Below are 57,671 nucleotides of genomic sequence, written 5' to 3'. Positions count from 1 at the left end.
GAGAATTTTACGTAACATTTAATTTTTCCACCACAATATTTATTTTATTTGCTTTAGAGGGTGTTTTTAATAACGCTGTTTTTGCAGCTATACCAGTGGTAAATAAAATCCTGATACAGAGGTTGGTCCCATGAGGCTGAGAATTTTGTTCCTGTAAGATGTGAGGTGAGAGGGGGGCGTGTACTGTATATTTCTAAGTGTATATGCTTAAATGTTCCTGTTGTTTTGGCAGTGAGAAATTTTGACCTCTGTATTTTTTGAGTGCCTATTCTTTGCTAAAGCGTACAGATGGCTTTTCCCTTTTTGGAGATGCACATTCTAAAAATCCTTGGGAGATATTTTAAAAGGGAGATATTTTAAAAGCTTAGCAAAGTGCTTTACCAATTTGTCCTCTTGGCTCGCCTTGGATTTCTTTTAACAACTGCAAACCATACGTTTTGGATCCAATTCCATATGGCTCTTTAAGAAGGACAGGGTAGGAGAGGTCATGTTCTGCTTGGAAAGCGTCACGTTTAATAACAGTTGCTTGTCCTTTTATTGAGATCTTTTTCCAAAAAGATTTTTCTTAGCTGTGTTTTGTCTCTACAGATATTATTTGCATAAGCATTTGGGGTTTTACATTTAAAAGAGCAGAGACTTTGTTGACATTGGCTGCCCACGTATCTGTAAGGTTGATAATTTCCGCATGATTAAATGTATCGCATTCAATAGCAGTAAGATATTTGCTTTTTATATACCTCAGTTCATGAAAATACATCTCTTTATTGAGGGTAAGGAGATGTCATTGAATATCGAAATCTTCTTCTTCGATAAACCTAGCCAAATGTTAATGCTTTAACAAAGAAAAAATCCATTCTTTATTTTATCTTAATGAGAATTATTTTGTAAAAAAAGTTTCAAATACTGTTTATTTTTTATTCCATTCGAAATGCAACCATGGAAATGCACGTTGTACGCGTGCTAAGAAGAAAAAACTATGAAGGAAAGAACAATGAACTATAAGGATTTATCTGTGAAGCTATAATCTTAACTTATTTAATTTCCACTAAATCATCATTAGGGACTATAGGGTATTCAGATGTTTGGACAAAGAGATTTTATTTAGGGGATTTTATTTTTGCAGAGCTTGAAGATTGAATAAATTGAGCTTTACTCATAAAGCAAACATGGAAAAATTGAGATTTATTGATTATATCTTTTATCAGATAAGAGGATGAGAGTGATGATAAAAGGGCGTTTCTTTCAAAATTATAACGTGAATCAATAAACAATAAAACGCCAACACCATTTTCGCATTGATTGACTATAATGAGCTGAATATCCATAGCCGAAATATCGCTGCCTAGAAGATTCAAGGTCTTTGTGAAATCGTGTACAGAAATTGAAGTTCCCATGATATTATAAAAAGATGGTGTTCTTCCTTTGAGGTGTAAGTTATGTCCACGGTAACCACAGTTACATGATTGATGATAGACAATATGAACAACGTCACCTGTGGCGTGTTCAAGTAATGGTACATCATTAGGATAAAAAACGGATACGATTAATTCATCATTTTCAGGATTTGATTTTATTTGAATGTGATCATAAAGATGATAGATGTCACCTCCAAGTCCAGAACACTGGAATCCTATTGGACCAGTTTCTTGAGTGGTAAAGCTAAGAGGTTTTACCCTTAAGTCAGGGATTATATCTTTTATTTTCAAAAAAAATTCACCTTGAAAGGCTTCTTTCAAAATAGAATAGGTTTTTTAGAGATTTAAATTTTTGTTTCCGAGATATCGTAATAAGTTTATCCGCAAAACTTGGCAGGAAAATGATGGTGTCGATAGAAAATTCTTCGATAGCTGAGCTCAAAGTTTCAAGATCAATCATAGAGGCAAATGGATAATATGGTACTTTGAGAAGGCGACAAATTTCATGGGTAAATAAAAATCCCCCCCATAATCCTCCAGCTGTGAGACAATTTGCAACGGCGTTTACAGAGCAATCTTTAAAGACAGTTTCGAGCTTCTTTGCCGCAGAGTGTGTTACAAACTCATAATTGAGCCATTTATGGCGAAGTGTTTTGGGCACCCTTGTTGTGCCCCCAGTAGCAAAAATTATATGTGACATTGAAGTTCCTTATTTTTTTTAGTTTGCATGAGGCAAAGGCAAGAAGCAAAGGCGGAGACACCAACAATCATGCAAAAGGTGAAAGCGATATGCTGGTTGAAATGGCTGATGATCCATCCACTTGTCCATGAGCCGGCGGCTTGGCCAATATTTGAAACAACAAGAATATAACTAAAAAGAACACTGGAAGAGACGGATGCAGTTTTTTTCCCTGCTTGATAGTATATCTCTGGAATTATGACAGATTCATAGACACTGTAGGAAATTAACGCAGTCACAGCGGTAAAGACACTACCCATGAGGAAAAATGCAGCGAAAGTTCCCATAAGCCATAATAGGTAGAAAGTTGATTTATCAGAAAGGCTAAGATGTTTATTGATTATTCCCTGGCAGATACAAATGCTGATGCCAACAATTGAAAAGAAAATCCCACTATAAGGAGCGAGATTACTGTCAAATTTATTGAGGAGTGTTGTGGTGGTGATGAAAATTCCCATGAGGAATGTACAAAGAAAAGCCGTGACCAGCAAATAAGCAATAGAACGATTATGGATTATTGTTTTTAAAGAAGAAAGAAAAGGCTTCTTTGTTTTTTTATCCTTTTCAAGAGATAATGTTTTATGGGGGTAGTGATAAACAATTTGAATGGATAAAACACAAAGATACAAACCAATGAGTGCAAAAAAAGCCATGAGAAAAGCTGATGCGTTGTATTTTATGGCACTCATTGCAACGAGAGGGGCTATAACGACGGCAGCGTTTTGAAAAAAAGAATAGAGAGTTAATGCGCGTTTAAGAGTACTTCCATTGAGATGTTCTGATAAAATTTCTCTCAAAAATGGCTTTGAAATTGCTTTCGAAAAAGCCATTAAGGTAAAAAAGATCAACCATGCAGAAGGTGTAAGCGATAAGATAACGTACAGAAAAGCTATACTCCTTAAAATAAAGGCGGTAGCCATTAAAAGTTTACGCGAAAATCTTTCTAATAAACCCGTTGTGGTTACCATGAGAATGCTTTCAAGGATTACTGATCCAGCGAGATACAATGCAATATTGGCAGCAGTTATGAGAGAAGAGTTTCCAATCAGAGGCAGTACAAAGAAAAAGGAAGATTCAGAAAGAAAAACGGCGCTATAAATGAAACAAGTTATTTTATTTTTGCCCATGGAATTTCCATAGAAGTGTCGTTAAATGATCAAATACATTTTGTTGTATCTTTTTAGGGAGTTTTATGAGCTCTGTTTTTGCTGTACACATTTCGTTGAAATCGTATCCTTCCTGATTTACAAGCCAGTCCACTGCAAGAATATTGTTTTTTCTACGATATTTTTAGAAAGAGTAATCATTTTAGGATAGAATTTTTCCTTACCATAGGTGCTTATAAAAGTTTCTTTTGTCAGAATCGTACTTTTGCTGCCATGTGCAGCATTTCTAATAGTGTCGTTTCCTTGAGGTATGCGGAATTTCATAAAAACTAATTTTCTTGATAGGAATGAAATATGACAGAAGGGGGATCGAGAAAAATAGTGTTTAACTTTAACGCAAGCTGATCAAATAATATACATTTCGCACACGTTTGTGCGGTTGCATATTATACACCAAATCTCTCTACGGAAGACTTTATGGCATCATTTCATACTGGGGGACGTTGTAGCCTCAGATAGGAACATGACATAAAATCAAAAATTTTCCCTGATTGAGCAACAACATTGCGCCCTGATGTTCGCGCAACAATTGGGAAGAGCATTGAGATCTTGATCCCATATCTGCTTCTGATGATTTTGACTGTTCCTAATTTTCTTTGATCATCACTTAATACTCCACGTTTTTGTTTTTTCCCATTGCATTTCTTATGAGGAGTGTGCTCTCATCTTCATAGATTGTCAACATATGAATGAGATGAATGATTTTGTAAGTTTTTCATGAAATTATATTTTTTTAGTGGAAGGTTATGCATTTGCTTGAAGTATAGAAGAAAGACGATTGCATTAATTAATCTTCATTCAATTCTCTTTTGAGAGCATGCGCTGATATTTTCCCCCATGGCGTTGTAAAAATCCTCTCTCAACGAGGGTGCGTCGTAATCTGGCAAAATCTACAGTAAAGAGATTGCATATCTTGGAAACTTCTGTTTCACTATAGATTTTTTCCTTCTGAAAGGCTTCACCAATTTTTGATAGCATCTCTTCTGTTTCTAAATGGCGGTTGCTTAAATTTTCCCTGTTCCGCTCATTTTTACTTTCGAGCATTTTCCACGGTGTCTCTTCCGTTTGAAATCCTGCAGTTGTATTTTGAATAAGACCAAGATTCAAAAGACGATTGATCGATTTGTGAATAGTTTTGGCATCACAATCGACAGTTTTTAGGATATCAGAAAGATTTTTTGCACCAAGGATAATAGCAGCGTAAACAGTGCGCAGTGCTGGTGAAGTCATGGCAGAAATCAGTGAATTGGTCGTGTTGCGTTTGTGAAGTGTTTCTTGTCCCATGGGCAAAAGATCATTGCGAAGGGGCAGTTCATTGATCTCGATGAGTTCTGCTTGGAGCGATTGTGAGCGTACAATTTGCTCAGTAGGGGTGCGTTTGCGAATAATCCCCAGACCATTTTGGCGATATTTGTGATTTTCGGGAAGGGTTAAAGCTTCATAGGAGCCATCAAGGCGGTAGAGAATTTCTTCCCACAAAGGGGTTCTAACGCATCTAACCCGTTGAGCGCCATTAAGAGCAACGGTTGTTGTCATGGTTGGTTCATGCAAACAGAGATAACCACCAGCGGTGATGTGTTCCCAAAGGGTTATAACAAATCGTACATCATCTGCGGGCGTTCCAGCATCAAGCCAAGCAAAATCTATTGGTCCCCAAGATTTGAGAGTGCTTTCATCGAGAGAGAAGAAATTCTCATTCATAAATGTTACCATGTTTTTTTCAATACGCTCGTCTTGGAGTAGTTTTTGCCATGCTTCTTCGGCTGATTGGCCTTCTGCTGAAAAATCATCAATGGTGATAAGTCGAGGTTCGTAATTTTCAGGAATCCCTGAAGGATCAAGTAAAGCTGTACGTTCTTCCCAAGTGGAGGATTCTAAAAGTTTTTTATCTTGTTGCCATGCTTGTTTTGCTTTTTGCAGTGCTTTAGCAATCAAGCGCGTACTATCCCCCGCACCGATTTCAATGACTGTGCGTGGTCTTGCCATTTGAATGAGCGTGTAAAGAAGCTCAATACTGTTTTCTGTTCCCATACCGGGTCTTATCAGAGGCATCTTTTGATCCTTATCATTTTACCAAGCGTAGCATTCCTGCTTTGATGAAAAATGTTGTTGTTTGTTCTATGGGGTGTTGAAGATGTATTTCTGTTGTGGCTTTTTGTAAGAGAGGTTTGGTTTTTTCATTCAGCCGGATTGTGCGTCCATTAAGTTGATTAATGGCAAGGGACCCAAGAGAAGAATTGACAATACGACATGTTGACTCTCGTAAAAGCGCTGTTGCATGATCTTTTGAAAAGGCTTGTTGATCTGTTTGAATGAGACCGTGTCGTAGCAGTGATATCAAAAGATTGTCTGCGTCAAAAAGGCAACCATTGAGTTTGATTTCTTTCAAGGATTGGACAGAACAGCCCTCATGAAGCGCTGTAAAGGTTTCTACATCAAATCCACCAAAAGCTCTGCTTTTGATGGAAACAACGGTGATAGGTTGAAGTTGGCGTTTGCCAATGAGTGCCGGTTTATTTTTTATTATCTGTACATCTTTTTCCCATTGAACGTGTGCTAGGGAGTCTAATTTGCGTGGGTAAACGGTAAAAGAATTGATTGCTATGGGTGGTGTGGGTTTTTGTAAGGCAAGGGTGTGGATGTTTTCATTCAAATCATGTTGCAGGGTTTCTGCTAATTGCCATACATAACCGCCTGTTCCATGGTAAAAATTTAAGCCTATAGGATCTTGTTGCATGATGTTATCGGTTTTTTTTTGCTTTAAAATATCAAGTTTTGGCAATGATTGTTCGCTCCTCCACACGGGAGTGGTTTATTAAAATTATATTGGTTGTTATAAAGACGCATCGGAGATACAACGATTTGATCGGATGATAATTGTCATGTCATTTCTAGGGCATGTTTTTTAAGAGACAAGGTGGTAAAGTTTGTTAAGCATTCTCCCATTCCTTTTTTTGCAGAGCGCTGTTGACGATAAAGCCTAAAATGCCTGTGATCATGGTAATGATGCTGATGATAAGGAGTGTGTATTGGGTGTGATGCACTTTTACAAAACCTGCACTGATAAAACCAATGCACACGGCTGTTTGTATGATGAAGATATAGGCGGGCATTTGACTGTTTCGTTGTTCTTTTGGGATGGCTTTCATCATAAAACTTGCCATGAGTGCATTTTGCACACCGTTGGCACTCCCAAGGATAAAAAATGACAGCATCATGAGCCATATAAGTGGTGTTAAGGAAAAACAGAAAATGGCCAAACCAATGATTGCGGCAGCCAGTGATGCTCCAGCGGCATTGCCAAGGCGGTGGAAAAGGCTAGAGAAGCAGAGTGGACCAACCACAAGGCCAAGACTGATCATGCTGCTGATCATTCCATAAGTTTGTGCACTGAAGGATAGCTCGGTGCGGATGCGGACAATCGACAATACATTGAGGGTGGAGGTGAGGATGATGGTAATGATGAGGGGGGCAAGAGCAGAGACAACCTTTTTTTTACGCAAGAGCCCTTTTAAATCTAGTCCCTTTTTGGTTGGCTGTGTTGTGCTTGTTGTTGGCACATGCATTTTTAAACTTTTAAAACAGCAAGTGGTGATTAAGGCTGCACAGAGAACCATGATGGATAGTGCAAAGAGCCCTTTTTGCCCGTTTGATAAACCATACAACATGCCTCCTAACAGTGGTCCAGCAATATAGCCAAGATTACGAACCGTTTGGACAATGCGGTTGATACGGTCTAATTGCTGATCATTTTTTGCGAAGTCAGGTACCGCAACAAGAATAGCAGACCAAAAGATTGAACCAGCACAACCTAGTGCGAAAGAAAGGGCAATATAAAGCCAAAACTGGTTGGCGATTGCAGCTGTGGCTATGAAAAGCGCTTCAAACAATAAAACAACAGTGACTGTGTGTACTGGTTGGAAGTGATGCAAAAGACGTGGTGCAATGGGACCTGCGCAAATTCCTCCTATAAGCCCTGCAAAAAGCAGCATTGAAATGGAGGCTGTACTTTCTGCTAAGTGTAAAGCAAAAGTGACTTGAGCCGTTTCATCGGCAAAGCTGCTAAGAGACAAAACGAACAAAAGTCCCATATGGGCGAAAATTATAGATTTTTTCTTTGTCACAATGCCCCCCAAGATGCTAAAGCTTTTACGGCTTTTAAAATTTCCTCCTGCGCATATCTGTAGGATTTATCATTTAATTTTGCTAGATCTAATTTTTTTCCGGATGAAAGTTGGGAAAGGAAGCTCTCTAAATGAGAGCTATACTCGAAACTGGCACAATGCCCATTTGCCGCGATGAGGAGTTCTTTTGTTTCTAGTAATGGTACCCATTGGAGGGTCGCGAGTGGGTGAAGAGTGATTTCACTTTCAATTTCGGAGACGTCAATAAGGGGACGACCGACACATAAACGCGAACTTGTATCGTTAATTAATTGAAAAACCAGCATATGGCGTTTTAAGGTACCATGTGCGATGGCAGAGTTTAGTGCGGAGTGCTGAAAAGCATTATCAGGGTTTAAATTTGCTCTTCCTGATGTGCGGATATCATGTCGCGTTCGATCATCAAGATGGAGTAAATGCGTGACATAATCTCTATGGTGTTGTGCATCGTGTGCTGTTTCCCAAAAAGCGACATTGATATTTACAGCAATCTTTTCTTCCGTTTCGGCAACATGGAAGGCATCATGGGGAAAATAGGCAACGCGGTCTGTCAGATTTTGCAGCGCAATTGCTGTTGTTTTATGTTGCTCATATTCAGGATATTTTAGCCCTTGGAGGTCTCTTCGTGTGCTAGGCCAAGCAAACATTGTTTTGCCATCCTGTAGCGTAAAACCAAAATTATGGGCGTGATCCACATGGACCCCAACATAGGTAGAAGCATATCGGCCTATGAAGCAGTCAATATCCACGCGTCCACCGGGTCTAAAACCTAAAGAATGTGCTAATTGATCTGCAAACTGTTTTGTTGCATCCCACAGTGCAGGGGTCGCAGCGTATAACCCATAATACATGACCGCCCATTCTTGCCCTTCGGCATATTGGTCAATGCGGGCAGTATATTCTTCTATAGTTCTATCCGTATCTAAAACAAGAAAGTTTGGAAGAGGATGTGGACTCCGTACTCCATTAACCACTGTTACTACTTCGGATTTAGGATTAAGAGCTAAGAGTTTATGAGGATGTAGAGCGTATTGTCTTAAAGCACTCAAAACATCCCTTTCATCGAAAGGGATGTGTGAAATTGATAATTCAGCTGCTTGCTTAGCCCAAATTTTTTGAGAAAAGCTCTCTGAAAATAACTGAAACATGCTATTAAATAAGCTTAATTTTTAAAGTTGGATGTATAAGAAGATTTGCATCAACAATACATCATTAAACTTCCAACAAACCATTCATATCAAGCTCATCTTGATAAACTTGAACATTGCTGCGCTGAGCATATTTACTATTCATCACAATTGGCACAACTTCCTCAGCAGCCAATTCAATAACATCTTCTACTTCATTAAGTGAAATATTCATATATTTCCCCCCTTATAGTTGATAAAAAAATCACTGATAACCAAAATAAAAAGATTACCATTCATTTCACCTTAGCATGGATTTTATTTTTATCAAATACAATGTTGATTGCAAAGAGCATTTTAAATAAGAGGGTTGAATTTTAGAGTGATCAAAAAAGTTTCACAAAAAAGCTGCACTATGCGTGCAGCTTTTTCTCGGTTTGCTTTAGAGGTAAAAGTCTTAAAACTTGAAAGTGTCCTTACGGCTTCTGTAACCATAATAACCACAAATACTGGAAACAAAAGCGCCTATCAGACTGCCTAAAAAGCCCCACCATCCCATCTTTGAGGCTGTGTTCGTCACTTTCGTGGCTGTGTTTTTTGCACCCTTGATCGTATCTTCAAGATTGTCAGAGAGACTTTCAGCTCGTTCTTCCAGCGCTTTTATCGCATTTTGCGTTTTTTCCTCTGCACTTTGATAAATATGAAGGGCACGGTTGGTTGCTGTTTGTGCATCTGCACGGGGCATGCCATCTTTTATGAGAGCATTGATGATATCGCCTCGATCAAACTTTGTCGTGAGATCTTCTACACGATCAGAAAGACGTTCACCAAGATTTTTTAAAGTCTGGCGGTAGTGAGAAGGGTCCTTTTTAAAAGCTGTTATCGCAGAACCAATATCATTGAGTGCTGCTTGATAAGATGTTTTTAAGCGCTCAGGGTTGAGAGCAGGTATATCGCTTTTATGGAGAAGGGTGCGCAATTCATTGCCAAGTTGGTCAAAATTGATGCCACCATCGCTGTTTTTTGTCAAAAACTTTGCAAAATCTTCACTGTTTAATTTTGTAAGCAGGGGGGAAATATTTGTTTTGAAACTGTCTATGGTCTTTTCGATCATGGAGCTGTTTTCTAGGGCTGTTTGAGCTCCTATTTTTGCTGTGCTTGAAACCACATGAATGGCTTGGAGGGTCATAAGAAGTGTTATGAGAGCCCAGGTTAAGAAACCATGAAGAACCCCAGCGGTTTCGGCAAAACGCCCAGCCACAAAGCCTCCCAAAGCAAGACTTATCAGCATAACGATAAGAGAGCCAATGCTAAAGGAGAGGAAAGAGCCTTCAAAAGGGGTTGAAGAGGTAAAATCCATTTGGCTCAATCCTAATGCTCCTACCAAAAAAGAGAGGCAGATTGAGGTTGCAAGAGCCGTTACCAGTCCGGCAAAAATGGCGGACCATGAAATGGGTGTTTGAAAAAAAGGATATTCTGTCTCTAGGGATGTCTGCCCTAGAAAATTCGTATCGAAAGGTGTGTTTTCAGGAATGCGGGTTTCCATGTTTTATCTCCTTGAATATGCTGGAGATACAATGCCTTATTGTCAATTATGTTCCAAAATAGATGGATAGGTGCTGAAAATGAATAGAAAAGGCGCTTTAACGTTTGTGTTATGTGAGGAAAAACGTTGGTATATAGACAATTCAAAAGTTCTAACTTATGCCTAAAGAAAGGCGTGTTTCTCCCTATGGTGTATATTATCATTGCATCTTTTACGGGAGAGAATAAATTTGAAAAATTGAATGCTGTCGTTTATTGGCCTCTAGCTTATAAAGTAAGTAGAATATATGCTTAGAATATTACTGTTTTTATGGGAGGAATGTTTTATAAAACAGAGCTAGAAAGTCAGGCGTTAGGGCAAAAATAGATATCAACTCAGAATATTATAAGAGCTTATGAATTAAGTTAAAGAAGAAAGCGTGTTAACTTTTTGTTCTATAATATTTGTCAATAAATGAGACGGTAATTTTTGTTATGTTTGTCTTAAATAAAAAGTTTTTATGAAATAAGTACAATATATTGGATATTGGGTTTTTTAGTGTTTTGCAGAAGTGTCATTATACTCTATGAGTTGATAGACTTAAACGCTTTACAATAATGATGTATGTTGATAGGGTTCTTTAAGCTATTGTTGTGTTACACGCTGTATTTATACCATAGTTTTTTTGGGGGTAGAGACGTCAGAGATTGTTTTTCTGCTTTGCATTTTATCGATCAACTTTGATGAATCGTGTATAGAAAGTGGCATTATTGCTGTGGAGAGAGTGTGTGCTTTTGCTTATGATATTGATGAAAAAAGAAGCGGAAGATTACAGCAAAGTGTATGTTAAAGAAAAGCTTATTCATGGGGTAAATTTTTGCCTGTGAAGCATGTAGAATAAAATTTTATTGATTAAAAAATAATAGAAATTTAATTTGATAAAGTAAAATAATAACACTTTTAATTATGATTATTTATATATATAAGAAAAAGTGTAATTATATCTGTTATTTTTAATTGATTATATTCAATCTATAACTTTAAAAGTGTGACTTTATTTATGAATAGTAAATATACTTTGCAATTTATTATACTTATTGTGTGTTTATCGACAGGGGGATTGATCTCTACCGATATTTTTTTACCAGCACTGGCAGATATGCGTCAGTATTATCAAGTGACACAATCTCAAATTCAAAGTGCGGTGGCCGTTTTTTTGTTTGCATTGGCACTTGGACAGCTTATTTATGGACCGCTGAGTGATAATTTTGGGCGTAAAAAAACACTTCTGTTAGGCTTATTCTTGTGGTTATTTACGACAATTAGCGTAATTTATACAATTCATATTCAGGCTTTTCTTGTCTTACGTTTTTTGCAAGGGCTTGGAGCTTGTGCGGGGATTGTCTTAAGTCGCGCGATTATCAATGATTTATTGGATAAAAAAGCAGCAGGAAAACTTTATTTGATTGTTTTCCCTTTTATTGGAATGTCACCAGCACTTGCACCTTTTATTGGTGGTCTTTTGATACAAGTTTTTCATTGGCAGGCGACTTTTATCTTTTTAAGCTTTTTTATATCCTTGACTATTTTGCTGTGTTGTTTTGTGCTAACCGAAACTCTTCCTCCCCAAAAGAGACAGCCTTTTTCTCCAGTAGGATTTATGAAGGGATATTGGGGCGTTCTTAAAAATAAACAATTTATTTTTTATGCACTTATTCCGTGTTTTTCTTACGCTGCCTATTTTGCTTATATCGTGGAGTCGCCTTTTTTACTCACGACTTTGGGTTTATCGCCAATACATATTAGTTATAGCTATATTGGTGTCTCGTTGCCCTATATTTTAGGGAATTTTTTAGCGCGATGGTTTTTTGAACGCGAGTCTATGGAAAAGACTGTGGGGAGAGGGTATATTATTTTTGTTATAGGCGGTGTGCTTTTTGCTTTGCAAATGTATCTAAGTCCATGGCCTCTTGTGACAAGTTTTATGGCTATTGCTGTTCTTACTTTTGGCAATGGTTTTTTATTGCCGTTAGGGACAGCGCTGGCTATTTCATCGCATCCAAAAGCTGCGGGAGCGGCTTCTGGTGTTATGGGCTCTTTGCAATTAGGAAGTGCGGCACTCAGTGCAGCGGTTATCGGAAAAATCTCTGGTCATAGCCCACGGGCTATGGCAACTTTGTTAGCAGTGTGTTGCATGATTGGTTTTATCATTTATATTCAAAAAGCGCGTCATTTTATGACTTCAGAAGTAAGCTGAGTGAAATGATAGAGAGTATTATGCATAAATATTTCTGATGTTTTACACAAATGGGGACTTTCTCATTGAATGATTTTTTTTATTTAGTTGTTTGATTGAGAGGGGTTAAAATTGGTCATAAGCTTCGTTTGGATTTGACAAATTGGCTGTTATGGGAGGATTTTATGGGTGTAGAGTTTTTAACATACCCGTATTTTCATGACATTTGGGGGACAGCGTGTTGGCTTTAATGTATTTTTTGAAGCAAGAGAAGGAATTGATTAATTGAGTCTTCCTGTTGTTATTCTTTCTCCTGTAATGCCAATTTGGAATGGGGGTGCTTTTTGTTCTCCATTGACAAAGCTATGCGAGACAAAAGGGTTTCAAGTGACGCTGCTGGATACACTCTCGCTTTTTCCTAAGAGTGCTCATTTTCTCAATCATTCTGCTATTGAAACGGTATCTTTTATAATAGAAAAATTGGACAAGTATTTTAAAGAGCCTGCGGTGCTTGTGGGATTTTCGATGGCTGGCATGTTGGTACAAATATTGGCAGCACGGCTTTCCAATGTTCAAGCGGTACTTGCTGTCAATGCACCCGGTTATCCAGATAAGCTTTTGCAACAACGCCTTGGAGATATTTTGATTCACTTAGAAAATAATGATTTGTTGGGCGCTTTGGAAATGCTCAATAGTTTTATGCATCCTTCTGGCGTTGTGAAAAAAAGAGTTGCCTTGGAAATTCCACAAGATCAAAAAGGCCTGGCCATTGAACGAATGACAAGAGGATTTCAACTCTTATTGGCATTGGATGCTAGAGATGAGATTGTTAAGTATAAGGGAAAGTTTTTAGCGTTGGTGGGTGAAAAATCGCAACTGGCAACGGTTGATAATCAAACAAAAAGCCAATGTGTTAATCATGAATATCGAATAATTTCTGGGGCTGGTACGCGTTTGTGGGATGATAATCCTGTTATGACGAATGCAATCGTTCGTGAATGGATGGAGGGAGTATGAAAAAGAAAGTTCTTGTGTTCTCGAGTGATGGGCTGGGACCAGAAATCCGTGAGGGAGCGCGTTGAAGGTCTTAGAGCCCATGACTGTTGCCCATTGAATTCACTTATGGTGATATAGGGCGTTAGCTTGGTAATATGGGACTGTTAGCTTATGGCGATATGGGGTGGGAATATTGGAAGCAGGAAGGGGATTATCTTCTCTTAGGCGCTTGGTAAAAAACTTCGGAATGTGATGCTCTTTTGCTTGGTGCTATAACAGATCAAAGAGAAGTAGAAAAATTCTTTTCTCCTCATTTATAGAGAGCGTCAGTCTTCATATCTTTCTCCTGTTCTTCTCTGGAGCCAAAAGTTAGGTCTGTTTGCGGATAGACGTCCCGTAAGATCCCTCATTGGTTTTCAGCGGCATTTTATTTTTTATATTATCAGCGAAAATACTGAAGGTTCATGCTCGATTGGATTTTCGTGGTATCACTTTTCTAGCGCTCAAGGTTGCAATGGATTTTGCTATTTAGAGAAGGATAAGATATATGCATCATACAATGTTGTTTTTGTCTATTATGAGAAGTATTTTTACTTCTTATCTCCAGTGGCTTTTATCTCTATGTTCATTTGTGCTTTTGATGTGCAAATGAATGGCTTTGATTTATTCAATATAAGAAGATTTAAGATAAAAGAAATTTGACTGTATTTGGCTCTTCCATCTAAGCTGCGCAAAAAAGATTAATGATCATTACAAATGAATATGTTATCTTTTATTTAAGAGCATATGAAAGTAATCTAGAGACTTTGTGTTTCTTAAGCTTTGTAAATAATTGATATTCTTTGTAAATCAGAGAGAGATGTTGTGAAAAGACAAGAAGCAGTGTCATTGATAGAAAAGCTTTGCAAATTTTATTGAAAAATATGTCCGTGAAGCGTTGATTGCAAATCTATACCGTTCAGTTATCTGGTCATAATTTGCTGTAAAGAGCTCATAAAGTGTTTCCTTTATGCTTTTGTGTAGATTACACGATAGTTACGTGTTTGCTTCAAGGCGAGATATTGCTCAATTTGATAACAGGAACAGTTCTTTTTTTTGTAAGATGTGAAGATTTAAGAAGTGATCGTTTTGCGCTTTTATTTTCTTTTCGATTGATCATTATGTGGGAATTTGTGTGGAAAATATTTGATGCGGTGTGTTTGTGGATGTTGTCAAAAACATTTTATACATGTGTTAAGGAGAAATAAAAATGGGTCTTGATTGTTGGTAAGAGTGTTGATGTTGTGAATGAACAAATTTTTGGCGTAATTTTTAGTATCTAAATTACAAGTTCATTGCACATCTTTTCAACGGTTCGCGTCCTATCTGTTGTGATACGAGGTGGTCTTTTAAAGCGAAAAAGGAAGGGCTTTTATGTATCGGATTGATTACAACAGTTATCGTTCTGTCAAGAGTTTTAATCGTCGCGTTCGTTTTCTTGTCATGCATTATACATCTCTTGATTTTAAAGCTTCGGTTATGGCTCTTACAGGGGAAAAGGTTAGTGCACACTATCTTGTTCCTGATCCTTCAGAGCAGACATATCGTGAGGCAGGATTTAAGGATATGCGTATTTTTAATCTGGTTGATGAAAATGAGCGTGCATGGCATGCGGGTGTGAGTTCATGGGCTGGGCACAGTCATCTCAATGATGCATCTATTGGGATTGAAATCGTTAATTTAGCGACCGGTCATTCTGATGCTTCAGAAGAGACCGTTGAGTTAGTGGATCATCATAGCGAGGCGTTTAGCTTTCCCCCTTATAATCCAATACAAATTGATGCCGTTAAAGAGCTTGCATTGAATATTCTTCAACGCTATCCCGATATTATGCCAACGGATGTGGTGGGGCATAGTGATATTGCCATTGGGAGAAAAAGTGATCCGGGAGCAGCTTTTCCATGGAAAGAACTTTATAGGGCAGGTATAGGGGCATGGTATGATGATGAACTAAAGAGTCATTATCAAGAACAATTCTCTAAGAGTTTTCCCTCCAAAGAGGAGGTTTTGGCGAAGCTAAAATGTTATGGCTATGATACTTCAGCTGCGTGTACTGAAATAGGATACAAAAATTTGATCCGAGCTTTTCAACTTCATTTTCGTCAAGAAAATTATGATGGGATTCTCGATGTTGAAACAGCGGCAGTTCTTTATGCGTTGGTTGATAAATATTTTCCGTAAATTCAATATTTTTTAATTGAAAATATGGTTACGATTGTGTGTGAGCGCTTTTTGTTTCTTAAGGTATTCTGCTTTTGCTGATTGGCTTCATATAAATAAAGAGCACTTATCGTTTTAAAATCGTAAGGCGTTTTATGGAAATATAATTCTATAGAAAACTTTATGATTTGCAGAGATTAAGCCTTGTTGTTTCTTTGTCCTAATATTCTACTTCTTTTAAAAACGTGTAAAGTTAAGGTGCTGAGTATAATGGGGGCGTGCTGCTCATGCAAGATAGAATGCTTCAAACAAAATAGACTTCTATTGTATGTTTACCTGTTCGTTTTAAAAAATATTTTTCAGTGTGTGTCACACGCACAGATTTTACAAGCGCCTTCGTAAAGATTATAAAATTTTTTGTAAAGTGTGTTGTCTCTTGTGCCTTATCATCCTTACGTTTCATAAAAGAGCAAGTTGGCACTGTTATACGCTTTGCTCGCTTTCAGTGTTTGCACGACAGCCTTTGACATTTGAAACGGTTCATAGGTATTTGTCTTTCTTTCTTGTTCAGTTTTTATTTATACGTCAATCCTCCTTGGGATATGCAAGGGGATAATTTTGATTGATTCAACATAAACAGGCTTGAAATGAGAGAATCTTATGATATTCGGGACTCTCATTCAACATGCAAAAAGTAAATTATCTTTATAAATCAATGCATTTAATGTATTATTCGGTTATGCTGTAAAACACCGTCTTTTAAGATGGCGATTCAGGTTCACAAAGAAATACAACACTTAATTTAAGTATTTAAAATAGAGGGTGGCAATATTCAGGATGGGACTTGTTTGTAGAGCCTTATGCAAGTAAATCATAAATAATCAGCTAAGTGGTCTCCCTAAAGCAATCGGATTGTTTACAAACTAATGCGGGTAGGGATTTTCATTCTTTGAGGGGAATGTGAGGTCTCTTGTTCAGTGCAGTTAAACTGAATATTCAGGGGAGGACTTATTTGAGAGATTATGCCTTAAATTACAAAGGTTAGATGTAAATTGCTAAAAGAGAGATCAATTGGGTAATAAAGCAAGAGGGCACGCTTTAAAGAGCAGGGAAGAGATTATTTGAATTGATGGGTAACGCCGTGCGAAGTTGTTTTATCAAGCTCATAAGGTTAACTTTTCTTGAGAATATTTTTGTGAAACTAAGTCGTTTTTGTCAGAAAGATAAGAAAATACGTATCAGAAAAGGCTGCTCATGATATTTGGTTTCAAAAATAAAAACTGGCAACGTATGTTGCCAGTTTTTCAAAGCTGTAGCCGAATAAAATTAGAATGAACGCTGTAAACGGATCATACCTTGGAAAGCACTTTTTCCATTAAAGAAATGTTTTTCATTATCATTTGCATCCTTTATAAGGCGATCATCGTTCCAAGAAACATAGGTTAACTCAGGGGTAATCACAAGTCCTGGAACCAGCGTGTATGCAATATTGACAGACGTTGCAAAGGTTTTTACAGCACTATAAGAAATTTGAGCATTTAAATCTGCCTTTGGCGTGAGTTTGTAAGTAGCACCCGCCCAAGCAGCCCATTTACCGCCCCAGTTTGCGTAGATCGTTGTGCTTTTTCGTGATAACTCATCATCTGCGTTTATTGTGTAGTAATCAGAACCATTTTTATAGCCAGCCATTACCCATAGGTTGAAACGATCGTTAACATTGAAATCTGCACGTACTTTTCCAGCCCACTTTTTGTAGTAAGCATCATAGGCAGCAACGGCTGAAAAACCACCCCATTTTTGCATAAACTTTATACCCAAAACCACATTGGGGGTGTAATTCTTAATTGCTTTACTTGGACGAGTATCTTTCGTGATAGGAATAAGTTTTCCATCTTTTTCAATATAGTCTCCTTGCAAGTCTCTTTCCTCTGCTACGCCAGGAAGAGGATCTGTATTATTGCCGACTTCAACGCCGATAATAGCGGAAAAACCGGCATCACCATTAAAGGTGTAGGAAATAAAATTGGTGCGAGTTGTGCCGGCAGGCGCTATGCTGTCATCATTGAGAACATTTCCATAACCACCAGTCCAGCTGTTGAAAATGGTATCGTCAAGACCTACACGAAAACCACCCAATTCAATGTACGCGGCTGCAAGTCTTGCACCAGCGTTATCTTTACCATTACTCCAGTTTGAATAAATTCTTGCATATGAGCGAAGGGTTCCCATTTCTGTTTCAGAAGCGGCTTGAAAAACAAGGGTAAGCCGTGATGACGAGCCATAGGTCTTTCTTTTATTTTTTAGTTCAGCTTCGGTGGTTGCATCGATATTATCACCGCCGATAAAATCAGCACGAACATTTCCTGACAAACGCATGCAGGTTTCTGTTCCAGGGATATAGAAATATCCTTTTCCGTAGGCATCACAAACGCGAATATATTCTACAGGCTCAGGTTCAGCAACAACTGTTGAAGCAGCATGTGCTCCAGAAATTGCTAAAAAAGCTGCTGTAGAGCTTAAAAAGAGGGATTTAATATTCATATGGGATCTCCGAGGTCCGTTTAATCTTCTTCTAAAAAATATCACTTGCCTAATGCGTCAAAGACAAAGACATAAGTAAAATACGCGGTACTTATCATTCTAGCTATACTAATCCTTTTAGAGTTTCAAATATGAAATGAACTTTTTGTAATGTATCCATGTACTATTCGAGAAGATGTGGTAAAAAAGACACGGTTTTTGTTTTATTAACTTTTGGTTCCTATGCAGTCAATAAAGGAAAAAAATTTCAGATATTTGGGAAAAAAATCGAAAATGTCTTGAACTTTCTCTTGATACCCTTTATGCCTCTCCTTGGAGAGGTGGCCGAGTGGTCGAAGGCGCTCCCCTGCTAAGGGAGTAGGGCTCAAAAGGCTCTCGAGAGTTCGAATCTCTTCCTCTCCGCCATTATTCAATAAAATTAGTGCATTATATAAAAGTTCGGGAATTTTAAGTCCTTTGATTCTTTTAACTTGTTTTTCTATCTATCCTCTCTCAATTTTTTGCCGTTTTTTGATTAGCTTTTATTGCTAGATGCTTTCTATCCGTTGTTTTGGTGTAAAATGATGCTATTTCATCTTCAGTTCAGCCAAACAGTGCTTTTATCCGCAAAATCTTAGCGCTTACATTAGCAGCGCGTATTGATGCTCATTTTCTTAATCCTTGTTTCTTAATCTTTGTGTTGATTTTTTTATACCTGTTGCCTTCCATATTTCATGAAACAAGTGACAGAAACTTCTTTGTAATGTTGGAAATTAAAGCAAAACCAATAGGGGATGTTTCAAATGCAATCGGTTTTATGAAAATCGCTATGCCAGTTTATATTAATGGGCGTTTGTCCGGTTGTGAAAAAAATGTTGCAAGAAAGTCAAAGGGCTTATTTCAAAATTTTGAATGCTTTTGTTGATAAAGGAAGGCGAAGCTTTGTTGTTGCATTGATGTTTCATATTTTTAAACGAAGGATTGTTTACGGATTTTTATGAATATAGGAAGCTGCACGAACACTTATAAGAATAAGTAGGCGTAAAGTTAGATGTGTTAGGGATGTTGTTTCACAAAGTGTTTTATATCCCTATATTTTCCCAATCTATTGAAGGCATATTTGTTGTTTTATGACGTTGTTTGCTAAGCTTTTGCTTTTTCTATGGCGTGTCAATCAATATCGACTTCTAACACAGCAGTATATGTAAGCTAAATATTTAAGACGGTTTACTGCTTTAACCATTGTATCGGCTTTTGTAAGTCAAATAGGGGAGAAAATATTGTAACTTGTTAGAGAATGATTTCTAAAAATGGGAGGATTATTTCATTTAAAAAAAATATCAAAGCGAAAAAGATAGAAATCAGTTCCCATTTTATCATCACTCATCACCTTATGAATTCAGCTTTACAGCTTTCACAAATCTTTAGCAGTTGAGTCTGTTAAATAATGGAGATTATGGGGCTCATACTTTTGTCTATCCCGTTTGGGATTACGTCCTTAATGTAAAAAAGAATGTTCTAAACAGAATATACGCGTGTTGCCAATTTATGCGCTGGTTTTAAAGAAATATCTTTCAACACTCCCAAGCTTATTTTGCAATGGTGTTCGTGAATGGTATAAAATGCAAAAGCTCCTGTGAATAATATAAAGCTTACAGAGCACATCATTTTTATGCTTATGAAAAAGCAAGGCGGCATATTAAAGGCGGCATATTATATACTTGTTTCTATGTTGTAATAGCCCTTGACTATGAACGTTCATAAGAGGCTTCTTTCCTTTCTAAAGCGGTTTTACTCATATGGCTCTTTCCACTTATGGCGTGCAAGCAAATGATTTTGATCGATTCAAAATGAAACAGATTTTAAAAAATCTGACGATATTCGGGTTTTGTGAGTTATTATTATAAATTATTGCTTTATGGATACGTTGTCTGTTGAAAGCGAGATGTTTCAAGAGTCTAAAGAAGCCCAGATCTCTTTTAGGACAAAATCTTTGAGAAAAAAGATTTGCATGTGATAATTTTATCGTTTTTCTCTTATCAAGATTTTTGAGAGTGTTTCATCCATCTCATGATGACCAAACCACACATGAAAAAAGTAAGGGTTGGTAAGATGAGGTAATAAGAGGGTGGAACTTTTGCAGGAAGAAAAGAAATAATACTTAATACGGTAATTGAAAATATTCTTCCGCTAAAAGATACAGCACCGACAACACCGGAAATATGTTGTGTTTGTGTTTGGTTTAGTTCTGAGAAAAATAAGCTTTTTGCCCCTATGGGTACAGTGCAAATAAATCCATGGATTAAAGAGAAGGCAATGACGGAGGCAGCCGTTTGATTGTTATGGACTAAAAAATAGAGCGCTATGCACATCAGCGCAGAAAAGAAAGAGAAGTACTTTATAGAATTCTTATATTTTTTATCAAGAACATGATATTTCGACATCAGTAAATTTGAAAAATATTGCGCTGAAAAAGCTCCAATATGACAGCACATCAAAACGAACATTTGTGAACCGTTGAGGTGATCGATTTTTCCACCTGAAAGTATGATCGGTTGCCAGAAATGATAAATAATCTGAATACCCGCGCTAAAAAGACACATGAGGAAAATAAACCATGCTCCGCCTACAGTGTTTTGAAAGATCCAGAGTGTTTCCTTAGCATTTTGCAAGATTGTCTTTGTTTTGTGTGTTTCAATCACCGATTTCTTTTCTTCCGGAACAATAAGGAAGACCAAGAAAATAAATCCCATCATGAGGCATGAAATGATATATCCCATAAAATATTGCCCAGAGTAATAAATCGTTCCAATGCCTACAATTCCACTGAGAATACTTCCGAAAGAATTAACTTGGTGATAAAGATGCGCATAATGCGAAAAGTGATCGTGTTTATCGCCAAGAGAATGGTAAATCCATCCATCAATGGCGCTGACAATGATGCAAATGCCTGCTGCATAAAGAATTTCTGCAATAATAAGTGCTGTCATATTGGGGGCTTTAAGGCAGAGAAGATAAAACACTCCCGTCATAAAGACGCCAGCTATAACGGAATATTTACGCCGATATCTGTCCGCTAAAACAGCGCAAGGAAAATCAAGCAGCAGAATAGTTGTGGAAAAGACAACCTGAAGTAGCGCTAATTGCGCGAGACTAACCCCCATAGACATTAAAAAAATCGCATTGTAGACACCAATGAGCATGCGTACTGCATTATAAGCGCCATAGGTAAAAGCAAGGGTGCGTGGTCTGTTCATTGTGTTGTTCCATAGACTGTACAATGAGAATTTGCACTGAAGAGAACATTTTTCTGTGAAAAGGTAGCGGTTTCATATCCCCATTCAGAGATCCGTGGAAAGTTGTTTTTTATAACCACTCCAAAATTTAAAAGGCACCTTGGTCCATATGGGGACTCAAAGCGTATTAATGAGAGGGAATGATGCGACTTTAAAGTGGTTATGAAGATCAACATAAGCCTCATAAATGAGATCATCATTTTTTGAGAGAAATGGCTTGTGGGTTTGTTGCTTCCATAGCAACCATTTTGTCTAGATCTGTAAAATAAATCCAGGATGGTAAGATCATTGACACAATCAGAATTTATAGAGGTCTGTTTATTTTTTACACACCATTCACTGATCCATTCTCTTTGCTGATCCGGTGAAAGAGCAGAAATGATCCATAAATCGGTTTTGGGTAATTTTTTGCTCTCTTTTTTTATAATCATCAACATTTGTAATCCCCCCATTTCTCTCTGTCGGCTTCTCTGTATCAATTTACGTCTAAAAAGTTGTTTTGAGACCTCATCTTTACTTTATTTATTAAAAATTATCTTGCAAGGTTCGTTATTTTGATCACATCATTACGATTAAGAATTAAATTTCTGATATAAGAGGAGGGGGCATGATGCATCGTCACTCAATACATAAATCTCACTCTATCCTGAAATGACGATTTCCTTTTGCAAAACATATTTTGAATGGAAGTTCGATAAGTATTCCTTCGATCATAGCGCCCTAAAAGAGTGCTTATTGAAGATATTCTTTAGATATTACAGACAGGACAAGAAAATAGTTCAAAACAAAAAAATCAGATGTGCGATTAAAGTTTTCATCTAATGGTGAATTTTAAACTTTATCTATTATCTTTTTTGTGATCCCCTGCGCTGTAGAAAGATCAAATTTCCTCAATCTATGTCTCTAATTTATCTCATTGATCATAAACATTTTTTAGCTGCTCCAAAACGGCATTTTTTTTACGAATAATAATATATACTGTCTCTTAAATTATAACCTTGCTCATTATTTGTCCCCGCTGATTAAATCAATTTTTCTCTAAAAACGCCGCTTGAGAAAAATGCATCCTATCAGTTTAATATTCTATGATATTTTTAAGGAAGATAACATAAAATAGACTCTAAAAAATCAATAAATTTAAATTTTTGTAAAAAACACAATTTTTGCGGCTGCTGATAAAAAACAAATTTCTATTAAAAGTAACTTTTATATCATTCAATATCATTGATTGTTTTTATCCGTTTTTGTGTATGCCTCATTTCATGAGGAGGAGCATACTTATTAATCAAAATATTATTTTTGATTGTCTTTCAATAGTATATTAAATTCTTTTTAATTCACGTATAAAGTCATTAATTTTCTCCCATAAAGATGTAAAGCTAAACAGAAAAGTTTACAACTAATACATTGAATAAATTAATTTTTATAGCTTTATTCTGTCTGTAGAATGTTTCATTAGTGTATAATCTATCCCTTTTTATTTTTATCGTAGATTATCCTAAATGGATTGAATAAATTTCAAGACGAATCTTTTGATGAGAATTTAGGTATTTATTTTAAGGTATTTTGTACGAGAAAATAGAAAAATGTTTACAAAAAAAATTCTGTTGAGAGAAGGCTTATTGCTTATCATATTTTTGCACGCCTATCTTGTGTCTGCCTCATATGGCTATACGGGTGTGGAGAAATTATTCTGCTCTAAAGTGGTTAAGGAACGGGATGATGCTGTTCAGATGTTGGATTCAGTCGAGTTTGAAAAAGCTAATGCCGAACGGGGATGGAACGATACAATGAAGTTATTAGGGGTAGCGGTAGAGGATTTGGAGAGAATAGCTTTTGAACAGCAGGAACTCTATTTGTCATTGATGAAAAATATGCCAAACAACAAACAACTTAATTCTAAATATGAGATAACTCAAAAGCGAAACGCTGCAGTTTTTGAGCGGATCGGGACATTTTTTACGCTATTTGAACATGTTAAGAAAAGAACAGAAGCCTTTCGAGAGTTAGACAAAGCCAATAAGCTTAAAGATCAGTCTCAGTCATTACATATTTTAGAAGTAATTTCTAAACATCAGGGACATGTTGATGGACTCAATAAAGAACTTGAAAGGCTCAATCACGAAGTTGATCGTTTAAATAACAGGCTTCAAAATCTGAAGAAAATATCGCGATAAAGAAACAGAAAGTTGTTCATTGATGCAAACGGGGAGAAATGCATGAGATAATGAATAACGATTTCATTGAAAAAGGAGCGAACGGTGGGATTTGCAATCGTACTCATTATATCCGTTACGGTTATTATAGGGACTCTTTGTTTTTTGTGTAACAGGAACTGTGAAAGAGCGGAAAGAGAGAGATGGAAAAGAGATGAAAACGCGCGAGAAATACGCTTTGAAAATGAAGAATAAAATGAGACCAGTATGACAATACAAGAAACACAACCATTGCATGAGACACTTTAAAAACAAGATAATAAGATTTCGGAAGTTTCTTCAGCATCTGACAAAGAATCTAAAGTTTTAGCGTTTAAAGAAGCTATGGTGCTTTCATCGAAGGACTATAAGATAATCTTCTGCATATTTATTATCAGTTTGGCAGTGGACTCTGTTATCCAAACGTTAGATGAGGTTATTACCCAAATATTGGATGAGTCCCTTATCCAAGTATTGGATGGGGTCAGAGAGTTTGATATTCTTACTTTTATCTGTATCTTGAGCCTATTTATGTTGATCTTTTGTTGTATAGCTATTCCGATTATTTTAATTTTACACATACGATTGACGAAGAAATTGAAAAAAGCACTTCAGCAATTAGAAGACACTTTTCAGCAGCGAGATAAAGCTTTTGCAGCACAAAAATGGAGAGCAAAATAATGACTCTTATGATATTGTTTGTTTTCATAAGTACAATTATTAGTTGTCTTTTTCATATAGCAATCATTATGCTTGGTTATTCTTATACGAAGCGTTCGAAATTGTATAAAAAGGTCGTTGCAGAATTAGAAAAAGTAATTAAAGAACGAGATGCGGCAATCGAGGGGTTATTGGAGAAAGAACAATAAAAGCGGCATAATGCTTTGAATTTTTTATGGTACTCGTTTTAAAACATGGAGATGTGTCATACTGATGATTAAATAGATTGTTTCATGTTTTAGATAAAACAAAAAAAGAAGGTTCAAAAAACAGAACTTAGATGTGTGATTAAAAATTTTTTATGACGGATGAGAGTGTACTCTATATTTTTGCGTTTTTTTTGATTCATGGTGGTGTAAAAAATAAACTCTCCTCATATCATTAGGAATAAATTATTTTGAGTTTGCTACTAAAGAACATTTTTTACGCGTAAACATGTATGTGTATATATTTTTTAAATGTATTTCCGCTCTATTCTCTTCTGCTTTCTCATTGAATATTTTTTGAAAAGTGATTTCAGGGAAGAGAAATTTTCTTGTTCGTTATTGTCTCATATAATCCATTTTCTTTTAACTTTTATGGTGCAGCATTTTGTGCTGATTTTCCAATTTGATTGGATTTGAGATTTAATGCGTTGGGGTATTTTTTTGAATGATAAATAACAGAGCGTAAAAAAATTTTTCTCTCATAAATCATGATATTGATTATAAACTCTAATACATGAGCACATTGAAGGATTGTCTCTTTGTTGGGAGGAGCGAGATAATGATCATTAGACTTTATGATCGAGAGGCTTTTGTCTTGATTTAATAGGTTTTGTAAGGAAGTTAAATTTTTCCTTATGATTTGAGGGATAGTTTTTTCAACATTCAAAGTTCATTTTATTTTGAGGCTGAATGCCTATTGGGGGGCTGAATGATTGTCATGAGAGAGATTTTTTAAAATTTTGACTTTTTAAAAGTGGAGCCCCTTTGGGCATTAAGGATGGCAAAAAACATTTTGAAAAGAAGTGCTGATTCACAATAATTGAGCGGCATGTTGGAAAATCATATCTCCTTATGTTTATTTGCATAGCCCTCATATGAAAAAACGTGTGTAAAACAAAGAAGTTACTGTTGATATAAAGCTGAATGGTGCCCGGAAGAGGACTCGAACCTCCACGCCTTGCGGCACAGGTACCTGAAACCTGCGCGTCTACCAATTCCGCCATCTGGGCTTATAAAAATCATCTAAGCGTGTGAAGCAATTCTGTCAATAAAATTATAGAATTTATTTTCTCTGTTTAAAACGATTGAATTAAATTTGGGGGGGGGAGCGTCATGGTGTTAAAAGTTTAAGGTGTGATGATTGTCTTTGATGAAATGGTTGAATCGGGATTAAAGGTGTAAATAATAGGAATACCGGTCGCTAATTCTTGAGATATAATTTCTTCGCCGTTTAGACCTTCAAGCGCCATCATAAGAGCACGAAGAGAGTTTCCATGTGCTGCGATCAAAACAGTTTGAGAGCGCAAAATATGAGGTTGGATATGGTAAAGATAATAAGGCCAAATGCGTGCACCGGTATCGCGTAGGCTTTCTCCATTAGGCGGTGCAATCGTATAGGAACGGCGCCACATTTGCACTTGTTCTTCTCCCCATTGTTGGCGCACTTCATCTTTATTTAAACCAGAAAGATCACCATAATTACGTTCATTCAAGGCGGAAGTTTTGATCACTTCTAAATTTGATTGTCCCATTTGCTCTAAAATGTGCTGAGCCGTTTTTTGGGCACGCTGTAAGGCAGATGTATAAGCGATATCAAACTTCAAACCAGTTTCTTTCAGTTTTTTCCCTGCTGCTATCGCTTCCCCATGACCTTTTTCTGTTAAATCAGGGTCTTTCCAACCCGTGAAAAGGTTTTTGAGATTCCATTCGCTTTGTCCGTGACGGATGAGTACAAGTGTGCGTCCCATTATGAATTGCCTCTATTTTATTGGTTGTTTAGAATTAATCGTTTAATCCCAAGACATCAAGCATTGAATAAAGACCATTTTTATGATTTTTGGCCCACAAAGCTGCTTTTAATGCGCCATTGGCAAAGATGGAGCGTTCTTGCGCTGTGTGTGAAAGAACAATTCGCTCATGGGAGCCGGCAAAAATAACACTGTGTTCGCCAATAACCGTTCCACCCCGTGAACAAGAAAAGCCAATGGAGCCTTTTTCGCGTTTCCCTGTATGGCCATTACGTTCGTTGATGCGAACATCTTGTAGCATAACATTGCGACCTTCAGCCGCTGCTTGCCCGAGAAGAAGAGCTGTTCCAGAAGGGGCATCAACTTTGTTTGCGTGATGCATTTCATAAATTTCGATATCAAAATCATCGGCTTCTAATGCTTTGGCCGCTTTCTTTACAAGGTTGGCTAAAAGATTTATGCCAAGGCTCATATTTCCGGATTTGACAATTGTTGTATATTTCGCAAAATCTGCAATTTTTTCTTCTTCTGTTTTGCTAAAGCCTGTGGTGCCGATAATATGGACAAGGCTTTTTTGAGCAGCATAGTGAGCATAAAAAAGACTGGCTTGGGGTTGTGAAAAATCGACAATACCTTCTGTGTTTGAAAAGGCATTTTCAGGATCGTCTGTGATGCGAATTCCAAGAGAGTCTGAGCCAATTAATACACTGGCATCTTTTCCTATAAAAGGTGAGCCTTTGCGCACAAGAACAGCACAAAGCTCTACATCTTTCCTTTGCCGGATTGCTGTAATGAGTTCACGTCCCATTCTCCCATTTGCACCAACAACTGTAAGGCGCATTTTTATCTCCTTATAATACTTTACACCCCCGTAGTATAGGCAAATTCTTGCCTTCTTTCCAACCGTTCTTTTTCCTTTATAGAAAAAAATTTCTACTTTAATTTATCCTTTTATACTGTAAAGTTCTATCATTGAGGGTAAGTGATCGTAAGATTAAAAAATTTACAGAGAGATGTTTTTTGTTAAAGTGTGTGATGAATAGGGCGAGCCTTGTTTGTAATGCCTCATGGAGATTGCACATTGCTGTGACGCTTTTATCTCTCCCGTTCTTGAATAGGTCACGTTTCTTATGTGAGCCCTTCAAACAAAATACGCTTATGTTGCCAATTCACGCACTCATCTTAAAGAAATATGTTTCAATGCTCCTAAGCTCATTTCATGATAGTTCTTGCGGATGGTATAACGAGAAAATCTCCAATGAAGCATATAAAATCTATTCTGCAGCGCTATGCTTCATAAAAGCGCAAATTGGCACCATCATACACTTTGTCAGTCTTTGCAGCCTTTGCTTTGGTATTTGAAATGATTCATAGGGATTTTATTCTTTTCTTATACAATTTTTTCATACACCAATCCCGTTTATGACGTAGTAAGAAAAAGATTTTAATTGATTTAAGTGAGGAGGATTATGCGTGAAAAGTATTTGAATTCATGGTTCAATTTAAAAATTTATCATTTTTGAATCAATGTGTTATCTATGAATAAAAACACATAAAAGAAGTCAGAAACAGGAAAATGCTTGAAAAGTTGAATTGTTGATACACGAGCGCTGGTTGGATTCTTTATCTTTTAGGAAGGCCCGTTGAAAAAATTGTTATTTTTTAAAAACGCATGATAGAGTTTTTTTCTATTAAGGGTAAATAATTATGCATGTTATGAAATGCGTTTTTTCATATATCGGGAAGAATGGAGGATAACATGCGCTAAGTATGATTATTTTATTCGCTTAGCTTTCAATGGGGCTACAGCTCTTGTCTTTAAAAAGAGATTTTAAAACCCTTTGTTAAATATCTTTATCTCTATATTGATCTTTTTGTGATACGGCAAAAAAGATTTTTTAGGTGCATATATAAGAGGGCTTGAAATAAGAAATGATGATGGGGTCTTATTTTTGTTTGTAAGAGAAAGCTAGAAATCAAGATCAGCATAGTGAGCGCTGGCAACAATTCCACGGACACGATCTGTTAAAAGAGAACGAAAAGAAGGTCGTGATTTAATCCGCATATACCAGTCTTTGGCTGCAGGGGATTGTTCCCAGTCAATTTCCCCTAGAAAGTCAAGGACGGAAACAGCAGCAGCTGCTGCTAGGTCAGCATAGGACAAGGTAGAACCCACTAAGCTATCGCGAGAGGCACAAAGCCAATTGAGATAGTTCATATGGGGTGGAATATTGGCTCGTGCATTGCGTAAAATTTGTGAATTGGGCGCTCCACCGCCAATGGCAAGGGGCATTTCACGTTTATGGATTCGTTCTCGTACAATATGGCGCGTTGCTTCATTTTCAAATTTATTTAAAAACCAGTCATTGAGGCGGCGTACCTCCGCACGGTCTAAAGGATTTTCCGGAAAGAGTTTATTTTCTTGTCGTAAACTTCCATGGGTTTCATCTAAATATTCGCAGATAACAAAGGGACCGGATAATGGAACTTCGTGTTCATCAAGAAAAACAGGAACATGACCGGCGGGATTGAGCGCGAGAAATTCGTGTCTTCTAGCCCATTCATATTCTTCAATCAGTTGAGTGGCTACACCATATTCCCCAAGAATGAGGCGTATGAAGCGCGACGCAGTGGATAGGGGAGAGTGAAAAAGTGTCAGCATAATTTACACTATTAAATAGAGTTGATAAGAATTCTTTCAAGTCATCTTTTTTATAAAGATGCTTGACTAGAAGTACAAGATCATTAGCAGCGGCTAGCAATTATGCTTAATAAATTGTTAATAATATGAATGCGTTTTCTTATGCAATGGTTTGCAAAATGGCAGCACGTAATTCTTCCAAACCGTATGATTTTTCTGAAGAAGTTGCAAGGATCTCAGGATAAGCTGCTGGATGTTTGAGAAGTTTTGTTTGTGTGGTCATCATTAATTCTTCCAAAGCATTTGATTTGACTTTATCGCTTTTTGTCAAAACAATTTGGTAAGAAACAGCTGCTTTATCAAGGAGTGCAAGAACATCTTCATCATTATTTTTGATTCCGTGCCGTGAATCAATCAAGAGATATACACGTTTTAGTGTTGTGCGTCCCCGTAAATAGCTAAAAATCAAATTTGTCCAAGCATCAACCAGATTTTTAGGAGCAGCAGCGAAACCATAACCCGGCATATCTACGAATGCGAAAGGAGGAAGATCTCCTTGTTGCCCACTGAAGCCATCGGGGACAAAATAATTAAGCTCTTGAGTCCGTCCTGGTGTATTTGAGGTCCGTGCTAAGCCTTTTTGCTGGACAAGTGCGTTGATTAAAGATGATTTTCCAACATTGGAACGTCCTGCAAATGCAATTTCTGGTGGTCCTTCAGGGGGGAGAAAGCGTATTGCGGGAACACCACGAATAAAAACCCAATTGCGAGAAAAAATTCCAGAAAGGAAAGAATCTCTTGTCATTTCTGCTCTTCTTTTTTGGGTGATTTTCTCCACAAGACTTTTAAATTATCAAAAAGCTCAATTTTGGCTCCTTGGCGCTTCATCATGATACCTTGCTGAATGATCGACAATATATTGTTCCATGCCCAATAGATGACAAGACCAACAGGGAAAGAGGCAAGCATAAAAGTAAAGACGACTGGCATCCATGTGAAGATCATCGCTTGGGTTTGGTCTTGAGGAGCAGGATTCATACGCATTTGTAAAAACATTGTTATCCCCATAATCAAAGGCCATGCACCAATCATAAGAAATGCTGGTGTCGTGTATGGCAAGAGACCAAACAAGTTGAAAAGAGACGTCGGATCAGGGGCAGCTAAATCTTGAACCCAGCCAAAGAAAGGTGCATGGCGCATTTCAATGGTGATATAGAGAACTTTATAAAGTGCAAAGAATATTGGAAATTGAACCAACATTGGCCAACACCCTGCAAGGGGATTAATTTTTTCGGTTTTATACAGTTCTATGATTGCTTGTTGTTGTTTGTTTTTGTCATCGGGATATTTTTCTTTTATCTCTAGCAACCGCGGTTGTAGCAGCTTCATGCGCGCCATAGATTGATAAGACTTATTGGCGAGAGGGAAAAGAAGTGTTTTTAAGAGAACTGTGACAAGAAGGATGGCAATACCAAAATTTCCTGTTTGCTTATAAAGAATGTCAATGAGGGCAAACATGGGTTTTGTGATGAAATCAAACCAACCCCAATCAATTAAGAGAGCAAACTTGTTGATTTTTAGATCGTTTTGATAGTGATTAATGATTTCAACTTGTTTTGCACCAGCGAAAAGACGATTTGTAACGGTTTTTGTTTCATTAGGGGCAATCGTTAAAGGCGATCCTAGCAAGTCAGATTGATAATGGGTTTGTAAACGATCAAAATAAATAAAACGGCTTGTATATTCTTTATCTTGCGGAGGAATAACCGCTACAGCCCAATATTTATCGGTAATGCCAATCCAGCCTCCTGTCACTTTGGAAAAAGCCATGCTCTTTTGTCCATTAGCAGGATTTGGATCAAGCTCTGCTAGGGTTTTATATTTTTCAGTTTTGAGCGAATCCCCTGCAATACCGATCATCCCCTCATGAAGCAAATAGGTTGCATTTGTATGTTCTGGTGGTGCTGCACGGGCAACGCGGGCATAGGATGAGAGATATATTGGTTGATCACTTTCATTGCTGATAGAATCCTCAATGGTAAACATGTAATGATCATCAACAGAAAGGGTGCGGCGGAAGATTTGTCCTTGTCCATTATTATAAATCAAAGTGATGGGAGTTGTAGGGGTCAGGGTGGTATTGTTTCCCTCTATTTGCCATTGTGTATCGGATTGTGGCAAGGCTTTTGCTGGCAAAGATGCACTTGCAAAACCAAATTCAGCAAGGTAAGTCGTTTTGAATCCTTTCGGATTGAGCAAATCGATTTCCGGTGATTTTTTATCGACTGTTACACGATATTTCTTAAGGCGAAGATCATCAAATTGTGCACCAACAAGATTAATAGAGCCTTCCAGTTCATTGGTTTTGATCGCAACACGCTCTGTTTTGGCTAATACAGCTTTGCGAATTTCGGGAGTCATTGGCTGTTCGATGATCGATGTTGCTTGATGCGTTGCGGTATCGTCAGAAGAATTCACTGTGGCAGTAGAAAGGGCTGATTGTTGTTTTGACAATTGCTGTTGCTGCGTGATGATTTGTTGTTTTTGTAATTTTGCTTGTTTGGGAGCAACATGAAGAAATTGCCATGCGATGAGCACTAGGAAAGATAAGCCAATAGCGATAAAGAAATTGCGGTTATATTCCATTCGTACATCCTTGTTGTCGTTGCTGATGTTTTGTTTTTGGTTTTATTCGCCGATTTAATTCACTAATCAAAGATGTGAAAGGCGCATGTAACGCATCGCGATACGCTACAATAACATAGTCTGTTCCTGCTTCCATGTGGTTTGTTACACCAACGCGTACGGCTTCACGCAAGCGTCTTTTGATACGATTACGTTTCACAGCATTACCATTTTTACGGGTAACAGTGAAGCCCACACGCGCAACAAGAGAAGATTTTCTTTCTGTTGTTTGTTCACGAGATTTTACTTCGAGTAAAAATAAAGGCCCCCGTCGTTTTTCTCCTGTACGGACAGCCAAAAAGTCTGCTCTTTTGCGAATGCGGCAGGGATGTTTTTTCTTCATAAAAGAACATTTCGCAATTTCACTAAATGCTTGGCTGACCAAGCATTAGAAGTTCATAACAAAAGTTTCACAACGAAGAAATGATGAGCAATCCTCAACGGTTGTGAAAATTTAAAGGGTTAAGCAGAGAGTCGCTTACGTCCACGAGCACGTCTTGCAGCAATGACTTTACGTCCTCCAGCTGTAGCCATGCGTGCACGAAACCCATGGCGGCGTTTACGGACAAGTTTAGAGGGTTGGTACGTACGTTTCATTTATTTAAATACCGCGGAGTGCGGCCCTTCTTAGTTTTCGTTTCATCAGCAGTTATGCGCGAGATAAACAATTTTATCCTATCAGACGGCTGTTAACCCATAAGAAAAAATGTAAAAAAAGTCAATCTTAGATTGTTTTTCTTACGCTTGAAAAAATATAAAGCACTTTCATAACTGTTTGTGACACTTTTTTATGATACATTTGAAAATGTCAGAAAATAGCGATTGAGTCTACAGAAAATAAATGACGAGAGCGTTAAAGACTTAAAAAAGTGTGACAGATTATTGTATGCTCAATTTAAAAAATACTTTGATATTAAGAGTTTTTCTCAGTTTTGTGTTTTACAAAACCCTTATCAGAATATTCATTAAAGTGTTGGCACACAAACGTGTTTGATAAGCTTTTATAGCAGATTTTGTGCTTGAGTTTCTTTATTTAAGGGTGGTTTCGTGTTTTTAAAAAGAGATAAAATATAAGTCATTTATACTTTATAATCCTTAAGTAAAGTAGAGATTTTAGGGTGATGAACCTGTCAGTATTTTTCGTTCTTATGCTTGTATTTGTTGGTATTTTATAGAGAGGAAAGAGCGTGGATCCTATCACAAGTGAGACTGTCCGCAACGTATTACGTAAAATCAAAGGACCAGATCTTGAAAGCGATATTGTATCGTTGGGGCTTCTTTCAGAAATATTAATTGCTGATGGCAAGGTTTTCTTTTCCATTACAGTTCCTGATGGACGTGTGCAAGAATGGGAATCATTGCGCCGTTCTGCTGAAGAGTTGGTATGTGCTTTGGAGGGCGTGGAATCTGTTGTCGTCACGCTTACAGCAGAAAAAACAACAAAGGGAGCACCTAGACGCAGAGCAAATCTCTTGCCTGTAAAAATGCCTATAGAAGGTGTGCGCCATGTCATTGCTGTTGCTTCTGGAAAAGGAGGGGTGGGAAAATCGACGATGGCGATCAATATCGCCTTAGCTTTACAAGATGCAGGTTTCAAAACAGGGGTGATGGATGCAGATATCTATGGTCCGTCTTTGCCACGTTTGACAGGACTTGTTAACCAAAAACCACAACTAATGGGCGGAAAAAAGATTCAACCTCTTGAAAAATTCGATCTTAAATTGATGTCGATGGGATTTTTGGTGGAGGAAGAAAAGCCGGTGGTATGGCGTGGTCCTATGGTGATGGCCGCTGTAACGCAATTGTTACGAGATGTTGTATGGGGGCCTTTGGACGTTTTAGTCGTGGATATGCCGCCGGGTACAGGGGATGCACAATTGACGCTTGCGCAACAAGTACGATTAACGGGGGCGTTGGTTGTTTCTACGCCTCAGGATCTTGCTTTAATTGATGCACGTAAAGCGATAGAAATGTTCATGAAAGTCAATGTTCCTATTTTAGGACTGATTGAGAATATGAGTTATTTTATCGCTCCTGATACAGGAAAACGCTACGATATTTTTGGCCATGGTGGGGCGCGGGGTGAAGCAGAACGTCGAGAGGTCCCGTTCTTAGCAGAAATACCACTTGATGCAGCCTTACGATTTTCTTCCGATGAGGGGAACCCTATTTTTGTTGCTCAGCCTGATGGCGAACATGCGCAACTGTATCGTACAATTGTTGATCAAATAAAAAATAAACTCTTTTGAACATATGTTTGTTTAAGAGAGTTTGCTAAAATACACTTATGAAAGATATAAAAATAGTTGCCCTTTTGTAAGGGAAAATGAATTTTAATCCGGAGAAAATAATTTTTTATCATCATCTTTTCATTCGGTCTTTCTACGTTCAAAAGCATCGAAAAAAAGATCTTTAAAAAAGTGGAGATGATGCATTCTCTCATGTTTTCATTGTCCGCGGTTTTTATCGGGATAAGCTTTTTATGCAACAACAAAATTCTCAAGAATATATTTATGTTTATTATGCAAGTGCTTGTTTGAAAAGAGAATATTTCTTAATGTGTTTCATTCATTTCACGAGAGTGCTTGTGAATGATAGAACGTAAAAAATTCTGTGAACTGTAGAGATCCCATAGCATTTCTCCTTAAATAAAAAGAGAGAAGTCATATCCATTATGTTCTTTGCATCCTTAAAGTTTTCCTCTATTTTTGCATAAAGTTGGCAAGTTTATTTACGTTCTTTTTAAACGATTTTATCGAAATGTTGCTTCCTTTTTTAAGAGACAAACAAACATTTTTTATTTTATGACAAGAGAACGTACAATGGGAAAAGATTTTGTCACTATTCTCATTTCAAATATTAAAGTATTAAAGGACGAATTTTCTTCTTATAAGTGATTTTGTGCTCTAAAAATATCTTGAGGATTAATTAAAAGTTTTATTTTTATTGATGTAAATTAAAGGAATAGGTAGTTAAAAAATCTGTTTTTCCTACTCTTGAAAGACCTATCGCAGACAATTTTATTAATTCATGTTCACAAAGAGCCCAATCAATAGATCCATAATTCTCATATTTGAGATGAGAAAAAGGTTGGTTAAGTCTTTTTAGAAGCATTCATTTTTTGTAAAGTCGCCTCAAGAGCCGTTGTTAGAGCACTTTTCCCCCCTTGATGAGAAAAATAATTTGACAAAAATTCATTTGTTCCCCCCTTTGTCGAAAACTCTTTTTCAAGCAGTGCAAAATTAAGAGAGCTAGAATGATCCGTTGCTATAATTTTACGCATTTCATCTGTAAGATTTCCAAACATCATGGCAAGGAACTCTGCTGATTGTTGTTTGTTTAACCCTTGTGTTATAAACCATTGATGGGCTGTTTCTATAAAATTAAAATATACGCCCATAAGAGAACCCGCTGTCATAAAAAGATTAAACTGCTCTTCTTTATCGAGCACCAATGTGCCCCCCAATGCATCAAATAAAGTGCGTAAAAAGGGATGATCGGGATAAATGGGTGTTAAATTTTTGCACTCTGCGACAAAAGGTAACGGAACAGCACGATAAACTTTATGGTTGATCCACGCTTCCACTTCTGCGGTTTTTGCCATAGCAAGAACGGAGATAACCAGCTGTTCTGGATGAAAATGAAGGGAGCGCAAAACGCCTTCTGCAATTTGATTGGGTAAACAAAGAAAAACACAATCACTCATATCAAGTAATGCTTGGTTATTTTCAGCAATCATCACCTTATCATAAGTGCGTGAAAGACGCTCTGCTGTCTGTGCATTGCGCGGTGAAACAATCATGGAGGAAACATTAAAGGCGCTTCTCATGAGGCCATCCACCATGGAAGCGCTGATTGTGCCTGTTCCCAAAAAGCCAAGTTTCATTTTTATTTCTCAATTTTATATTTTAAAAGGAATCTCAATCAACATTTCAGGTGTTTTAACTCACATAAATGCTAATTGAGGAAGCAACACAGAGCATTGCAAGAATAATCAAGCCCAAATAGATTTTTGGTTTGTCAAATAGAACGGCAAAAGCAGAAAACCAACCAACAACAGCTGCGGCTAATGCAAATAAAAAACCTGGTTTATTCATCAGTACAATATGCATTGCCATTAAACCACCAATAATCAGCGCTCCAAAAACAATGAGCAAACCTGTTGCAAACTTTTCATAATCATCCATATTTTGCTCCTTATAGCGCTTAAATTGTTATAGACTTTTTAACGCATATACACATAAAGGCGAAATGTTTTTTATTGAGCATGGTTAAAACGGGGACTCCTCTTATCGATCAGATGTAAAAAATGCGGGGATATGCTTTGGCCAACGCCAAGGTAAAATTGCAATCAAATCAAAGCGTACAGACAAAAGGGCATAATCTTTTTGCCGTGCGAGCCAAATATCAGCTGCTGCCTCAATTCGCTTTTCATTCATTCGGGAAACCGCTTCCATTGCTTCCATCAACGTTGAACGTGCTTTGACTTCAACAATTAATACTAAATTTCCACGTCGTGCAATTAAATCAATTTCCCCACACTTTGTTTTAAAACGCATTTCAGCTATGTGAAATCCTTTGAAACGCAGCCACCAAGCAGCCAATTTTTCTGCACGAACCCCTCGATAAAAAGACTTTTTTCTCTGTTTTTTTGGTATCGTCTTATGCATTATTTTACGTATTTTTTAAAGAAATTAATCGCTGGAAAAGTTCCTGCTTTTTCAAACCGGTCTTTTTTGCAACCAAAGCTGCTGTTTGAGCAGCAGAATGTGTCCGAGCGCCTTCTAATAACATTTCATCAACTTCTTGATCACTGATTACATTTAAGCAAGAAGATGATGATTCTCCAACAAGCACAACAATTTCTCCTCGAATCTGTGTCTGTTTTCTATAGTTTTCCAACAAACTTCCCAAATTAGAAACATCTACGGTTTCAAATTTTTTTGTTAATTCACGACAAATGGCGGCCGGTCGATCTGCCGAAAAAAAAGTGACCATATCCTGTAAAGTTTCAACAAGACGATGTGGTGATTCATAAAAAATCAAAGTTGCTGGAATCTCTTTTAATTGTTCTAATCGTTTTTGACGCTGCGCTTTGCGTGCACTTAAAAAACCTGCAAAGAAAAAGCTATCGGTCGGAAGCCCTGTTGGTATCAGAGCTGCTAAAAGAGCTGATGCTCCAGGGATCGGAATAATTTTATGACCCGCCTTACGGGCTTCTTCGACTAATCGAAATCCAGGGTCAGAAATAAGCGGTGTTCCCGCATCTGAAACAAGCGCTACCGTTTTGTTTTCTGCTAAAGCCGCTAAGAGCTTTGGACCTGCTTTTTGCGCATTATATTCATGATAGAGAAAAGTTTTTTTTCGAATACTGTAACGTTCCAACAAAACACGTGTTACTCGCGTATCCTCACACGCTAAAATATCAACGCCTGCCAACACTTGCAAAGCACGAAGCGTAATATCTGCAAGATTCCCGATGGGTGTTGCCACAAGATAAAGCCCTGGCTCTATGAGGGGGGCTGAATAAGCATGCGCACCTATAAAATATGCGTTCTCACACATGCCTTTTTCTCTTCATTAAATTCCCTTGCCCCCAAGATCTTATCAAAATTTTATCCATACTCATAAGCTATTTTTTCTTAATTTTTATCAGGACATTTTTATCATGACAACGGCTTATTTACTCGGGTTGATTTGCTTAAATCGTTGGTTACTTTACAATAGGATAACTTTTTATATCGTGAAAGAGCCTATGTATGAAGGTGATTGATAGATTTCTCATCTGAAAAAATATTTTTATCGATTGTGTTTTGTATATTGCAATTTTAGCAGAACAAACAATGATGAGGTCGAGGTTACATATTGGGATAGAAGGGGCCCTCGTTGCCTTGCGGACAGATCCAAGTGATGTTTTGGTTAGGATCTTTAATGTCGCACGTTTTACAATGTATGCAATTTGAAGCGTTGATCATATAAGTGAGATGATCCTTATGCTCTAGCCATTCGTAGACAGCGGCGGGGCAATAGCGTGTGGAAGGTCCTCCATAGACGGCATATTCGGAGTCCTTTTGTTTTTCCAACGAGGCTATTTTTAAATGACAAGGTTGATTTTCTTCATGGTGCGTATTGGAAAGGGCAACACTTGTAAGGCGGTCAAAAGTTATAATACCATCGGGCTTTGGGTAAGCAATGGGGTAAAATTTTTCTGCTGGTTCAAGACAGGCATAATCTTCCTTGCCATGGGAGAGTGTTTTAAATAAGGAAAATCCAAACAGTTGTTGCCACCACATATCAAAACCGGCAAGTTTAATTCCATATTTTGTCCCATATTTTGCCCATAGCGGTTTGGCATTTCGCACTTTATAAAGATCTTTGCCGATGGGTCCTTTTCGCCATTGTTCTTCGATTTCTTTGACTTCATCATGAGTACGACCTTGTGCAAGAGCGGTAGCAATTTTATCGGCGGCTAATATGCCTGATAAGATGGCATTGTGTGATCCTTTGATACGAGGAACATTGACAAAGCCAGCAGAGCAGCCAATAAGCACTCCACCAGGAAAGGTGAGCTTTGGTACAGATTGCCACCCTCCTTCACTGATAACACGGGCACCATAGGAAAGACGCTTTGCACCTTTGAAGATTTCATAAAGTTTTGGATGGGTTTTAAAACGTTGAAATTCTTCAAAAGGAGAAAGATAAGGATTTTTGTAATCTAAGTGTACAACAAAACCGACAGAAATGACATTGTTTTCTTGATGATAAAGAAAACCACCACCGCCGGTATTATTGTCTAAGGGCCAACCGGCAAAATGTTGCACTAAACCGCGTTGGTGTTTTTGTGGTTCAATTTCCCAGAGTTCTTTAAGACCTAGGCCAAATTTTTGGGGTTCACGATTTTTACTAAGGTTGAAAGTTTGTATCAGTTGTTTTGCAATTGAGCCGCGTGCTCCTTCCGCAATCAGAGTATATTTTGCCAATAATGCTATACCAGGTATATAATTTTTTCCAGGGGTTCCATCTTTGTTAAGTCCCATATCACTGGTGAGAACACCAATGATGGCTCCATTCTCATTCTGGATGGGTTCTGTTGCGGCAAAACCGGGATAAATTTCAACACCGAGCGCCGCGGCTTTTTTGCTTAGCCAGCGGCAAACGCTTCCAAGTGAAACGATATAACACCCGTCATTAGATAAGATTTTGGGGTGCAAGATATTGGGCAACCGTGTTGCTTTGTGAGGCTTTAGAAAAAAAAACTGGTCACGGGTAACAGGGGTTTTAAAGGGGTGGTCGTGGTCACTTCTCCATTCCGGTAAGAGTGTATCGATACCGATGGGGTCAACAACGGCGCCAGAGAGAATATGAGCCCCAACTTCGGTTCCTTTTTCAACAATTGTGACAGAAAGATCGGGATTAATTTGTTTTAGACGAATGGCAGCAGAAAGTCCTGCGGGTCCTGCTCCAACAATGACGATGTCAAACGCCATACTTTCACGCTGATCATGCAGAGCTGCTTTCATGGCTTATAAAGCTTTCTCCAATTCTGGAATAATTTGATGGAGATCACCGACAAGGGCGTAATCGGCAATTTGCATGATGGGTGCTTCTTCATCTTTATTAATGGCAACAATAATTTGAGAATCCATTATACCGGCTAAATGTTGGATTGCACCGGAAATGCCAACGGCGATATAGAGTTTAGGGGCAACGACTTTTCCTGTTTGTCCAATTTGCCAATCATTGGGCGCATAGCCTGCGTCAACTGCTGCGCGGCTAGCCCCTAAAGCCGCATTTAATTTGTTTGCAAGAGGAAGAAGAAGGGCCATAAATTGTTCTTGTGAACCAAGACCACGCCCGCCTGATATAATAACACGTGCAGAAGTGAGATCAGGGTGATCACTTGTGTTGGTTTCTGCTTTTACGAAAGAAGAAAGATTGGGGTTGGGCGCTGGTGTTATTGTTTTAATGGGCGCAGAATTATTTTGGGAAGGCGTTGGTGTGAAAGAAGCTGTGCGAACGGTTATAATCTTTTTGGTGTCATTGCTGCGGACAGTTTCAAGGGCATTGCCTGCATAAATGGGTCGTTTAAAGGTATCGGGAGAAAGAACGGCGGTAATATCTGAAATTTGCATAAGATCAAGAAGAGCCGCTACGCGCGGCATTACATTTTTTCCAGTGCTGCTGGATGGGGCCATGATCACATCATAATCATTTGCGAGTGAGATGATTGTATCGGCGATAGGTTCTGCGAGTTGATGGGCTAAATAGTCTGCCTCAGCAATAAGAACTTGCCGCACACCATTAAGTTTAGCACTCTTTTCTGCTATCGTTTGAATGTCTTCTCCGCAAACCAAAATATCGATATCGCTCTTGAGTGCGTGTGCTGCGGTGAGCGCTTTTGCGGTTTCTTCTGTCTGATGTTCGGCTAATAAAAGAATTGCCATAAATTTTTACCCTTTGATATGCGTATTGCTTTTACTCTAGTACTCTAGTACTCTAGAGAATATTAAATGCAGTTTTTTTGTTTTAGTGCACCGACAAGCTCTGCTACATTAGCAACTTTAATTCCAGATTGACGGGGGGTGGGCTCTTCAACACTTAAAATTGTGAGCCGTGCTTTCGTATCAATACCAAGATCAGCTAGAGCTTTTTGTTCAATAATTTTCTTTTTTGCTTTCATAATATTGGGTAGAGAAGTATAACGCGGTTCATTGAGCCGGAGATCGGCAGTCATAACCATGGGAAGGGGAAGACGAAGGGTTTGTGTTCCATTATCGACCTCACGGGTAACTGTAGCATGTCCATTTTCTATGTTAAGATGTGAGGCAAAAGTTGCCTGCCCCCAACCAAGAAGAGCGGCGAGCATTTGTCCTGTTTGATTATTATCGTCATCAATCGCTTGTTTTCCTAAAAAGACCATATCGGGTTTTTCTTCATCAACAATGGCTTTGATAACCTTAGCGATGCTTAAGGGTTCAAGTGTTTGATCCGTTGTAACAAGAAGAGCGCGATCAGCTCCCATGGCAAGCCCTGTTCGTAAAGTTTCTTGAGCGGCTTCTGGTCCAATCGAAACAAGAACAACTTCTGAAATTTTACCAGATTCTTTCTGACGAATTGCCTCTTCAACGGCTATCTCGTCAAAAGGATTCATAGACATTTTTACGTGAGACAGATCAACGCCTGTGCTATCGGGCTTGACGCGTATCTTGATGTTATAATCAACAACACGTTTGACAGCGACAATTATCTTCATGATGATCCTCTTTGTTTGTATGGTCACAAGTTTATAGCAATACGCATAAGAAACCAAATTGTTTAGAATGAAGTCTTATTTATAACTTGTGTTTTCTTTCATATAAGCTTTTTTCATGTTTACTTGTACTTTCTTGTCGTCATTTTCAATCTTCATCTCTTCGTTCATTGCCATAATTGCCTTATTTGCTTGAATAAAAAGTAAAAAAATCAATCTGTCTTATGAGAATATTCTTTATTTCGTTTCATATGCTCTGTTTATGATGGCGCAAGAGGGGCTTTATGCACTGAAAAATTAAGTAAAAAAAATAAAAATGGGGCAAATATTTTAGATGAATAGTAGGAGAATATTTCTAACAAGAAAGTTTTTGGGCGTTCTTAAAGCTCTATTTACTAAAATAGAGTACACTTTCTTATCATTTCTTACGATTCTTTTCAAAAAGGTTAATGAGGGGTAGGCGTTTGTGAATACGAAGGGTCATACGATCGACCAGGCAACCAATCAGGTTCGGGGTGATCAATTTTCTTCTTTTATTGAGCAAAAGGAGAGAATAGAGGCGCCTGTGGAAGTAACAATGTCAGACATTGCTCAAAATTTACGCACTGTTTATGCTCAAATGAAAATGAAGCATTTGCCCCATTCTTTGAATCAGCAGGGGGGGGGCGAAGAGCATTTTAAATCTTATTTAGATGATATTAGTCGGGCCATTTTGGCTGAACATTATATCCGTCGTCAAAGGGAAAAAAGGCTTTTTGAGTCTTTAGAGCAGATTAAAACACTTGTTCAAAGTTTGCAGAGTGAGAAAAAAAACTTAAAAGAAGCAGAGGCAACACGACGAGTGTCTCATTCAAAATTATCTGATTCCGTTGTGCAAAAACTTGCTCATATGGAATGTGAGGGAAATCAAGAACGCTTATTCCTTCAAAAGGTGCAAAATTTTTCAAGACAAAACAGTATAACGCCACTCCAAACAAATGTTGAAATTGCGTTGCAGCAAGAAAATAAAAGCTCTTTGCCCAGTGATACACTTTTGCCCAGTGATACACTTTTGCCCAAGGATACACTTTTGCCAAGTGATGATGCTTTGAAGTCTTCTTTTCAAAAGACTGAAGGAGCAGTGGAGTGTCCTGTGGTAGAAGAAAAGGGGATGGGGGGAACAGCTTCTCACCATTGTCCAGTATCTCATCATTGCATTGAGGATGATTTTTCTCCTGCTTTAAAGGCACAGTCTCAAAGACATGCCTCGTTTTTATCTTATTTTGTAAAAAGAAGTCTTCTTTGTTTTTTAACCGTTGCATTTATGGTCGCGATAACGTTATGTTTTTATAGCTTTTTAAAAGGAGCGCGTTTTTTTTAAGTTTTTATGATGTGGATGTTGATAGATGTGAAATGTCTTGCGCATTCGTCATTGTGCGAAAGCGGTAGCAATTAAAATCGTCCTTTAAAATACGCAACAGAGATTATTGGACAAAGAGGATAAGTTGGAGAAAGATTCTCCAATTGTTTAAAAGCCTCAAATTATCTTAAAGGTTTTGTCAGTGAGTATTTATTTACCAATTGCTGAAATGTCACTCAATATGCTGATCTTGATTGGTATGGGAGTCGTTGCTGGTTTTTTTTCTGGTCTTTTTGGCATTGGTGGTGGTTTTCTCATTACGCCTTTGTTGATTTTTTATAATATTCCTCCTGCTATTGCTGTTGGAACAGGTGCTAACCAGATGATTGCATCATCTGTAACGGGGGCAATTACACATTTTAGACGACGTACGCTTGATATCAAACTTGGTATTCTTTTGGCGATTGGAGGAGGGGTTGGTTCGTTAATCGGGATTCAGATTTTTTCTGTTTTGAAAAAGTTAGGTCAATTAGACTTAATGATTTCGCTTCTTTATGTGATTCTTCTTGGAAGTATAGGAAGCTTGATGATTGTTGAAAGCTGGTATGATATGATGCGCAAGCGTAGGTTAGGAAAAGCCAATGTCCGTCTTGCAGGTCGACATCGCCATAATTGGATTCATCACTTACCGTTAAAAATGCGTTTCCGAGCATCTATGATCTATGTCAGCATTATTCCAGTGTTAGGGATTGGTCTCATTGTGGGGTTGTTGTCTTCTATTATGGGGATTGGTGGGGGCTTCTTTATGATCCCCGCATTGATTTATCTGCTGCGTGTTCCAACCAGTGTCGTGATAGGGACTTCACTTTTTCAGATTACATTTGTATCTTCTTTCACGACAGTTTTGCAAAGTATGACCCATCAGTCCGTTGATATTGTCTTGGCTTTTTTGTTAATGCTCGGAGGAAGTATTGGCGCACAATATGGAACACGAGCTGGACGGAAGTTAAAGGCTGAGCAATTGCGTATGGCACTTGCATGTTTGGTGTTGATTGTGTGTATGCGCCTTGCTTTTCAATTATTTGTACGCCCTGATAATCTTTTCTCTTTGGATATTCTTATGAGATAAAAATGGGTAGATTATTTTCTTTATGCATCATAGCAGGTTGCTTTTATTTTGTTTCTTTTTCTACATGGTCACATGTTGGGACAACAGCAACATTTATTGATCAAGTTGATCACGAAACTGTCCAAATTATTGTCACAACGAATACGATTACCGTGGATGCAAATTTTGCTGGTCGTGATCTTTATATTGCTGGTGTCTTGGAAAATATTGATCCATTATATTCTCGACAGAACCGTTATGATGTTGTTGTCAGCTTGGAAGGACAAAGCCGGCCAATGGTCATGCGGGAAAAAAAACGTAATGCCGGTGTATGGGTTAATACAGATTCCCTTATTTTTAAAAATGTTCCTCTTTTTTACTCTATGGTTACAACGCGTGAAATCGATGATATTACCCGCATTGAAGATTATAAACATTTGGGGTTAGGGGTACTCTATTTACCATTACAGACAGATGAAAAAGATCAGAAAAAAGTACAAATTTTTCGTGATGAACTTATAAAACTGCAAAAAGCTAAAAGTCTTTATTATGAAGAAGTAGGCGGTGTTCGTTTTGGTTCTGATAAACTTTTCACAGCACATTTTCGTTTACCTGCCAATATTCCTGTTGGGCATTATAAGGCTCGTGCTTATCTTTTTCGTGATGGGCAGTTTATTGATAGTGCAACAACGACTCTTGAAATTGTTAAAGCACATATCGCTTATACAATTTTCTATGCGGCGCACAAGTATCGTTTCCTCTATGGTATTTTTGCGGTGATTATTGCTGTGACCACAGGATTTTTATGTCGTTTGATTTTTCGAAAAGATTAGCGAAAAAAAATGTTATAAGGCGTTTATTTTTTATGAAAAATGCGTAAGACAAGAAAAATAGGCACAACAATAATAGCGCCCGTCATGGTTATGTGTAAGAAGTTTTTAAGCGTTATAAATCCTGTTCCCCATAAAGAGTGAAAAAAATCTATTATTTTGTGTATGAGGTTGTGAGGTGTCCATCCAAAAAATTTCATTACAATACCAATGAAGAATGAAAGGATAAGTAATTTTAGACTGATACTGCTGAATATTTCTTTAAGAAATACATAAAAAGAATTTGTCAATTTTTTCTTTCGGCTCATTTAAATATACTTTCGAATCTCTAGTGTTTTTGTTATATTATTATCATAAAGGAAAAATATTTTCTTATTTTTTTATCACCTTTGTACTGGTGTAATATCGGTGCCGGTCGTTAAAATATACGCGTATTTTTATTATTTCTTGCGTTGTTTTCAGGGGACTTCTTTTATTAAATAAAAAATCCTTTTTTCTAAGGATTTGTAAGGGAATTTTTATAACGTTTTAATGTTTCGCATCAGAGTGAAAGTTCTCATCCGTTAAAGATTTTGTAACGGACTTATTATTATTTCGTGTATAGAAATAATATTTCCAAGCAATTTACTTAAAAAAGACTATCTATTCTGATAATGCTGTGCTTATATAGGAATTATATTTAGATATTTCAACCTTAGTGAATTGAAAAGATATTTTTTGCTGAAAAATACAGGCAATGAATTGAGTGTTATTAAAGGAGCAAAGGTATTAAAATAGGCTGTTGAAAAAATTTTTGTTCTGTACGGATGTGTGCGAAATATCAGGAGTTTATGGTGCTTATGCTCTTTTTGTTTTGAAATAAGATATTAAGATATAATGAGGAGCTTGTTATTGAGTGGGGAATTATGGAAAAATTCATTTTGCAAAAGGCGGAGAGGTGCTTGATATTGAAAAATGAGTGAATTTTTCTGTTTTGTTGAAAGATCAAATTATTGTTAAGGCTTTTTATTATTAAGGTGCTTGCGCTAACAGGGGAGTGCTTTGATGGCGGAAAAAACGCTAGAAGAAAAAAGGAGAGACAAGCTTGCTCGACAAAAGAGAAAGAATTTCTGTCTTAATAGTCTTCAAGGGTAGACGCTGTGATATCATCAGTAGATTTTGATATCGGTTATACCATTTATTTATATTAAATTGTTTTTTGATGCATATTGAGGGTTAGCTTTATAAGTGTGGCAGGAGGAGTGGTTGGTAAGGAGTGTTGTTTGAAAGTTGTAAACCTTTGTCTTTCAGAGCCTATGGTTCGTCTAAACTTGTTATTTTGCACGTTCTTATTGCGTGGGGAATTTATACAATAAACGTTAAAAGGAAAAGTCTATGAACTTGAAAAGAAAAATATTGAAAAGTAGCGGCTCTCTTGTTTCTATTCTTATGGCATTGGGAATGGTTGTACAACAGGCTTCAGCAAAAACACCGGCTAATACTCTTGTGATGGCTTGGAATATTGACGCAATCAGTACATTTGATCCTGCGCAACTTACCGATGTTTATGGAAGTGAAATTGTTCGCAATGTTTGTGATAACTTGGTGAGTGGTGCTACAGACAATCCTGCTAAAATGGTTCCGGCATTAGCAACACATTGGGATGTTGCAGGGGATGATCACAGTACGGTCATTACCTTTCATTTGCGCGATGGTTTGAAATTTAATGATGGGAGATCAGCCAACGCCAATGACCTTGTTTGGGGGATGAAGCGGGTTGTCAAATTGAAGATGGGTAATGCGGCAATTTTTAATGAATATGGAATTACAGAGCAAAATGTTGATGATGCTTTGCAAGCCGTTGATGAAAAAACAGTAGTGATGAAATTTGATAAGCCTTATCCAGCAGAGCTTATTCTTAATAATATTGTTGCAAGTCCTGCGACAGCTTTGCTTGATCGTAAGACAATTATGAAGCATGAAAAAGATGGTGATCTGGGAAATCAGTATTTGAAAACGCATGCTGCTTGTGTTGGTCCTTATCAGTTAAAAAGTTGGCGTCCTGGAGAAGCTCTTTTGTTGCGTGCAAGCTCTCATTATTGGGGAGAAGCACCGAAACTGAAGCAGATTCTCATTCGCCATGTTGCAGAGCCTGGAACACAACGTTTGTTGTTACAAAAGCACGATATTGATGTTGCTCGTAATTTGACTCCTGAAGATCTCTCAGATCTACAAAAAACAACAGATGTTAAAGTTGAAGAAGTATTAGAGCCATCTATGATGTACTGGGGATTCAACATGACAAATCCCATTTTTGCTAAGGAAAAAGTACGCTTGGCGATGCGCTATCTCATAGACTATGAAGGTCTTGGCAAGAAGCTTCTCAAAGGTGTTGGTATTCCACGGGCAAGTTTTATTCCTGTTGGTAATCTTGGTGCTTTAGATGAAAAAGAAGGGCAGCCCTTTAAGTTTGATGTTCAAAAAGCCAAGCAGCTTTTAGCAGAGGCTGGTTATCCGAATGGATTTGAGGCAAATTTTCTTGTTTCAAATGCCCCTTATACTTTATTACTGGCCCAATCTCTGCAAGATAGTGCTGCACAGGCGGGGGTGCGTCTTAAAATTGAGCGTTTGGCAGGGACACAATTGTTTTCCAAACTTTATGCACGGGCTTTTGATACGATTTTTGTCGGATGGAATAATGATTCTGCGGATCCTCATACCATGGCTTCACGTCTTGTTTATAATCCGGATAATCGGTTTGAGGCAAAAAATACAGCCTATCCTAGTTGGCAGCATGGGTATTTTGATGCCAAGATGAATCAAAAGGTTGAAGAGGCGTTGTTTCAAAAAGATTCACAAAAACGGGCAAAAATCTATGCTGATTTACAACGTGAACTGATGCAAAAAGGGCCTTATGCGTTTATCTATCAGAAATATACTGTTATCGCGATGACACCTGATGTCAAAAAATGGGTTTGGAATAGCGCGCCACAAATTTTTTATAGTAAAATTGAAAAATAAGTGTGTCTTCAATGCTGTCAAATAGATAAAGAGCATAGCCATAATATATTCGGCGTTTTGCATAAGTTTTCGAGCTTTACAATGCGTCGAATTTAGGGGTGAGGGGTGTGTGTGTTGTTGAGTGTCTTTTCAAAACATTCTGTTAAGAAAGGTTTTTCATTCTCATTAAAGGTGCTTTTGTGTGGATATTAAGATTGAATATCTCAGTTTCTCTGAATTGAAAATTGGTCAATTTATTTGCTAAAAAACAAATGTCACTGAATTTACTAATGCTAAAGCTGAAAAGGCTTTGCAATGTTGAAGGAAAGTTTTGTTATGGGTGGGAACACGAGGGATATCAGTTTTTTATAGTATCCGTATTTTCTTTTGCTTTGAAGGATAAGGAAATGCTAATTGGAGGGTGTTATTTTACGGGGAGTGATGAAAAAATTCAAATTTTTCTTTTGAAGAAGGAATAAAAGTCGTTGCATTTGGCAAATTGACGAATTTTCCTGTTTTACCAAAGTTTCAAATTCTTATGAAGGCTCTTTGTTATTAAGGTACTTGAACCAAGAGGGGTAGTGCTTTGATGACATTAAAAATATTAGAAGAAACAAGAGACAAGTTTGCTCAGCAAGAGAGAAAAGGAAACTTAGTCTTATAGTCTTCAATAGTAGGCATTATGATATCGTGAATAAGCACTGTTGTTGGTGAGCGTTCATTATCTATCAGCGTGTTTTCCTTTGTATGTTTTGGTTTGGCTTATAAGTGTGGGCAGGAGGAGTGATTGGCAAAAGGTGCTTGTTTTTGAAGATTTTAAAGCTTGGTCTTTAGAAGCCTATAGTTCGTTTAAACTTAATTATTAAGCACGTTTTGCTGCATGGGGAATTTATACAATAGACGTTAAAAGGAAAAATCTATGAACTTGAAGAAAAAGATATTGAAAATTATCAGTTCTTTTGTTTCTGCTTTTATGGTACTGGGGATATTTGTGCAACAAGTTTCAGCAAAAACACCGGCTGATACCCTTGTGATGGCTTGGGATCTCGATGCGATCAGTACATTTGATCCTGCACAGCTCAATGATCGATATGGCGCTGAAGTTGTTATCAATGTTTGTGATAATTTGGTTGATTCTGCTAAAAATGATGGAACTCACATCGTTCCTTCTTTGGCAAAGAGTTGGGATGTTTTAAGCGATGACCAACGCACAGAGATTACTTTTCATTTGCGCGATGATTTGAAGTTTAATGATGGTCGGCCTGCTGGTGCTCATGATCTTGTTTGGGGGATGAGGCGGGTTGTTAAATTGAAGCTGTCTAATGCGGCAACTTTTAATGAATATGGTATCACAGAACAAAATGTTGATGAGGCTTTTCAAGCACCCGATGAGAAAACAGTGGTGATGAAATTTGATAAACCTTATCCAGCAGAGCTTATTCTGAGCAATATTTCCACTAATCGCACTGTTGCTTTGCTTGATCGTGAGACACTTATGAAACACGAACAAGATGGTGATATGGGAAATCGCTATTTGGCAAGTCACGCTGCTTGTGTTGGGCCTTATCAGTTAGAAAGTTGGCGCCCTGGAGAAGGAATTTTGTTGCGTGCAAGTTCCAATTATTGGGGAGAGGCACCCAAATTGAAGAAGATCTTAATTCGTCATATTGCTGAGCCTGGAACACAACGTTTATTATTGGAAAAACACGATATTGATGTGGCACGTAATTTAACGCCAGAGAATCTAAAAGATCTTCAAGCAACAACAGATATTAAGGTTGAAAAAATATTGGCGCCATCCATGATTATATGGGGATTCAATACGACAAATCCTATTTTTGCCAATGAAAAGGTGCGTTTGGCAATGCGTTATCTTATTGATTATGACACTTTGGGAAAGACTCTTCTTAAAGATGTTGGCATTCCACGGGCAAGCTTTATTCCTCTTGGTAACTTTGGGGCTTTGGATGAAAAAGAAGGGCAACCCTTTAAACTTGATCTTCAAAAAGCAAAGCAGCTTTTAACGGAAGCAGGTTATCCAGATGGTTTTGAAGCCAATATTTTTGCAGGGAAATCTCCTTATCCTTTTGCTTTACCTATTGCTCAGTCTATACAGGATAATGCAAAAAAGGTGGGAGTGCGCTTTAAGATTGAACATTTTATCGGTACACAGTTGTTTTCAAAACTTTATGCACGTAGCTTTGATACAATTTTTATAGGATGGAATAATTCTTCTGCGGATCCGCATACGATGGCTTCACGTCTTATTTTAAATCCGGATAATCGGTTTGAGGCTAAAAAAACAGGTTATCCTAGTTGGTGCCATGGCTATTTGGATGAAGATATGAATAAGAAGGTGAGAGAAGCGTTATTTGAAAAAGATCCACAGAAACGCGCGCAACTGTATGCTGATTTACAGCATGATTTTATGCAAAAAGGACCTTATGCTTTTATCTATCAGGTCTATAATATTGTCGCGATGACACCTGATGTCAAAAAATGGGTTTGGAATGGTGCACCACGTATTTTTTATGCTGCCATTGAAAAATAAGTGTGTCTTCAATGCTGTTAAATAAATAAAGAGTATCATCATGATATCTTCGACGTTTTGCATAGTTTTTTTTAGAGCTTTGCAAGACGTCGAAGATTGTGGATAGTAAGCTCGGGATATATTTCTGAATGTCTTTTCAAGATTCCTATTTCAAAAAGGATCTTTCATTCTCATTAAAGATGTGTTTGCTGAATGTTTTAGACTGAATATTTCAACTTCCGTGAATTGAAAAGTGGTCAATTTATTTGCTGAAAAAAATCGTATAACAAATGTCGTGCCATTTAGCCTTGTTAAAGGAGCAAAGACTTTGCAATGTGCAAGAAAAGTTTTGTTTTAGGGGAATGAGGAATATCAGGTTTTTATGGTGCCTATGTTTCCTTTTTCTTTGAAAGATGATACGACGCAATTGGAGGGTGTTATTGTTATAGGGAGTGATGCAAAAATTTAAATTATCCTCTTGGATAAGGGGTGAAAATGATCAATTTCGGCAAATTACAATTTCTCTAGGATCATCAAAATATCAAATTTTTATTGAGGTTCTTGAAGCAACCGGAGTTGGTGTTTTAGCGATGCTTTTTAGAAAATCGAAAAAAGAAATTTGAAGAAGAAGGTCTGTTTGATGAAGCAAAAGGAAGTTTTGCCTGATATTGTTCCGAATTGTAAGCGCTGTGATATCGCCAACAGGTACTGTTATACTTGATATCTTCGTTTTATATTCAGATCGTTTTCTGTTGCATATTTTGGTTTCGCTTATACCTGCTTAGAGAGACCGAGTTGTTTGTAAGTAGCTGTGGCTGTTGAGGTTTTTTTTATTTTATTTCGAGGAGGTATATTTTCTAAGTCTGATCTTATTATTTTTTGCACGTTATTATTGCATGGGAACTTATACAATAAATTTTAAAAGGAAAAGTCTATGAACTTGAAAGGAAAAATATTGAAAAGTAGCAGCTCTCTTGTTTTTGCTGTTATTGCACTGGGGATGTTTGTGCAACAAGTTTCAGCGAAAACACCTGCCGATACGCTTGTGATGGCTTGGAATCTTGATTCAATAAGTACATTTGATCCTGCGCAAATCAATGATCGTTATGGTAATGAAGTTCTTGTCAATGTTTGTGATAATTTAGTCGAGCCAGCTAAAGATAATGCTGCTAAACTTGTTCCCTCTTTAGCAAAGAGTTGGGATGTTTTAAGTGATGATCAGCATACGGTGATTACTTTTCATTTGCGCGATGGCTTGAAGTTCAACGATGGTCGTCCTGCGAATGCCAATGATCTTATTTGGAGCATGAAGCGGATTGTTAAATTAAAGATGGCTGCTGCTGCAACATTTAATGAATATGGAATTACAGAGCACAATATTGATGAGGCTTTTCAGTCCCCGGATGAGAAAACAGTGGTGATGAAATTTGATAAACCTTATCCAGCAGAGCTTATTCTGAGCCATTTTGCCACTACTCGTACTCTTGCTTTGCTTGATCGTGAGACACTCATGCAACAGGAAAAAAATGGTGATATGGGAAACCGGTATTTGGCGAGCCATTCTGCTTGTGTTGGTCCTTATCAGATAAGTAGCTGGCGTCCTGGAGAAGGGATTTTGTTGCATGCAAGCTCCAATTATTGGGGGGAGGCGCCTAAATTGAAGAAGATTCTCATTCGCCATGTTGCGGAGCCTGGAACACAACGTTTATTGTTACAAAAACACGATATCGATGTTGCACGTAATTTGATGCCAGAGGATTTGGCTGATCTCCAAGCAACAGCGGATATTAAAGTTGAAAGAGTGTTAGAGCCATCCGTAATCATATGGGGGTTCAATGTGACAAATTCAATTTTTGCCAATGAAAAAGTGCGTTTAGCGATGCGCTATCTTATCGACTATGAAGGACTCGGTAAGACTCTTCTTAAAGATGTTGGTGTTCCACGGGCAAGCTTTATTCCTATTGGTAATCTTGGAGCGTTGGATGAAAAAGAAGGACAACCTTTTAAACTTGATCTTCAAAAAGCAAAACAGCTTTTAACGGAAGCCGGTTATCCGGACGGTTTTGAGGCTAGGATTTTTGCAGGAGCATCTCCTTATCCTTTTGCTTTGCCTATCGCTCAGTCTCTCCAAGATAATGCAAAAAAGATTGGGGTGCGTTTTAAAATTGAACGTTTTGTAGGTACGCAGTTGTTTTCAAAACTGTCTGCACGCGCCTTTGATACGATTTTTTTCGGATGGAATAATGACTCTGCTGATCCCCATACAATGGCTTCACGCCTTATTTACAATCCTGATAATCGGTTTGAGAAAAAAAATACAGGCTATGCGAGTTGGTGTCATGGGTATTTTGATGAAACTATGAATCAAAAGGTTCAGGATGCGTTGTTTGAAAAAGATCCCAAAAAACGTGCGCAAATGTATGCTGATTTACAGCGTGAATTTATGCAAAAAGGACCTTATGCTTTTATTTATCAGACGTATCACACTATAGCGATGACATCTGATGTCAAAAAATGGGTTTGGAATAGTGCTCCACGTATTTTTTATGCTGCAATTGAAAAATAAGAGGGTATCAAGTTTATAAAATATAAAAAAACATGATCATGATATATTTGATGTATTGCAAAGTTTTTCAACGCTTTGCAATACGTTGAATTCTATCGGTCATGGATTGCTATGTTGTGTAGAGAATTTTATTTTAGGAATTCTCATGAAAGATGTGTTTGTGTGGATGTTAAGATTGAATATTTTAACTTCTCTTGATACAATTTTGTGGGTGGAATAATGACTCTGTAGATCCCTATACAAACAGCTTCAAGTTTTTTAATCTTGATGATCGGTTTGAAATTAAAAATATAAGCTGTTCTCGTTGGTGTTATGGGACTTTTGATGAAGTATAAATCAAAAGTTTAAAGATTGCGTTGTTCCAAAAAGATTCACAGAAACGGGCATAAAGAATTGAAAAATGGAAAGTTTGTTTGGTGAAAAAGCAAGTGCAACGAATGTAGCAGAATTTACTGTTTCCGAAATAGCAGGAGCTTTAAAGCGTGTTGTTGAGGAAAAGTTTGGTTATGTACGGGTGCGTGGGGAGATCTCAGGTTACCGTGGTGCTCATGCTTCGGGACATGCTTATTTTGCTTTAAAAGATGATAAGGCACGGTTGGAAGCTGTTATTTGGCGTGGCGTGATGGAAAAGCTCAAATTTCCTCCTGAAGAAGGGATGGAAGTGGTCGCTGTTGGTAAACTTACGACTTATCCAGGGTCATCGAAATATCAAATTGTCATTGAGGCTCTTGAGCCAACGGGGGTTGGTGCTTTGATGACACTTCTTGAAAATCGTAAGAGAAAGTTTGCAGAAGAAGGCTTATTTGATGAAGCAAAGAAAAAACCTTTGCCTTATATGCCTCGAATTATAGGTGTTGTAACATCCCCAACGGGGGCTGTTATTCGCGATATTATTCATCGTATATCTGATCGTTTTCCGTTGCATGTTTTGGTTTGGCCTGTCCGTGTTCAGGGAGAAACAAGCGGGAGCGAAGTGGCTGCTGCTGTTGAAGGCTTTAATGCTCTTGCTCCAGGAGGGCTCATTCCAAAGCCTGATCTCCTTATTGTTGCACGGGGAGGGGGAAGTTTAGAAGATTTGTGGGGGTTTAATGACGAAGCTGTTGTTCGTGCTGTTTATGCTTCTGAGTTGCCTGTTATTTCTGCTGTCGGGCATGAAACAGACTGGACTTTGATTGATTATGTCGCTGATTGGCGTGCTCCAACCCCTACAGGAGCCGCAGAAAAGGCTGTTCCCGTCAAGCTTGATCTTGAAGTATGTGTCGCGTCACTTGGGGCACGTTTGCGTAAAGGGCTTGCGCGTTCTTTTGATTTTCATCAACAAAAGTTGCGTGCAGCCAGACGCGGTCTTCCCACTGTCGACCAACTTTTCGCTCTACCAAGGCGTGGCTTTGATGAAATTTCCAGTCGATTACAGCGCGCTCTTTGTGTGAGTTATGATAAAAAACGTTTTTCTTTTCATGCTCTTCATCTGCGTCTTTCGCCCCGTTTGTTAAAGAGTGAAAAAGCACAACGCCATACAAAGGAATATACGGCACGCCTTCATCGTGCTTTTATGCGCAGTGTAGAAAAACAGCGCGCGGCATTAGAGTTGGCATGTAGGCTTTTAAAAAGCACTTCTTATCAGAATATTTTAGAGCGCGGTTTTGTTTTGGTTTTGGGGCAAGATCATAAACCTATTAAACGGTTGGCGCAGTTTCCTGAAAGTGGACAAATAAATTTACGCTTTTTTGATGGCGATATCCGTGTTACAACACAAGAACCTATTTCTGCGACACGTTCAAAACCCAAGAAGATAAAGTCGCCAAGCGATGATCAAGGAACTCTCTTTTAATACGGTGAAGATTATGCTTGCTGAGGGTCTTCTTAAGGGGAGGGATGGAAAAGTTCGTTGCGCATGGGCAGGAACCGATCCACTTTATTGTGCTTATCATGATAACGAATGGGGAAAACCTGTTTTTGAGGATATCCCTTTGTTTGAAAAAATTTGTCTTGAAGGTTTCCAAGCGGGGCTTTCTTGGTTTACAATTTTAAAAAAACGTTCTTCTTTTCGCGTTGCATTTGATGATTTTGACTTTGAAAAGATTGCTCATTATGATGAGCTGAAGGTGCAAATGTTGATGCAGAACAAAAATATAGTTCGCCATCAAGCGAAAATTCGATCAGTGCTTAATAATGCACTAAGAGCACAGAGAATTATAACAGAGTGGGGGAGCTTGTCCCACTATTTTTGGTCTTTTCAGCCACCACAGTCGGAGCGTTATGAAAAGATAGATTTTCAAACATTATTGGCAAATCCTATAACTCCAGCTTCTCTTCGTCTTTCTCAAGATTTAAAGAAGCGCGGCTGGACGTTTGTTGGTCCCACAATTTGTTATGCTTTTATGCAGTCCGTAGGGATTGTCAATGATCATCTTGAAGGCTGTTTTTGTCGATAAATTGGTAAAATTTCTGTCATAAGGGCAATGATTAATAGGAGCATCATAATAAATGTGCAGGTTATACAACTCTGTTGTATAAAATAATTGAAACATACAAATGATACAATAGTGATGATTTTTTATTGTTGTTGGCCATTAAAATAACAAAAATATACTTTTGAGAATAAAAAAAATGCAAAAAAGAGTAATTCCTTACTATCATGTATCTGGCGTTAGATAATGGTGATATCTTGTGTGTAAAACAGAATGAGGTTGGCAATTCACGCGCTTTCTTTAAAAAAACATTTCTTAATGCTCTTAAGCTTATTTTGTATTGATGTTCGTGAATGGTATATAAAAAGCAAGTAAAATAAAATAGTTATGTCTAATATGAGGGAATAGGTGAATCTTGATTCTATTGAGTTTTTTTGCCTCTATCCCTCATCTTTTTGAAGCTTTTTTATGGCTTCAAGAGCAAGTTTTTTACGGTCTGCGCTCTTTGTGTAAAGAGATGCCATAGCATCATTTGTCCAGCCAAAAATTGCTTTGAGTTGTGATACTGTTGCACCAGAGTTAGCTGCGCGTGTTGCTGCTAATTTTCTTAATCCATGCGCCGATTTTTTAATTCCAGCCGCATTACAAGCGTCTCTAAATGTATCGCCAAAGCTTTCTTTAGAGAGTTTTTGATTAGTTTTACCACAAATAAATGTTTCATCACCAATAGGACCAGCTTCAAGCGTTTTGGCTAATTCTGGTAAAATAGGAAGAAAAACATCTGTTTTAAATTGGCTCTTTTCTGTTTTGAGATGGATGATATTATCTTTGACATCTTTCCAGCCAATGCGAACCGCATCACCACGACGCAAGCCCGTATATAAAAGAACATCAATCCAGACACGTTCATGGGTACCATGATGCCATTTGTGATAATATTTCTCAACATCTTCTTCTGTCCAAACAGGAAAGCCGCTTTTATTTTTAAGAGGAGGTTTTTTGACGCCTAAAGTTGGATTGTTTTCCAAAAGACCTTGATCAATTGCCCAATTAAAAAGACCATTAAGGGCTTTCAGAAAGTTTCTAGCCATTGCTGGTGTTTCTTTGCGTCGTTCAACGCCGGCTATGATATGTTTCTTTTCAATTGCTTGGTATGGAATGTTTCCTATAGTATCACATACCTTCATAAGGATGAGTTCTTTTTGTTTTTTTGTAGCTTTAGTGTAGCTATGCCAATTAGAGCTATTAAAGTATTGTTTAAGCAGCCATGCAAATGACCCTTCAACAAGTTTACCGGTTTTGGATTTAGGAAGTATCAGTCCTTGTAACTCGGCAAGTGCGCTTTTGTAGTTATCAACAAACTCTTGCGTTCCATAGGTACCGCGGATTCTAATGCGTTTGCCATGACCAATACGTACATACCATACAATTTTGCCATGTTGAGTAATTTGTTTGACAAGATGAGGAGGGCGTGGTTTAGGCATAATCAATTTTACATCTTAGAGAGCGCGATTTCGTAATATTCATTCTTTGACAAATCTAAAAGTTTGTCTGGGTGGTTAACTGAATTTGGTATTGGGATATCGGATTTAAGATAGATAAGCAGTTCACCGGTAGGCTTGATTTCTACGAGTTCACAACCTTGTTTTTTAGCTTCTCTTAAAGCGCGTGCAATGGCTGGTTGCGTTATAGCAGCTGGACGAGGCGCCATATCTTTTCTCCTTACATTGAGATGCAATTCACGTGTGGCGTGAATCACGCATTACTTGAAAGTTGTTAGCAAATGGGTGGGGGTGCTTGTAGATATGCGGGGAACAAAACACCCCCATAGGTTTAAGCAGCTTTTGTTGAGAGTTGTTTTATCTCTCGTTCTATCTCTGCTAAAAAGGCTTCAACCGCTTGATTGATCTGTTCAATTTGTTGATCATCACGGAGAACACGCTTGACTTTCATGCGCAAGTGAAAGGATTCTCCTGCAAAACGTGGGTCATAACTTACGAAATCACACCACTTTCGTTCTGTACAAGCCATTTGGAATTGCATTTGTGCGTGATATTCTGGTTTGATTTCGTCACTTATACAAAAACGCATATGTGTTATTGATCTCGGACATTTGACTTCGATTAAACCGTCTTCTCCAATGAACCCATCAGGGCTTGCCCCCGCCATTTTTATTGTGGGGTGTTGGATAAAGCCGCATTGAGTAACGTCAGTATCATAAATGAATGCATATTCTCTCAAGGCATCTTCTTCATTTTCAATACCCCATCTCATGTCTTCGGTTTCATAATAGGGGCTTGTTTGACCCGTTAAACGCTCTGTAATGAGTTTGATTTTGTAGTCTTCATATTTGCTTGTAGGGATTCCCTTTGCTGTTTTACTGATAACGTTATAAACGTTTGATGCCGTGACTTTACCTAAACGGGCTTGAAACCATTCTGCTGTTCTTTGTTCCATTTCACACCGCCCTTTGTTGTTCATGAGACGTTGGAGCATATTCGATATCTTGGACGTGAATATATTCGGCATCTTGTATAGGAACGTATGTTTTCTCTTGTGGTGGGAGATATTCTAGTGCGCTTTCTCTTTGAATTCTTGGCTTGCTTTCTAATATTTTCAAAACGTCGTCTGCTGTTTCACAAGACATATCTGTTAGCTTTTCTACTTTTGCATAAGAGAGAAGCTTATTTTTATCCGTTTCTGTTTGTTCGATTAATTCTTCGATTTTTATAAGCATATCTTGAGAAACCAATTGTTTTGGAATGCTATGGTTTGCTTCATTGATACGTTTTGCTTCATCTTCTTCATAAATACCGGAAAGCCCGAAAGCGTAGCGAGCACATTGTATAGTAGCTTTATGGCGCAACATACGTGCTGGATATTTTTGCCATGCTTCACTTTTGTCTTGTTCGCATTCTTTGCGATATTCGGTGACTTCGATAGGATCTTTAATCCCTTTGAGACGAATAGCACATTTGATAGCAATCAAATTACCGTCTTTATCGAGTTGATCTTGAAAAGTCATGCCATCGAATTGAGAATTAGATTTGATGATTTTAATCCACCCATCAATAGAGACAA

Annotated in this window: 46 protein-coding genes and 2 tRNA genes (1 of these 48 running past the window's edge); 16 read left to right on the top strand and 32 right to left on the bottom strand. The window is 37.7% G+C overall.

The window, feature by feature from the left end; all coding sequences use genetic code 11:
* The 10 genes from PVV57_RS06405 to PVV57_RS06360 form a co-directional block, all read right to left on the bottom strand.
* Nucleotides 1–18 carry the start of an MFS transporter gene (locus tag PVV57_RS06405; RefSeq protein ID WP_273718887.1) on the bottom strand. It extends 1,158 nt beyond the left edge of the window, so the window shows 18 of its 1,176 coding nt (coding positions 1–18); the start codon lies at nt 16–18; its stop codon lies off the left edge, out of view.
* Between the two features lie 1,079 nt (nt 19–1,097).
* On the bottom strand, nt 1,098–1,706 hold the full coding sequence (locus PVV57_RS06400; protein ID WP_273718886.1) for a hypothetical protein: 609 nt from the start codon (nt 1,704–1,706) through the stop codon (nt 1,098–1,100).
* Nucleotides 1,707–1,713: 7 nt separating this feature from the next.
* A complete protein-coding gene (locus PVV57_RS06395; protein ID WP_273718885.1) occupies nt 1,714–2,115 on the bottom strand; it encodes a hypothetical protein in 402 nt (133 codons plus the stop codon).
* A complete protein-coding gene (locus PVV57_RS06390) occupies nt 2,103–3,281 on the bottom strand; it encodes an MFS transporter (protein ID WP_273718884.1) in 1,179 nt (392 codons plus the stop codon). The genes PVV57_RS06395 and PVV57_RS06390 overlap by 13 nt, the downstream gene beginning before the upstream one ends.
* An 837-nt stretch (nt 3,282–4,118) precedes the next feature.
* The gene (locus PVV57_RS06385) at nt 4,119–5,372 is read right to left on the bottom strand and encodes a DUF2087 domain-containing protein (RefSeq protein ID WP_273783682.1); all 1,254 of its coding nucleotides are present in this window, start codon (nt 5,370–5,372) and stop codon (nt 4,119–4,121) included.
* Nucleotides 5,373–5,385: 13 nt separating this feature from the next.
* Nucleotides 5,386–6,057, bottom strand: a complete 672-nt coding sequence (locus tag PVV57_RS06380) for a hypothetical protein (RefSeq protein ID WP_273783685.1) — start codon at nt 6,055–6,057, stop codon at nt 5,386–5,388.
* Nucleotides 6,058–6,250: 193 nt separating this feature from the next.
* Nucleotides 6,251–7,444: an MFS transporter gene (locus PVV57_RS06375; RefSeq protein ID WP_273783680.1), complete on the bottom strand. Its 1,194-nt coding sequence runs from the start codon at nt 7,442–7,444 to the stop codon at nt 6,251–6,253.
* On the bottom strand, nt 7,441–8,631 hold the full coding sequence (locus tag PVV57_RS06370; RefSeq protein WP_273718881.1) for a hypothetical protein: 1,191 nt from the start codon (nt 8,629–8,631) through the stop codon (nt 7,441–7,443). Before PVV57_RS06370 ends, PVV57_RS06375 begins: the two co-directional genes overlap by 4 nt.
* A 64-nt stretch (nt 8,632–8,695) precedes the next feature.
* Nucleotides 8,696–8,845 (bottom strand): hypothetical protein, encoded by a 150-nt coding sequence (locus tag PVV57_RS06365; RefSeq protein ID WP_273718880.1) that lies wholly within the window; start codon nt 8,843–8,845, stop codon nt 8,696–8,698.
* A 222-nt stretch (nt 8,846–9,067) separates the two neighbouring features.
* Nucleotides 9,068–10,156 (bottom strand): TIGR04086 family membrane protein, encoded by a 1,089-nt coding sequence (locus tag PVV57_RS06360; protein ID WP_273718879.1) that lies wholly within the window; start codon nt 10,154–10,156, stop codon nt 9,068–9,070.
* 1,039 nt (nt 10,157–11,195) lie between these two features.
* Here PVV57_RS06360 and PVV57_RS06355 point away from each other — a divergent pair.
* The 3 genes from PVV57_RS06355 (at nt 11,196) to PVV57_RS06345 (ending at nt 15,587) form a co-directional block, all read left to right on the top strand.
* Nucleotides 11,196–12,392 carry a multidrug effflux MFS transporter gene (locus PVV57_RS06355; protein ID WP_273718878.1) on the top strand — a complete coding sequence of 399 codons (1,197 nt, stop codon included), beginning with the start codon at nt 11,196–11,198 and terminating at the stop codon, nt 12,390–12,392.
* 264 nt (nt 12,393–12,656) lie between these two features.
* The gene (locus PVV57_RS06350; protein ID WP_273783679.1) at nt 12,657–13,388 is read left to right on the top strand and encodes an alpha/beta fold hydrolase; all 732 of its coding nucleotides are present in this window, start codon (nt 12,657–12,659) and stop codon (nt 13,386–13,388) included.
* Between the two features lie 1,392 nt (nt 13,389–14,780).
* On the top strand, nt 14,781–15,587 hold the full coding sequence (locus PVV57_RS06345; RefSeq protein WP_273783677.1) for an N-acetylmuramoyl-L-alanine amidase: 807 nt from the start codon (nt 14,781–14,783) through the stop codon (nt 15,585–15,587).
* A 1,305-nt stretch (nt 15,588–16,892) separates the two neighbouring features.
* On the opposite strand, the gene PVV57_RS06340 is transcribed toward PVV57_RS06345, so the two are convergent.
* A complete protein-coding gene (locus tag PVV57_RS06340) occupies nt 16,893–18,107 on the bottom strand; it encodes a porin (protein WP_273783676.1) in 1,215 nt (404 codons plus the stop codon).
* Between the two features lie 314 nt (nt 18,108–18,421).
* On the opposite strand from PVV57_RS06340, the gene PVV57_RS06335 reads away from it, so the two are divergent.
* Nucleotides 18,422–18,512: transfer RNA gene (locus PVV57_RS06335), tRNA-Ser, on the top strand.
* Between the two features lie 1,613 nt (nt 18,513–20,125).
* Here PVV57_RS06335 and PVV57_RS06330 read toward each other — a convergent pair.
* Nucleotides 20,126–21,343, bottom strand: a complete 1,218-nt coding sequence (locus PVV57_RS06330; RefSeq protein WP_273718873.1) for an MFS transporter — start codon at nt 21,341–21,343, stop codon at nt 20,126–20,128.
* Nucleotides 21,344–22,968: 1,625 nt separating this feature from the next.
* Between PVV57_RS06330 and PVV57_RS06325 the strand changes: the two genes are divergently transcribed.
* Together PVV57_RS06325 and PVV57_RS06320 are read left to right on the top strand one after the other, a co-directional pair.
* Complete coding sequence (locus PVV57_RS06325; RefSeq protein WP_273718872.1) at nt 22,969–23,559, top strand: hypothetical protein; 591 nt, start codon at nt 22,969–22,971, stop codon at nt 23,557–23,559.
* Nucleotides 23,560–24,257: 698 nt separating this feature from the next.
* Nucleotides 24,258–24,446 carry a hypothetical protein gene (locus PVV57_RS06320; RefSeq protein WP_273718871.1) on the top strand — a complete coding sequence of 63 codons (189 nt, stop codon included), beginning with the start codon at nt 24,258–24,260 and terminating at the stop codon, nt 24,444–24,446.
* A 982-nt stretch (nt 24,447–25,428) separates the two neighbouring features.
* On the opposite strand, the gene PVV57_RS06315 is transcribed toward PVV57_RS06320, so the two are convergent.
* The 8 genes from PVV57_RS06315 to rpmH all read right to left on the bottom strand — a co-directional run bounded on the left by PVV57_RS06315 (nt 25,429) and on the right by rpmH (nt 32,174).
* Nucleotides 25,429–25,513, bottom strand: a tRNA-Leu gene (locus tag PVV57_RS06315).
* 117 nt (nt 25,514–25,630) lie between these two features.
* On the bottom strand, nt 25,631–26,251 hold the full coding sequence (locus tag PVV57_RS06310; protein WP_273718870.1) for a 2,3-bisphosphoglycerate-dependent phosphoglycerate mutase: 621 nt from the start codon (nt 26,249–26,251) through the stop codon (nt 25,631–25,633).
* Nucleotides 26,252–26,285: 34 nt separating this feature from the next.
* Complete coding sequence (gene dapB, locus PVV57_RS06305; protein ID WP_273718869.1) at nt 26,286–27,092, bottom strand: 4-hydroxy-tetrahydrodipicolinate reductase; 807 nt, start codon at nt 27,090–27,092, stop codon at nt 26,286–26,288.
* Between the two features lie 1,128 nt (nt 27,093–28,220).
* Entirely contained in the window at nt 28,221–28,913 is a 693-nt protein-coding gene (locus PVV57_RS06300; protein WP_100129369.1) for a glutathione S-transferase family protein, read from the bottom strand.
* A gap of 139 nt (nt 28,914–29,052) precedes the next feature.
* A complete protein-coding gene (gene yihA / locus PVV57_RS06295; protein ID WP_273718868.1) occupies nt 29,053–29,697 on the bottom strand; it encodes a ribosome biogenesis GTP-binding protein YihA/YsxC in 645 nt (214 codons plus the stop codon).
* The gene (gene yidC, locus PVV57_RS06290; protein WP_273783675.1) at nt 29,694–31,538 is read right to left on the bottom strand and encodes a membrane protein insertase YidC; all 1,845 of its coding nucleotides are present in this window, start codon (nt 31,536–31,538) and stop codon (nt 29,694–29,696) included. The genes yihA and yidC overlap by 4 nt, the downstream gene beginning before the upstream one ends.
* The gene (gene rnpA, locus PVV57_RS06285) at nt 31,528–31,920 is read right to left on the bottom strand and encodes a ribonuclease P protein component (protein WP_273718866.1); all 393 of its coding nucleotides are present in this window, start codon (nt 31,918–31,920) and stop codon (nt 31,528–31,530) included. Before rnpA ends, yidC begins: the two co-directional genes overlap by 11 nt.
* Before the next feature lie 119 nt (nt 31,921–32,039).
* Entirely contained in the window at nt 32,040–32,174 is a 135-nt protein-coding gene (gene rpmH / locus PVV57_RS06280; protein ID WP_005864709.1) for a 50S ribosomal protein L34, read from the bottom strand.
* A gap of 590 nt (nt 32,175–32,764) precedes the next feature.
* On the opposite strand from rpmH, the gene PVV57_RS06275 reads away from it, so the two are divergent.
* Nucleotides 32,765–33,826 (top strand): Mrp/NBP35 family ATP-binding protein, encoded by a 1,062-nt coding sequence (locus PVV57_RS06275; protein WP_273718865.1) that lies wholly within the window; start codon nt 32,765–32,767, stop codon nt 33,824–33,826.
* Between the two features lie 845 nt (nt 33,827–34,671).
* On the opposite strand, the gene PVV57_RS06270 is transcribed toward PVV57_RS06275, so the two are convergent.
* The 7 genes from PVV57_RS06270 to PVV57_RS06240 all read right to left on the bottom strand — a co-directional run bounded on the left by PVV57_RS06270 (nt 34,672) and on the right by PVV57_RS06240 (nt 40,830).
* Nucleotides 34,672–35,463: a pyrroline-5-carboxylate reductase gene (locus PVV57_RS06270; RefSeq protein ID WP_273718864.1), complete on the bottom strand. Its 792-nt coding sequence runs from the start codon at nt 35,461–35,463 to the stop codon at nt 34,672–34,674.
* A gap of 55 nt (nt 35,464–35,518) precedes the next feature.
* Complete coding sequence (locus tag PVV57_RS06265) at nt 35,519–35,764, bottom strand: hypothetical protein (RefSeq protein WP_144753644.1); 246 nt, start codon at nt 35,762–35,764, stop codon at nt 35,519–35,521.
* Between the two features lie 102 nt (nt 35,765–35,866).
* Entirely contained in the window at nt 35,867–36,247 is a 381-nt protein-coding gene (locus PVV57_RS06260) for a YraN family protein (protein ID WP_275064839.1), read from the bottom strand.
* Nucleotides 36,248–36,251: 4 nt separating this feature from the next.
* Nucleotides 36,252–37,142, bottom strand: a complete 891-nt coding sequence (rsmI, locus tag PVV57_RS06255) for a 16S rRNA (cytidine(1402)-2'-O)-methyltransferase (RefSeq protein ID WP_273718863.1) — start codon at nt 37,140–37,142, stop codon at nt 36,252–36,254.
* 293 nt (nt 37,143–37,435) lie between these two features.
* Nucleotides 37,436–39,097: an electron transfer flavoprotein-ubiquinone oxidoreductase gene (locus PVV57_RS06250; protein ID WP_273783674.1), complete on the bottom strand. Its 1,662-nt coding sequence runs from the start codon at nt 39,095–39,097 to the stop codon at nt 37,436–37,438.
* A 3-nt stretch (nt 39,098–39,100) separates the two neighbouring features.
* Nucleotides 39,101–40,021, bottom strand: coding sequence for an electron transfer flavoprotein subunit alpha/FixB family protein (locus PVV57_RS06245; RefSeq protein ID WP_273718861.1), 921 nt, complete (start codon nt 40,019–40,021; stop codon nt 39,101–39,103).
* A 62-nt stretch (nt 40,022–40,083) separates the two neighbouring features.
* Complete coding sequence (locus PVV57_RS06240) at nt 40,084–40,830, bottom strand: electron transfer flavoprotein subunit beta/FixA family protein (protein WP_273718860.1); 747 nt, start codon at nt 40,828–40,830, stop codon at nt 40,084–40,086.
* A gap of 463 nt (nt 40,831–41,293) precedes the next feature.
* Here PVV57_RS06240 and PVV57_RS06235 point away from each other — a divergent pair, with 463 nt between their 5' ends.
* From PVV57_RS06235 to PVV57_RS06225, 3 genes are all read left to right on the top strand, one after another.
* Nucleotides 41,294–42,187 carry a hypothetical protein gene (locus PVV57_RS06235; RefSeq protein ID WP_273783672.1) on the top strand — a complete coding sequence of 298 codons (894 nt, stop codon included), beginning with the start codon at nt 41,294–41,296 and terminating at the stop codon, nt 42,185–42,187.
* A 181-nt stretch (nt 42,188–42,368) separates the two neighbouring features.
* Nucleotides 42,369–43,295 (top strand): sulfite exporter TauE/SafE family protein, encoded by a 927-nt coding sequence (locus tag PVV57_RS06230; protein WP_273718858.1) that lies wholly within the window; start codon nt 42,369–42,371, stop codon nt 43,293–43,295.
* Between the two features lie 2 nt (nt 43,296–43,297).
* Nucleotides 43,298–44,107, top strand: a complete 810-nt coding sequence (locus PVV57_RS06225; RefSeq protein ID WP_273783671.1) for a TIGR02186 family protein — start codon at nt 43,298–43,300, stop codon at nt 44,105–44,107.
* Nucleotides 44,108–44,130: 23 nt separating this feature from the next.
* Here PVV57_RS06225 and PVV57_RS06220 read toward each other — a convergent pair whose 3' ends face one another.
* A complete protein-coding gene (locus PVV57_RS06220) occupies nt 44,131–44,412 on the bottom strand; it encodes a DUF6460 domain-containing protein (RefSeq protein ID WP_273783670.1) in 282 nt (93 codons plus the stop codon).
* A gap of 1,066 nt (nt 44,413–45,478) precedes the next feature.
* Here PVV57_RS06220 and PVV57_RS06215 point away from each other — a divergent pair.
* From PVV57_RS06215 to PVV57_RS06190, 6 genes are all read left to right on the top strand, one after another.
* On the top strand, nt 45,479–47,104 hold the full coding sequence (locus PVV57_RS06215; RefSeq protein WP_273783669.1) for an ABC transporter substrate-binding protein: 1,626 nt from the start codon (nt 45,479–45,481) through the stop codon (nt 47,102–47,104).
* An 898-nt stretch (nt 47,105–48,002) separates the two neighbouring features.
* Entirely contained in the window at nt 48,003–49,634 is a 1,632-nt protein-coding gene (locus PVV57_RS06210) for an ABC transporter substrate-binding protein (RefSeq protein ID WP_273718855.1), read from the top strand.
* Nucleotides 49,635–50,068: 434 nt separating this feature from the next.
* Nucleotides 50,069–50,236, top strand: a complete 168-nt coding sequence (locus tag PVV57_RS06205) for a hypothetical protein (RefSeq protein ID WP_273718854.1) — start codon at nt 50,069–50,071, stop codon at nt 50,234–50,236.
* Between the two features lie 311 nt (nt 50,237–50,547).
* Complete coding sequence (locus tag PVV57_RS06200) at nt 50,548–52,179, top strand: ABC transporter substrate-binding protein (RefSeq protein WP_273783668.1); 1,632 nt, start codon at nt 50,548–50,550, stop codon at nt 52,177–52,179.
* Nucleotides 52,180–52,579: 400 nt separating this feature from the next.
* The gene (gene xseA / locus PVV57_RS06195; protein ID WP_273783667.1) at nt 52,580–54,010 is read left to right on the top strand and encodes an exodeoxyribonuclease VII large subunit; all 1,431 of its coding nucleotides are present in this window, start codon (nt 52,580–52,582) and stop codon (nt 54,008–54,010) included.
* Entirely contained in the window at nt 53,988–54,614 is a 627-nt protein-coding gene (locus PVV57_RS06190) for a DNA-3-methyladenine glycosylase I (RefSeq protein ID WP_273783666.1), read from the top strand. The genes xseA and PVV57_RS06190 overlap by 23 nt, the downstream gene beginning before the upstream one ends.
* A 416-nt stretch (nt 54,615–55,030) precedes the next feature.
* Here PVV57_RS06190 and PVV57_RS06185 read toward each other — a convergent pair whose 3' ends face one another.
* The 4 genes from PVV57_RS06185 to PVV57_RS06170 all read right to left on the bottom strand — a co-directional run.
* Nucleotides 55,031–56,074, bottom strand: a complete 1,044-nt coding sequence (locus PVV57_RS06185) for a tyrosine-type recombinase/integrase (RefSeq protein WP_273783665.1) — start codon at nt 56,072–56,074, stop codon at nt 55,031–55,033.
* A gap of 8 nt (nt 56,075–56,082) precedes the next feature.
* Nucleotides 56,083–56,301: a hypothetical protein gene (locus tag PVV57_RS06180; protein WP_273717341.1), complete on the bottom strand. Its 219-nt coding sequence runs from the start codon at nt 56,299–56,301 to the stop codon at nt 56,083–56,085.
* A 122-nt stretch (nt 56,302–56,423) separates the two neighbouring features.
* Nucleotides 56,424–57,047, bottom strand: coding sequence for a lambda exonuclease family protein (locus PVV57_RS06175; RefSeq protein ID WP_273717340.1), 624 nt, complete (start codon nt 57,045–57,047; stop codon nt 56,424–56,426).
* A 1-nt stretch (nt 57,048) separates the two neighbouring features.
* Nucleotides 57,049–57,671 (bottom strand): recombinase RecT (locus tag PVV57_RS06170; protein WP_273783664.1); only part of this gene is annotated, 623 nt, incomplete at its 5' end.

This window comes from Bartonella sp. AU15XJBT (assembly GCF_028618615.1).
Taxonomy (GTDB): domain Bacteria; phylum Pseudomonadota; class Alphaproteobacteria; order Rhizobiales; family Rhizobiaceae; genus Bartonella.
This window is presented reverse-complemented; position numbering and strand designations above follow the sequence as displayed.

Bases quoted from the DNA above. Each gene is read 5' to 3' on its own strand.
- PVV57_RS06395 (WP_273718885.1), bottom strand. From the start codon at position 2,115: ATGTCACATATAATTTTTGCTACTGGGGGCACAACAAGGGTGCCCAAA.
- PVV57_RS06390 (WP_273718884.1), bottom strand. From the start codon at position 3,281: ATGGGCAAAAATAAAATAACTTGTTTCATTTATAGCGCCGTTTTTCTT.
- PVV57_RS06385 (WP_273783682.1), bottom strand. From the start codon at position 5,372: ATGCCTCTGATAAGACCCGGTATGGGAACAGAAAACAGTATTGAGCTT.
- PVV57_RS06380 (WP_273783685.1), bottom strand. From the start codon at position 6,057: ATGCAACAAGATCCTATAGGCTTAAATTTTTACCATGGAACAGGCGGT.
- PVV57_RS06370 (WP_273718881.1), bottom strand. From the start codon at position 8,631: ATGTTTCAGTTATTTTCAGAGAGCTTTTCTCAAAAAATTTGGGCTAAG.
- PVV57_RS06365 (WP_273718880.1), bottom strand. From the start codon at position 8,845: ATGAATATTTCACTTAATGAAGTAGAAGATGTTATTGAATTGGCTGCT.
- PVV57_RS06360 (WP_273718879.1), bottom strand. From the start codon at position 10,156: ATGGAAACCCGCATTCCTGAAAACACACCTTTCGATACGAATTTTCTA.
- PVV57_RS06355 (WP_273718878.1), top strand. From the start codon at position 11,196: ATGAATAGTAAATATACTTTGCAATTTATTATACTTATTGTGTGTTTA.
- PVV57_RS06345 (WP_273783677.1), top strand. From the start codon at position 14,781: ATGTATCGGATTGATTACAACAGTTATCGTTCTGTCAAGAGTTTTAAT.
- PVV57_RS06340 (WP_273783676.1), bottom strand. From the start codon at position 18,107: ATGAATATTAAATCCCTCTTTTTAAGCTCTACAGCAGCTTTTTTAGCA.
- PVV57_RS06330 (WP_273718873.1), bottom strand. From the start codon at position 21,343: ATGAACAGACCACGCACCCTTGCTTTTACCTATGGCGCTTATAATGCA.
- PVV57_RS06325 (WP_273718872.1), top strand. From the start codon at position 22,969: ATGTTTACAAAAAAAATTCTGTTGAGAGAAGGCTTATTGCTTATCATA.
- PVV57_RS06320 (WP_273718871.1), top strand. From the start codon at position 24,258: ATGACTCTTATGATATTGTTTGTTTTCATAAGTACAATTATTAGTTGT.
- PVV57_RS06310 (WP_273718870.1), bottom strand. From the start codon at position 26,251: ATGGGACGCACACTTGTACTCATCCGTCACGGACAAAGCGAATGGAAT.
- dapB (WP_273718869.1), bottom strand. From the start codon at position 27,092: ATGCGCCTTACAGTTGTTGGTGCAAATGGGAGAATGGGACGTGAACTC.
- PVV57_RS06300 (WP_100129369.1), bottom strand. From the start codon at position 28,913: ATGCTGACACTTTTTCACTCTCCCCTATCCACTGCGTCGCGCTTCATA.
- yihA (WP_273718868.1), bottom strand. From the start codon at position 29,697: ATGACAAGAGATTCTTTCCTTTCTGGAATTTTTTCTCGCAATTGGGTT.
- yidC (WP_273783675.1), bottom strand. From the start codon at position 31,538: ATGGAATATAACCGCAATTTCTTTATCGCTATTGGCTTATCTTTCCTA.
- rnpA (WP_273718866.1), bottom strand. From the start codon at position 31,920: ATGAAGAAAAAACATCCCTGCCGCATTCGCAAAAGAGCAGACTTTTTG.
- rpmH (WP_005864709.1), bottom strand. From the start codon at position 32,174: ATGAAACGTACGTACCAACCCTCTAAACTTGTCCGTAAACGCCGCCAT.
- PVV57_RS06270 (WP_273718864.1), bottom strand. From the start codon at position 35,463: ATGAAACTTGGCTTTTTGGGAACAGGCACAATCAGCGCTTCCATGGTG.
- PVV57_RS06265 (WP_144753644.1), bottom strand. From the start codon at position 35,764: ATGGATGATTATGAAAAGTTTGCAACAGGTTTGCTCATTGTTTTTGGA.
- PVV57_RS06260 (WP_275064839.1), bottom strand. From the start codon at position 36,247: ATGCATAAGACGATACCAAAAAAACAGAGAAAAAAGTCTTTTTATCGA.
- rsmI (WP_273718863.1), bottom strand. From the start codon at position 37,142: ATGTGTGAGAACGCATATTTTATAGGTGCGCATGCTTATTCAGCCCCC.
- PVV57_RS06250 (WP_273783674.1), bottom strand. From the start codon at position 39,097: ATGAAAGCAGCTCTGCATGATCAGCGTGAAAGTATGGCGTTTGACATC.
- PVV57_RS06245 (WP_273718861.1), bottom strand. From the start codon at position 40,021: ATGGCAATTCTTTTATTAGCCGAACATCAGACAGAAGAAACCGCAAAA.
- PVV57_RS06240 (WP_273718860.1), bottom strand. From the start codon at position 40,830: ATGAAGATAATTGTCGCTGTCAAACGTGTTGTTGATTATAACATCAAG.
- PVV57_RS06225 (WP_273783671.1), top strand. From the start codon at position 43,298: ATGGGTAGATTATTTTCTTTATGCATCATAGCAGGTTGCTTTTATTTT.
- PVV57_RS06220 (WP_273783670.1), bottom strand. From the start codon at position 44,412: ATGAGCCGAAAGAAAAAATTGACAAATTCTTTTTATGTATTTCTTAAA.
- PVV57_RS06215 (WP_273783669.1), top strand. From the start codon at position 45,479: ATGAACTTGAAAAGAAAAATATTGAAAAGTAGCGGCTCTCTTGTTTCT.
- PVV57_RS06210 (WP_273718855.1), top strand. From the start codon at position 48,003: ATGAACTTGAAGAAAAAGATATTGAAAATTATCAGTTCTTTTGTTTCT.
- PVV57_RS06205 (WP_273718854.1), top strand. From the start codon at position 50,069: ATGCAAAAATTTAAATTATCCTCTTGGATAAGGGGTGAAAATGATCAA.
- PVV57_RS06200 (WP_273783668.1), top strand. From the start codon at position 50,548: ATGAACTTGAAAGGAAAAATATTGAAAAGTAGCAGCTCTCTTGTTTTT.
- xseA (WP_273783667.1), top strand. From the start codon at position 52,580: ATGGAAAGTTTGTTTGGTGAAAAAGCAAGTGCAACGAATGTAGCAGAA.
- PVV57_RS06190 (WP_273783666.1), top strand. From the start codon at position 53,988: ATGATCAAGGAACTCTCTTTTAATACGGTGAAGATTATGCTTGCTGAG.
- PVV57_RS06185 (WP_273783665.1), bottom strand. From the start codon at position 56,074: ATGCCTAAACCACGCCCTCCTCATCTTGTCAAACAAATTACTCAACAT.
- PVV57_RS06180 (WP_273717341.1), bottom strand. From the start codon at position 56,301: ATGGCGCCTCGTCCAGCTGCTATAACGCAACCAGCCATTGCACGCGCT.
- PVV57_RS06175 (WP_273717340.1), bottom strand. From the start codon at position 57,047: ATGGAACAAAGAACAGCAGAATGGTTTCAAGCCCGTTTAGGTAAAGTC.